Source organism: Nostoc sp. S13 (assembly GCF_029379315.1).
GTDB lineage: Bacteria > Cyanobacteriota > Cyanobacteriia > Cyanobacteriales > Nostocaceae > Nostoc.
This window is the reverse complement of the sequence record NZ_JAQYWQ010000058.1, coordinates 1-41,461: the sequence shown is the minus strand read 5'-3', so window position 1 is coordinate 41,461 and position 41,461 is coordinate 1. Positions and strand designations below refer to the sequence as shown.

The following is a 41,461-nucleotide window of genomic DNA, read 5'->3' as shown; positions in this document are numbered from 1 at the left end:
CCTTGTAGAGACGCGAAATTTCGCGTCTCTACATTCTTTTTCGGAGATGTCTAATACCATAGCCACTAATGGCGGCACTACTGCTAGCAGTTGCACTGATAGCAACCAGACTTTATCCCAAGCGGGAAATGATAGAGGTAGGGTCTAGGGCTTTGTGTGTTTCCACCCCCAGTTCACAACCACAATAAAAAGTGTGGCAATTAGGAAAAAGATGATATTTTCTAGGAAGAGATAGAGGTTGATATTTAAGGAAGTCATGAGGTTCTTATCAAGCTCTGATGTTTACGGCTTCAGTAAATAAATATACTTAGTCTTTACAATAAAACATCTACTAAGGAGCTAGGAAAAATATTTCAACTTTTGTTTGCTCTATTTTCTTGTATTAGATGAATAATCGATGGCACTAAAGAAATAACTATAATTAATCCAATAATCGGTAACAAATACTTATCTACTTGTTCAGGTGGCAGAGATTTTCCTAAGAAAAACCCTAACATGGTAATGCCGAATGTCCAAAGAAAGCCACCGATTAAGTTGTAAGACATAAATGTGCGATAATGCATCGCACCAATTCCAGCCACAATCGGCGCGAAAGTCCGTACAATCGGTAAAAACCGTGCTAGAACAATCGTTTTTTTACCATGCTGTTCATAAAAGTTTTGGGTTTTCACAAGATATTTTTTCTTAAACAACAATGAATCTTCCTTCTGAAATAGTCTTCTGCCAAATTTATGCCCAGTAAAATAACCAACATTGTCACCTAAGACTGCACAAATAAAAGCACCAAAAATCAGAACCCAAATGTTCAGTAAATTCTGAGATGCGACAAATCCAGCAGTGAACAATAAACTATCTCCAGGCAGAAAAAAACCAATTAACAAGCCAGATTCAGCAAAGACAATCGCCCATACCCCAAAGTAGCCGAGTGATTTAATCAGTTGTGGTAAATCCAGATGCATAGAATTTCTTATTTTTCAACAATAGATCCACAACATCTTAACGTTTAGCAATTTTCCTGAATAAAAAGTAATATTAAATTTACGTAAAGTTATTGTGTAATTTTGAAAAATGTTATGACAGATGGCAGATTTTGGGTTATGGGTGCAAGATGCGAAGATATTTGAAAGTACTAAGACTATTTTGGGGTGCTGCGATCGCAGCAGAGTTGGAGTATCGGATTAACTTTTTCATCGCTACCCTCAGCAGCTTGGGAAACCTTGTCGGTAGCCTCTTTGGCCTATTCTTATTTTACCGGACTGGCTACACTTTTAGTGGCTGGTCATGGGAAGCAGCTTTAGTAGTTTTAGGAATTTTTACCTTACTACAAGGATTTTCTGCTATTTTTCTGGCATCGAACTTGAATCGCATTGTCCGCCATGTACAGCAAGGCACTTTGGACTTTATATTATTAAAACCTATCCCCAGTCAGTTTTGGCTTTCCACCCATACTCTTTCACCTTGGGGAATGCCGGATCTAGTTTTTGGTAGTATTATTATTGGTTATGCAGGTAAACGCCTCGGTCTAGGGATAGACGACTATCTACTTAGTGTACTGCCGTTATTGTTCAGCTTGGTGATTTTGTACAGCCTGTGGTTTATGCTGGGAGCCACAACTATTTGGTTCGTCAAAATATACAACGTTACTGAAGTGTTGCGTGGTTTTTTGGAAGCTGGACGATATCCCATCGCCGCATATCCCACTGTTTACCGCTTTTTCTTTACCTTTGTGATGCCAGTAGCTTTTTTAACTACTATACCAGCCGAAGCGCTGTTAGGTCGGAGTGAAATTAGCTGGTTGATAGGTGCGGCAATATTAGCAGTAGTGCTGTTTTTCACTTCTACTTGGTTTTGGCGGTTTGCGTTGCGGTTTTATACTAGTGCTTCGAGTTAGAGAGATATGAAAAGTAATTAAATTAGTTTAGTTGGTTTTGGCGGTGGGTCACGAATCTGTATTGGTATAGCCTTTGCCAAAATGGAAATGAAGATTATTGCTGCTCATCTTCTACGTAGTTATGATTAGGAGATATAGTAATCCGCTTTGATTATTGAACTGACTTGCGTAGGCTGGGAGTAGGGAATAGGGAGTGGGGAGTAGGGAATAAACCTTTTCGATTAGTACTTAATTTGTTCAAAAATCAAATAGGAGTCCTATATAGAATTAATATTTGATTTCTGAAAAAGCTCCGTACAACTCGAAAAGCCTAATTCTTTATTCCCTATTCCCTACTCCCTACTCCCCACTCCCCGCCTACGTAGATAATTTCAAAAATCAAATACGATTCCGATATTACCCAATCAAAGTTTAGAAACAGTGTTAGTTCCCACTAATCGCCCTAAAGATGGGTTACGGGTTAGATTTTAGCCTCGGTGAAATATTTTATGGCATCTCAATTAGATATACATTTGCCTAATGGAATTTTACAACGCTTGCAAAATGTGAAAGATTTTGTGGGCGGAAGCGTTAACTCTCTAAGTAACTCAGCACAACAAGTTGGGGAATCTTTGAATACAACAACCGATAAAGCAATTGATACTGTTACGACAACCTTAGAACAAAGTTGGCAAACAGCAGAGCAATTTAAGAGTACTACATCGGGAGCAGTAAAAGGTGCGATCTCATCTTCTGTAAGTGATTGGCTGACACAACACCCGGTCTTTTTTAGGTTAGTTCAAATATTAGGTTGGGGAGCTAATCACCCAATTATTAGTGTAATAATTCTGCTGTTTGCACTTGCTCTACTTTGGAGCATCATCAAAGCAATTGTACGGTTAATTGAAACAGCTAGTTGGTCAATACTCCAAGTTCCGATAAAATTACTTCTGGCTTTGATTAAAGTTAGTTTTGTATCCTTAACTGAAGTTGGTAGTTTTACTATTCAACGAATGACAGCTAATAAAATAACTGATAATCTGCCTACTTTACTACCTGAAAATTTTCAACCAAATAAGCAACAACGATTAGCTGAAATTTCTAATCGTTTAGAAGCAATTCAAAAGGAACAAAATGAGCTTTTAGAAGAAGCAGCAGATTTGATTGCTACCGACACAATTGATATTGAAATATCAAAAACTAAACCGCTAAAAAGCGTTGAATCACACCTTGGCTGAGTTCTGCTGTAAAACTAGAGGCATTTTTATATACGATAATGAGTGCTGTAAATATATTAAGTTTTGTATAAATTGATGCTTTTGTAATTTTCCGTTTGATATTGTACTTTTGGTAGAAGAAAACTAGTATTCTCCAGCAGTAGTTGTTAGCTATCTTGCTGTCTTTTAGATTAGACCTAAACTGTTGAAAAGAGCGTGATTGCTACAGCTTACGGTTGAGTGTGCTTAATATACCATTTTTTAATAAGAGTGAAGTACAGCTTAACCTCACCCTGATAAAGCTGTGCTTTATCTCCCTCTCCGAACTTACGGAGAGGCGTTAGGGGTGAGGTTTTGATTTGATGTACTTGATGCACCTGGAAAACGCTATAAAAATTTTAGAAAACATCACAACATTATGATGAGCAAGAAAATGAAAACAAAAACTCAAAACTTTTGTAAACTCGTTTCAGTTTTTATAGGTATCTTTGCAGTTTCGCCAGCCTATGCAAGTAATTGGGTTCAATGTGGATATCTAAGCCAGATCGATGTAAACACTTGTCAGATTCTAAGCTTTCCAAGTACTAAGTACGAATATGCAATTGCTTATACCACAAACGAGCCATTACCCGTTCTCTGTAGTTTCTGGAATGTAGGAGCAAGGATCTATAACAAGCAACCGTATATAATTCTATCTGATGATCCACCGGCGGGCTTGACTTATGGAGGCTTTATTTTTTATAGAGGAACATATGCCTCTGATGATGGCACAGCCACATGCCCTTCTGGACAGTGGCGTCACAAATACTGGCGATTAACTCAGAACAATCAAATTCTAACGGATATCTACGGTGGTAGTGGTAACGGGTGCTTTGGTAACTTACCAGTGTACTGTCGCGCACGCAAAGAAGCATCCATCAATAACATTTTCAACTTTCAACAAAAGAGATTACCTCTGCTTGCTGACAGTAGTCAGCTAAAAAGTAATAGATAACGCCATGTGCGACTTACTCTCAAACCTAACTCCAATTACAAGGGTTGGTAGCAAAAATCAAAGCCTCTCGGACTGTGGAGGAAGAGGAATGGAAGACAGGTTCCAAGAATAAGTCACACATCGCGTTCATCAAAATTCTTAATCGTGGTAACTTGCTGGCACAAGCTATATTCGGGTGCAAGTTTGAGCTTCGGGCAATTTCTGATAAAACAGATGTTGTTCTGAATCTGCTGGGGCAAAATAGAAAACATGACGATTGAATCCAATTCCTCTAATCTACCAACCCCAGAACCTATCCCAGAAAATGATTTGCAGCCAGATGACTTTGACGGTGGTGCAACTGAGAAGAACCTCAGCTCAGAAGTACTAGCGACACAACAAGCCCTAGCAGCGATCGCATCTTTAAAATCTCCGCAATATACAACTGCTCTCAAACAAGCCCGTTCTGAGTCCAAGCAACCCACTACCAAGCAATTCACAGTTAAGCCGAGGGCATTGCTGATTACTCTAATCGCGATCGCTATCACTTTTATTGGAGTTATCCTCAATAACAGGATCATCGGCATTATTGGAACGCTGATGAGTTTGCTGTTATCCCTTGCAATACTGTTGCCTTGGTTGCAAGAAGTTTTAGACAAGTGGTTTTCACCCGAAGAACGCACCTTATTTGTTGCCTTTTTGGGACTACTAGTAGCCATCATCGGCTTGATCCGGTTCACAGGTGTAGGCGATCGCTTGCTTATTTGGGGACGCCAAATTAACTGGAACATTGCTGGAACCCTAGCAGACTGGTTTGGCGCTTTGGGGCAAATTTTCATCGCCGTCATCGCCGTTTACGTAGCATGGCGACAATATGTTATTTCCAAAGACTTGACAATTCAGCAAAACCTGCTAACAGTTCAGCAAAACATTATTACTCAGCAACAGACGATTGATTCCTATTTCCAAGGCGTTTCAGACTTAGTATTAGATGAAGAAGGATTATTAGAAGATTGGCCCCAAGAGAGAGCGATCGCTGAAGGACGCACTGCGGCAATTTTAAGTAGTGTCGATAGCAGTGGTAAAGCGAAAATTCTCCGCTTTCTCTCACGTTCCAAGTTGCTGTCACCCCTAAAACGCGATGGCCGATTAGGTCGAGCCATTCTTGATGGGAGTGGCGGTTATGCAGAAGACCGCCTAGAAGGTGTGCGCGTTATCGATTTAGGTGTAATGCTAGCGGGAGCAGACCTTTCCGGTACTGATTTGCGTTGGACTGATCTGAGCGAAGCTAATCTTGTCCGCGCTAATCTGGCCGGTTGTGATTTAGTAAAAGCTAATCTCTCCCGCACAATTTTATATAATGCTAATCTTAGCGGTGCTGACCTGAACGGGATTCGCTTATTCTACGGTACATTGGACAAAGCATCACCCCGCAGTCGCACTGAACCACCAGATTATGAAATCGGCGAACACACTGGCGCTGTGGTGGAAAATGCTGATTTCACCAATGTGCAACGGATGTCTGAGTCTGCACGTTGCTACTGTTGCACTTGGGGTGGCGAAAAAACTAGAGGTACTATTCCTGGTGGTTGTGAAGGTATTCCCAATAACTTGGGAAGATAGTTATAAGACTAGATAAAAATTAGTTAGCTGCATTAAAAATCTGCTGTGCAGTTAAATTTAACTGGGGAAAGGTAGGTGATGAAATCGCGGTGTTACCTTGAAACGCTGTCATTTGATATTCACCATCAACTAATTCGCATACAAAAATAGTGGGTTGTTTGGGATTGCCGATGAACTTTCTTGCACCCAATGCAGCATAATCAGCAATCCAATATTCGGGAATGCCCATTTCTTCTCTTCGAGACGCTACGCGAGCATAATCCCTAAGTTTATTGTAGTAATCATCTCGCCAGTTGGTTGAAACAACTTCGATGACTATTGGAACCGATGCTGCTTGGCTTACTGTTGACTGTTTTTGAAAAAGCGGTTCATTGTGGAGATTATCAAGATTTAGCAGCAACACATCAGGCGAATAAGCGGATTCGGCAGAAGGAGTTTTGACCAATGCAGTTTTGGGAATTCCGTAGGGTAAATTGAGACGATCGAACTCCACAGTTAATTTCCGCGACAAAAATGCAATAACTTTTTCATGTGTTCCGGTTGGAGGCGGCATTTCAATAATTACTCCTTTGTGCAACTCATAGCGTTTTCCATCGTTGGGATACCATTCGATAAATTCATTAAAGGTTAGTAATTTGGGCAACGCTTGAGTCATAATCTTACCTCCATATATGTTTTACTTTATCATGCAATAAATGTTGATTAGGATTACAAATATATTAAATGGCTTTATGTAAATTCTTGGGGGTTGCCTAAATTCAATCAATGACTGCCCGAATTCAATTAACGACTGTCCAAATTCAATCAACGACTGCCCGAATTAAATCAACGACTGCCCAAATTCAATCAACGACTGCCCGAATTAAATCAACAGCAGCTCGAATTCAATCAATGACTGCCCGAATTCAATATATAGCAATCCTAAATCATTGGTGAAAAGTTAGATCCCCGACTTCTTAAAGAAGTCGGGGATCTAGACACTGCGAATTTTCACAAATCAAATAGGATTGCTATAGGAACTTAGTACACGTCACCCTAAAAAAGGGTCGAAATTTAATTTTTTGTAGGTTGGGCTGAGGAACGAAACCCAACAAGCGCGGAAACGTTGGGTTTTGCTCCGCTTAACCCAACCTACAGTTAGTATTTCTAACGCTGCCTATAGAGACAGGGGACTTAAACCCCCAAAGTCCGTTAAACGATAATATCGCTTGCCACTAGTAGTGGTGATCCTTCAAGCTTAATCTCGAAATTAGCCGCTAGATTACTATCAGTGTTACCTTGGAGAATACCTCCAGAATAACGGATCTGACCTGCTGCGGTGAATGCGCGAGTTCCAATGTAAGTGAAAGCTTGGTCGCCTTTTTTGGTGGTGTTAGCGTCTATGTTAGATATATCGATTATGTCACCGGGTAAGTTACCGTTTCCAACAAAGTCTTTGATAATATCTCGTGACAAACCAGGTTGACTATCTAAAACTGAATAAAACACGAAAAGATCGTTGCCAGTACCCCCAATAAGGCTATCAGTGCCAACATCCCCAGTGAGTTTATCAGGGCCAGCACCCCCATCGAGAGTATCGTTACCACCAGAGCCATAGAGGATATCGTCACCATCCCCCCCACCCCCAACGAGGTAATCGTTACCACCAACGCCGCCAGATAAATCATCGCCTATGAGGATATCTTTGTTAACACCGCCAACGATGAAATCGTTGCCAGCACCCCCAAAGATATGATATTTAGTAGAAATATCTTGCCCACTGATAATGTCGTCACCGTCAAATCCGTTGATGGTAACTAGACTTATGTAACCATCGCCAGGATAGTGATTGTAGTCAATTAAAGTGTCAGGGCCATTCGTACCGTTAATAGTATAAAATGCCATTGATAAGTTTCTCTTTAACTTAGAGGGTAAAAAATTACCTCATCACTTCCCCATCATCAAAGGACGTTGCTAATTAAACCTATGAATTTGGTTTCCTCCAAAGGCGCAAAGAAAACAGTTTCAAACATGGAATTTCACACTTTCATTCAGCGACGCCGAGAAAATAAGATGGAGAAATAACGAGTGGGAAGAGATAACAGAACCACACCTGATTTGAACAGGTCTTTGCTATTAACTCTGAAGATTTAAGAAGCACTGAATTTATTGATGATGTTGACATCAAAAATAGTTCTAAAATTTAGTTTATATTGTTTTTGCGCTTTTCCAACATAAGCCCCACTAATGAATTATCCCTCATCTGTCACTCTCCGGGAGGGCGATCGCTAGAAGCCTTATGAAGCAATCAATACAAGCTATACTATTAGAAAAAATCGGTCTTGTATTTGTTATTAGAAAAGAATCGCGCGTAGGCGTAGCCCGTCGTAGACATCGCCTGCTATACAAAAGCTCTAGATTTCAGAAATGGCAAAATTTTTCGGATAGTGATAGATGAGGATTATTAAGCCGTTAACATACTTCTCCCCAGAAAGCGCCACATGTTCCCAAATTTCTAACTCTAGCGACCTGCGACAAATATCTATTCTGCGGTCAAATTCAGGTCTGGAAATGTTTGGGAGATGAGGCGTTCTGTTCCCCTAAACTGTTGTCCTTGATTTAGAAGTAAGAAGTCAATTCGTCCTTTGATGATAGTTTGTTTGTCTAATGTTTCAATCTCGATAGATTTCTCTAATTTGAGGTGAAAAGGAGGTAAATAAAACTTGCCAATGAATAGTAGTGGCGATAAAACAATCGTGTTAACTGTATTTTCTAATAAAGGCGGATAGTTTCGTAAATTGATGTAACCTGCCTTTATTTGATCCAATAGCTGCTTTTCTAAGCTTGTCAGTTCTAGTAGGCCATCTTGCCACTCTCAAAAGAATTCTTCCGAATCAACTAACTCTAATCCATAGAGTAATATTAGTTGCTCAAGTGTGACGTTTTCCGCAGCAAGAGTTTCAACCATAGGTTAATCAAGCAGCCCAGTAATTCTCGCCTTCAGGTAGGGTGAGGATTTCAACGCCATCTTCCGTTACAGCTAAGGTATGCTCACATTGAGCAGAAAGCTGGCGATCGCGCGTTACAGCAGTCCATTTATCACTGAGAACCTCAACTTCGTAAGTGCCTTCGTTAATCATTGGCTCAATGGTAAAAACCATCCCTGGTCTGAGGCGCTTGCCCTTACCGCGTGTGCCATAGTGGGGAACATCCGGCGCAGTGTGGAAAATGTTACTGATACCGTGTCCAACGAAATCTCGCACTACAGAAAAGCCTTGGGCTTCAGCATACTCTTGAATGGCTGCACCAATGTCGCCAATGCGTCCCCCAGGTTTAACTTCAGCAATACCCAGGCGTAAACACTCCTCTGTCACCTCTACCAGCTTTCTCGTTTTTGGGGAAGGAGTGCCGACAAAGAATGTCTTGGATGTATCGCCGTGATAACCTTCAACAATCGGCGTTACATCAATATTAATAATGTCACCTTCTTTGAGAATTTGCTTGGCATTGGGAATACCATGACAAATTACCTCATTTACACTAGTGCAAATCGACTTAGGATAACCCTTATAGCCAAGGGGTGCGCTTTTTGCTCCATGAGCTTGCGTCCAACGTTCGGCTTCATCATTGAGTTCGAGAGTGCTAACCCCTGGCTTGACAAACGGTTCCAGATGCTGAAGAAGTTTGGCTGCTAAACGCCCAGCTTGACGCATTTTTTCTAATTCTCGTTGGGATAAAATAACAATTAGTTCGGTTTTCATTAACTTTTATCTAAAGTATCTTTCATAAACATAGTTAACCCTGTGTGTGCAGCTGTTTGTGCAGCATCAGCAACCTTTAGGGTATATAAGCTCTCCTCTGGGGTAACGTACAAAGGAGTGCCATCAAAAAGATGGTCTAACACCATACTCGTGTCTTTGGCGAACAAACCCTGGCGAGGGCTAACCTCTATAGGTATTGTTTCCCCTGGCTGAATAAACAATCCTGTGTCGCCATCAAAAATTAAACCACCTTTTTCACCATGAACTTCAAACTTGCGTTCTGATTGCCAAATAGTTTCGCCTTTACCATAGACTACTTGGGCTAAAAGTCCACTTTTAAAGTACAGTTGACTAATGCAAAAACAGGTTTGGTAGTATTCTGGTTCTATTTCCCAATATCGCTGGTGACAGTTAACAGTCAATACTTTACCAAATAAATCTGTGAGACGATGTAGGCGAGACAGGGCACCAATTAAGGGAAAACCGAACATCTCGTGGTTATAAGTCCATTTGCGGGGTGCAGGATTCTGGGGATTGATGGTGCTGTAGCGAACATAAAACACTTGACCAACTTTGGCTAAGTTTTGCTTTAAGGCTTGATGTAAACCACCCAAAAGTTCTAGATGTTCAACGTGCAGAAGTTTTTGTTGTGTTTTGGCTAAGGCAATCAGTTCTTCAGCTTCGACTACATCCAACGCCAGGGGATACTCTACAATTACGTGTTTGCCGTTGGTAAGGGCTGCACGAGCGATCGCCCCATGATCTCGATTAATAGTGGAAATGACCACGAGGTCTATATCTTCACGCTCTATTAGCTCTTGCCAAGAACTCAACGCTTCAATCTGATACTCTTTGGCAAAGATTTCTGTTTTTTCTGGGGTATGACCAACAACTGCGACTAAATGCGATCGCTGATCATCGAGTAATGTCTTAGCCCGAAACTTTGCCGCATACCCAGTTCCTACCAAACCTACACGCACTCTTGCTTGTTCTAAAGCTGCTTCTGGATTATACATGATCCTCGCTAGTTCTGTTTTTGATCCTGCCAGTTTCCTAAAAGGCGCTAAATCACAAGCGTCTAACCCCGAAAAATCAGGTGATTATAAAAATCTCATCTAACAATTATCATAGCGATCGCGGAGCGTCTGGTAGAAAACAGCTCTGCTTTTTAAACGAACTTGAGGATCTCTTGGGCATAAGTCCGACAAAATATAGGTGGCATTAATCCTATTCATCTTTTTCATCCTTAAGATAGTTTTTTCTAATCACAGCCTCACTAGAGCCGGAAATAATATAAATAAAACTTATCAGGATTAAGTAACTAAATTTCATTACTAATCGGGTTCAATTTCCAGTTACATCGTTTAATTTTTCTCGTAGTATCAGAATTGAAGCAAATTTGAACCAGCGGCTAATCCCACAGAACAGCCGTTACCTTTGCCTTAAGATAACTTATACTGCCGTTTGCAAAAGAGAGGATTACTCAATGGCAAGTTTTAAAGTCACACTAATCAACGAGGCCGAAGGGCTGAACCAAACACTTGACGTTGATGACGATACCTATATTCTAGACGCTGCTGAAGAAGCTGGTCTTGACCTGCCTTACTCTTGCCGCGCTGGTGCTTGCTCGACCTGTGCAGGTAAACTCGTAAAGGGTACGGTTGATCAGGGTGATCAATCATTCTTAGATGACGATCAAATAGAAGCTGGATATGTACTGACCTGTGTCGCTTACCCAACCTCTGACGTCACAATCGAAACTCACAAAGAAGAAGAACTCTACTAAGAGTTGGGCATTTCAACAATAAACCTCTTGCAAGAGTTAATCATGTTGACAAAATAGAAGCAGGGCATTTGGGGTTAACAGCCTTATAATGTCGTGTGTACCTCTTAAAGCGACTTTGACAAAAAGCCTAATTTTCGTGTTGAGCAGGAACACAAAATTTACAGTGTTCCTGCTTGATTTTTTAAAGTTTAGTTTCTTTGCTGAGAATTTGAATCTGAGTACCAGGATAGTAGAATTGGAGAATTTTTGGACTTGACCAACCTAATTTAGCTAAATTTTGAGCACCAGTTTGACTCAAGCCGACTCCATGCCCTAATCCACCACCAATAAAAGCGTATCCCCACAGTTCGGCTTTGCCTTTGTTTAGGGGTTCTATGTAAAATAGCGTACTCTTAGGAGCAGCAAAGGCACTGCGAACTTCGTCTTTGTGGAGAACAAACGTGCTGTGATCAGTTTTAACCGCAAGTTCAAGGATGCGTCCACTCTGGCTTCGCTTCACTACTGACATAGCCTGAATTGTCTTAAATTTGGCATCAGGACTGTTTTTCACCTGCAAAAATTTCTGCAAGTCCTTGATAATATCCTTTAAAGGGGTTTCCTTGTGCCAACGAAACATATCCCACTTGCTTTCATTAAATCCTTGTTGGGTATTAATAAATTTTTGGAAGTTCTTTTCATCTGCTAAACTCTGCTTAGACAAGTTCCAAAAATTAGTCGCAGCATCCAGCACAGGGCGCAGATAGGGACGATCAGCGCCATTCCAGACATCGCTAAAGGAGGCTGTAACGCCACCAGTGGTGGAAGAATACAGTGCATCTACTAGTTCATTTTTATATGTTAGTACCTTACCCCTGGTTGAGGCGATGGCTCGATCTGTTTTGGCAGCCGCTCCATTCACGCCATAATAAACTTGGCAGTGAGTATCAGCACACAACTGATAGTTATCTGCGGCAAACCTGCGTAAATTTCTCAAAGCATAAGTCCGGGCGAGAATTGCTTGAGCTTCCAGCGCCGCTATTGGTGCATCCGTGCCTATTTCGTATGGCAAAACCCCACGCAAATAAGTTTCTAAAGTTACTTGGTTAACTAGAGTGTATGTGCCATATGCATTTGGCTGCAAATTCAGTCGCCCAGCATAAAGATGAGCATTTTCTGGCTTTTCGCTTTTATTCACCCGAATCAAATTTTTATCAGTGCTAATTTCTAAATCATTCGGGCTGTAGCGTTTACCATCCACCATCCAACTCACTCGCGGCACTTGTTTCAAAATTTTAGTATCAAGATATACTTTTTCTTTGGTAGAAGCTTGGATGTTGTGCAATAGCAAGCGTCGCAGTAAAAGAGTGCTGTAAACATCTCGTTTTGCCCAAACCTGCCAGCGTTCTGGCTGGGCTATTTCCACTTCTATTCCCTGAGAACGCCATTTATTAGCACTGTCTTCGGCAGTTTCAAAGGTGCGATATGTCCCTAAAACTACTACTTCTTCGACTGCTGACTGGGGTAAAGCTTGCATGAGAGTTTCTAGCTTTACACCGTTCTTGGTAAACAGGATTTGCTGCTTATTGCCCACTTGAAATTTTAGCTTTAAGCGATCGCCTTTTGTGGGTTCTAGTTGCAGCCTGGCTGTGGGTTTATCGCCAAATCGCTGCACAATCCCAATTTTCAGTTCTATATCCTGGATGTTGCTCTCAGGCCCTGATGCAGCAGTTAGTCCCAATAGACAAAATGTTGTCAACAGAGTGTGGGAAAAACGCCAAAACGAAAATTTCATGCCTACCTGATAGCGTAACCCTACTTTTAAGCAAGCTACGCCCAGCGTCTGGTAGAGAAGCGCGAAGGAGTCATCGAGCATCTTGTGCCCCTTAATGCGGCGTTGGAGCTGATTTTCCAATTCCTTTGTAGTGCGGTTTTTTTGTCGCATGAGTGCTCCAATGATACCATTACCAGTTTTGCTCAAACTACTTGCAAAACGAAGTCATAATGACTATGATTTATTTAGAGACAGAAAACAGAACTAGTTGGATAAATTCCTTATGGTTAGAGTCCAAGAAATTCCATTAAATCAGATAAAAAGGCCATTGCCGCGTACAAACGATCCAAATAAAGTGCAAGCCTTAATGGAATCGATTGCGGAGATTGGGCAGCAAGAACCGATTGATGTCCTAGAAGTAGATGGACAATATTATGGCTTTTCTGGTTGTCATCGGTATGAAGCTTGCCAACGTTTAGGCAAAGAAACCATTTTAGCCAGAGTCCGTAAAGCACCCCGCAGCGTTTTGAAGATGCACTTGGCATAGAGAGTGGGGAGTGGGGAGTGGGGGGATGAGGGGGATAAGCCATGCCCAAATGCCCAATGCCCAATGCCCAATGCCCAATGCCCAATGCCCAATCCCCAATGCCCAATTCCCAATCCCCAATGCCCAATGCCCAATTCCCAATCCCCAATTACATATAACCTAATTAGGAGAAAATTATGTCATCAAAAGTAACAGTCAAAAATGTAAATATCGGCATTGACGAGGCGAGTAGGGCTAAAATTGCTGAGGGTTTATCTCGCCTGTTGGCTGACACTTATACACTGTATCTGAAAACTCATAACTTCCATTGGAATGTCACCGGGCCGATGTTCCAAACGTTACATCTAATGTTTGAGACACAGTATACAGAATTAGCTTTAGCAGTTGATTTAATAGCCGAAAGAATCAGAGCGCTTGGCTATCCCGCACCCGGAACCTACAGCGAATATGCCAAAATAAGTTCGATTCCAGAAACTCCTGGAGTTCCGAAAGCTGTGGAGATGATCCGTTTACTAGTGGAAGGACAAGAAGCCGTAGTTAGAACTGCACGGTCTATTTTCCCCGTGGTAGAGGAAGTGAACGACGAACCTAGCGCCGATTTATTGACTCAGCGAATGCAAGTACACGAAAAGACAGCTTGGATGTTGAGAAGTTTAGTGGAAGAATAGGAAATAGGGAATAGGGCATAGGGGATAGAAAAAAACTTAATCGCCAATGCCCAATGCCCAATGCCCCATGCCCCATGCCCAATGCCCAATGCCCAATGCCCCATGCCCAATGCCCAATGCCCAAAAGTTGCGAGATTTAATGCAACAGGTGGGTATTTCTAGTTTTAAAGCGCTGAGTCGCGCTGCTGGTGTCTCAGCGCGTCAAATTTTGCGGTTACGCCAAGGAAAGCTAGAGCAGATGCGGGTAGATGTGCTGCTCAAGTTGTCGCCAGTGCTACAGATGACATTGAATGAATTAATCGCAACTTTTTCAACCGTAGAGTTGTTACAAGACAAAGCAGCGCCTACTCAGGAATTATTAGAAGAGATTGCAGATTTAAGAAAAGAGTACCAGCGATCGCAGCTGCAACTAGAACAACAGCGAGAGATATTACTACAAGAACTCCAGCAGTCGAGTTTGCAACTGCTGGAGTCTTTATTATTGCAATGGCCAACAGCAGCCCAGAAAGCGCAGGAAAATCCACAGCTAGCAGCAGTCAAAATAGTGCCGTTGGTGCAGAAACCCCTGGAAAAGCTTTTACAGGCGTGGGGAGTGAAAGCGATCGCACCCGTGGGAGCAGAATTACCTTATGATCCCCAGATGCACGAATTGATGGAGGGAACTTCACAACCTGGTGAAATAGTTAAGGTGCGCTACACTGGCTACCTTCAAGGTGAGAAGCTGCTTTATAGAGCGAAAGTGAGTCCTGTTTGAGGAGTTAGGACGCAAATTTTCGCCTTACTCTCAGCTATATTCCAAGGGTTGATGGTTTCATGCTGACTACTTCTGAAGAGAGTTTTTCCGTTAGGGCTGAAGGCGATCGTCAATGCTAAAAAACAATTTAGGCTCGTGCCTTTAGCTTTAAAAAATGAAGTCAAGAAAGCACTAGCAACAATAGCTATCTCACTAATTTCAATGGGTGGTGCAATTAGTGAGGAAAAATTGCCCATTTTATCTAAAAATTACACAAGTCCCACCAAGTTGAATTTGACCAATCAAATTCCTAAGACTAATTATTTAACTACAGGAAGTTTAGGAATTAATTTAATATTGGCGAAGGCTGAAGGAGAATTAGAATTGACAGATATGAAGTTTGCACTTTAGCAAAAATAAAATGTGGTTCTAGCGCTCCTTTGATCAAAATTCCTTACGTATATCTCTGCGTTCATGCCATCAAAATCAAGCGCAGAGGATCTAAATGCACATACCAAGGAAAAGGTTGGTCTTTCATAGTCGCCCATTTTTCTTTGAAGACTTCAGCTTGCAGATGGTAATCTTGAGAATTCTTGGCAGCTGAATGTAATTTGAGAAACAACGTCATTCGATGAGGCGTTTCACTTGTGCTTACTACCCAGCAGGGAAAGGTATTTTGCTGTGATGAGTCGTTGGTAAAAATGAACTGATGGGCACGAATGCCGACGTGGGATAATTCGCTCTTGATTGGTTCAATTACTTGAAGAGTACAACCCCAATCAGTTGCCTCCACCTGTTGCGATGACTGGAGAACAGCACGGGAGAAGTTTTTGCATCCCGTAAGTTGGGCAACACTCACAGTAGTAGGATGCTCGAAAATATCATGTTTGTTGCCATAATGAACGGCTCTACCATGCTCCAATACCAACAGATTCGGGCAAATCCGATAAGCTTCTTCCATATTATGGGTAACAAATAAAGTCACACCTTGGTAGATAGCAAGAGTTTCTGTCATTTGCTGCTCTAATTGACTACGCAGATGGGTATCGAGTGCTGAAAACGGCTCATCTAAAAGCAATGCTTCCGGTTGACTTGCCAATGCTCTTGCCAAGGCTACTCGTTGTTGTTGACCCCCAGAAAGTTGGTGCGGATAACGATCGCCTAATCCCTGCAACTGCATCGCTATTAGTTGCTCTTCTACCTGCACTCTAATACTGCCAGCAGATAGTTTTTTGGGCAAGCCAAAAGCGATATTTTGCGCCACACTCATGTGCGGAAATAGGGCGTAATTCTGCACTAAAAAACCGATGCGGCGATCGCGGCTGGGTAAATTAATTCCTTGTTCGGAGTCAAACAGTACTCTGCCATTTAAAACTATCCGCCCGCTTGTGGGCGTTTCTATCCCCGCAAGGCAGCGCAAAATCATGCTCTTACCTGCTCCAGAACCCCCTAACAATCCCAAAGGTTGCTTATCAGTAGTGAAAGCAACTTTTAAATGAAAGCTAGGAAGTATTTTTTCAATATTGACTAACAATCCACCAGATTCACAGCTAGAGTGCGGAGTATAAAGAATTTCTCCCCCCGCTCCCTGCTCCCTGCTCCCTGCTCCCCCTCCTCCCCTCTTCTTTTCCCGCAATTCTTGCCAGAAGTTGACTGCAATAATTCCAGATAGAGAAATCACCATAATTGCGATCGCCCAAAACCACGCCTCGTTCATTGCTCCCCCTTCCACAGCAAAATAAATCGCCATTGGGATTGTCTGCGTTTGTCCGGGAATGTTACCAGCCAGCATCAACGTCGCGCCGAATTCTCCCAAAGCACGGGCAAAAGCGAGCATTGTGGCGGCGACAATACCAGGTACTGCTAGAGGCAAACTGATGCGCCAAAAGATTGTAGATTCGGTTGCGCCAAGGGTTCTAGCTACTCGCAGCAGATTACCATCTATTTGTTCAAAGGCTCCCAATGCAGTTTTATACATCAATGGGAAAGAAACTACGGTAGCTGCGATCGCAGCACCATACCAAGTAAAGACGATGCTGAAGTCAAAAGACTGCATGAGTTTCCCTACAGGGCCATTTTTCCCAAAAAATAGCAGCAACAAGAAGCCGACAACCGTGGGTGGTAAAATCAGTGGCGCAATAAAGATACCCTCAATCAGCGATTTACCTTTGCCACCATATCCCAACATCCAGTAGGCAGCAGCAATACCCAAGAAGAAGGTGATAAATGTCGCAAGTAATGAAGTTTTGAGTGATATCCAAAGAGGCGATAAATCCAATGGCATAGTTGCGTAGGGAAGAATAACTGAACTAATCCCTAATTTACCAACTTTAATCTATATATGTTGGTAAAAGTTGGTAAATTACATAACAAAGTGTAAAAAATTACTTTAAAATTTCAAATGAATATATTTATACAACGCATACAACAGGGTATTTTGACAATTCCATCTCCTAAAGCTTGGCTATACTCGGCAATATTATTGTTATTATTTGCAGTAATTTCATTACCTATAGGCTTCTATTTCAAATTTTTAAAGCTTGAATTGTTTCACAAATCATTATTTGCAGCGTCTAAAGTTATTATGTTTTCTATTTTTACCCCTGCAATAACAGAGGAATTATTTTTTCGTGTTTTACTACTTCCTCATTTGACAGAAAAGGCTTCAATCAGTGACCAGTGGTTGTGGGGATGCTTCAGTTTAGTAATTTTTATTATTTATCATCCTATTGAAGGCATTACAGTATTTCCAGCAGGGTTTTCTACATTCATTAATCCAGTTTTTCTGTTTTTAGCAGCACTCTTAGGAAGTTTATGCACAATTATATATTTTCAAACAGGTTCTTTCTGGACATCAGTGATTTTTCATTGGATAGTTGTAATAGTTTGGTTACTTTTATTGGGGGGATATAGAAAACTAAATATTCAATAAATATATGGAAAATTTATAGTGATAATCAACCTATTTAGGAGAGTGTTGATTAATTGTATGAATAGCTTTTGTAAAGCCATCAAAATGTTTAACGATAAAAGGAATAATTAAAACAAAATTGTTAATAGCAAATAATTTTCCGGTTTTCAGAGCTATTGGCCAAGTAGGCATCTTCTCATATGCCTGATACCTTTCGTTTAAATCAGATATTTTAGATTTTATTAAATTATATTCTTGCTCGTTCTTTGTATTTAAAAGCTGCTCTTTCATAATTAGAATATCTTTGCTTATTACGTCTATATTTTTTAATAACTCAGTTTTGAATTCACCCATAGCTGTATTAAAACTTCGCATCGGTAAAATGAAAACAAGAATTTCAAAGATGATCGCTAATATTAAAAGTAATATTGCTTTTTATTTCCACACTAAAGCACTTTGAGGTATATAACCATTCTTTGACCATAAAGTTAATAATAGTGACCAAGTACCTATAAAAAAAGCAGGGACTGATGCTATGATAGCTTGAAAAAAATAAAAATCACCTATCGGTTTTAGTCCAGCAGCACCATCAATATGATCTGGCTTTAAACTAAGAAGAATATTTTCCTTTTTAAGAAGATATCCTAAAGTACCATAGGCTACCATAATACCAAAAGTACGACCTGCTAAATATGCGAGAAAAGTTTCAAAAATAATTAAAAATATGTTCCAAGCTTTCAGTTCTAATCCTACCATCCAGCCTAAAAATACTCCAATCCCTAGTAAAATTCCCCAGAATCTAGCAAAATTACTTGCTTTTTTTTCTAATTGGATTTTTAGATGTTCCTCAGAATTAATAATTCCTCTATAGAAAAGTCTTTTAATAGTAATATCCATTTTCTTGGGAATATCTAATGATAACTTAAATGTAATTCCAAATACTACTACAGCCGTGAAAAACAAGAAATCCCATTGCTTGTAATCTTTAGGGTATTTATACAAATTAAATAAAAAATAAAATATACATATAGTCATTAGTAAAAAGTCTAAATATATATGATTATTTAAAAAAAACTTTAATCGATTACTTATGAAAATTTTCATTATAATAAATTTCCTTTGTTGTGCTTTACCTCGTAAAGAACATAAAACCTGAGCGGCATTAACTCTAGCTTGAGAATCTACTGATTCAAAGTTGTCGAGACTTTAGATTTAAAGTGCTTGGTTCAATCGTTGTAGACGAGTAGGTTTTAGTTGACTTGGAACAAACGATAAATTTTAAATGCCTGATTAATCAACCAAAAGCTTCGCCATTGCGGAGTTGTTTAAACCAGGAACTTTAACTAACTTGAAAAAGTTCTGTAGTAGAGGCACAGGCTTGCTGTGCCCGTACCCCGCGAGTCTATTTACCTGAAAATAGCTATAATTATTCCAGTTGACTGCTGTAGGCACTAAAACCATAAGCCAAAGTTTCTTTTAAACTACCTGATGGCTTGAGGCTTCTGTTAATAGCATTAGCAAAAGGTACTGGAATTCCTTTAATAGTTTCCGGCAAAATTGCATATTCTTGCGTTGGTTCGACAATGTATTCTGGACACTTTGTTTTCATCCCAGCAGCCGCTAACATTTCATCTATTTCAGCAGAAGAATATTGCTTGAGATAAACTGGATTTCTGACAAATGGGTTCAGCTTTCTGACAAAATTATGGATAATATGAGAAGGACAAGACTTGTTGTGAAAAGAATGATTAAAAACGAAAATACCACCAGGTTTTAGTAGGCGAACTATGTCAGCTAACAAATTTCTTAATTGGGCATCTGGGATATGCATAAACACGCAGTTAGAAATGACCAAATCTATAGAATTATCTTCTAAAGGCAATATTTCCGCAGAATTGCAAATCAAGTTAAATTCAGCTTCAGGGAAAAAATTATATTCTTGTTTAACCTTGATTAATCGCCGCAATAAAGGTTCAGAAATATCAATACCATAATATTTTTCACATTTCAGATTTTTAGCTTTAGAGAGATGTAAAGGTGCACGACCATAACCAGAACCAATTTCTAAAATAGAACCAACAGATTTATTCAACGGAAATTTATTCCAAGTACCTCCAGGCGTACCAGTTAGCAGAGTGTAATCTTGTTTCATCGGCGACGTATCTGCAACTTTTTCAATTATTTGGGAACCATAATATGTTTTCCCAATTGCGTCCCACTTTTTTTTATGTTGAGTATTATTCAACTGTTCATAGTCGCTAGGAAAATAAATGCCATCTCGTAATTCAAAGTCATTTAGACCGAATTTTGCATTTGCTAATTGATTCATTATGATTATTCCTCATGAATAGTTAAGTCTGTTTTCTGTTATACTCTTAACTCAGCATTAACCGCAAGTGATATTTACTGAACTCTTTCACTTAATCTTTCGTCAGAGCTAGGGGAATTCCATTAGCCCTTTTAATGTTAAGTTAACACGCATGACAGCTGTGCTACCAAAGCGCCTATTGCATCCAAAGTAAAACCGCTATAATAACAACCCGTCGCCTGATCAGAACACAAGTTCGTATACATTAGTTGATGGACTGCAACAATTGGAGGCTGTGATGATAGAAGGGTTACAACAAAAACGGGTGGTAGTTGTAGGTGCTGGTTGGGCTGGTTTAGGAGCAACCTACCATTTGGCAAAACAAGGCTATGATGTGACACTTCTAGAAGCAGGCCCCTATCCTGGTGGATTGGTGGCAGGTTGGCAAACAGCCGCCGGAAAATCTGTTGAAGCTGGTATTCATGGCTTCTGGTATCCTTACAAAAATATTTTTTCCCTAATCAATGAATTAGAAATTAATCCTTTTACTACTTGGACTCGTTCTTGGCAATATTCGCCAGCAGGTTTGGAAGTTGAATCACCGATTTTTCAAGAATTACCGCGACTCCCCTCTCCACTAGGAACTTTTCTCTATACTCAGTTTAAACGACTGCCACTAATTGACCGCCTCAGCGCCCTGCCTTTACTTTATGCTGTTGTTGATTTTGACAATTCTGATGCAGCTTGGCGGCGTTATGACTTTGTAACTGCTCGTCAATTGTTCAAAGACTTTAACGTTTCTGCACGGCTTTACCGCGAGGCTTTTGAACCAATGTTATTAGTGGGCTTGTTTGCCCCTGGGGAACAATGTTCAGCCGCAGCAACTTTAGGAATGCTTTACTTTTTTATTCTGGCTCATCAACCAGATTTTGATGTAGTTTGGTGTCGGGGAACTGTTGGAGAAAAGATATTTCGTCCTTGGGTGGAACGGATCGAAAAAGCTGGTGTGCGAGTGTTGCCCAAACGACGGGTTACAGACTTAATTGTTGATAGTGATCATCGAGCCAAGGGTGTAGTTTGCGGTGAAGAAGTATTTGATGCAGATGCCGTGATTTTTGCGGTTGGGATCACGGGGATGAAAAAAATTGTCTCAACTAGCCCTAGTTTACAAAGTCGTGAAGAATTCCGTAATTTGAGCAATTTAGGAGCAATTGATGTTTTAGCAACACGACTATGGTTTGACCGCAAAATTGATATTCCTCGTCCTTCCAATGCTTGTTTTGGATTCGACGCAACTACAGGTTGGACATTTTTTGATTTGAATGCTCTACATGATGAATATCAAAATGAGCCGGGAACGGTAATTGAAGCCGATTTTTATCACGCGAATCAGTTTCTCAGTTTAAGTGATCAGGAGATTTTACCAATAGTCCAGGGTTATTTAGCAACTTGTGTGCCAGCGTTTCGAGAGGCAAAGGTAATTGATAGCAGTGTAATTCGGCTACATCAGGCGGTGACTCATTTTGCACCTGGTAGCTATCGTTATATGTTGCCCGCTAAGACAAGTTTTGAGAATGTGTTTATGAGTGGGGATTGGATTGTGAACCGTCATGGTTCCTGGTCACAGGAAAAGGCTTATGTTACCGGTTTGGAGGCGGCGAATTTGGTGGTGTGTTATTTGGGATCAGGTCAGCCATCTGAGATTTTAGCTGTAGAAGAAGATGAAGTGCATATACAAGTGGCGCGATCGCTCAACCAAACCTGGCGCGACTTGGGCAAATCTATCCTCCCTGACTTTTGGTTGCCGTAATCTATAGGGTACCAGAGCTGTCATCCCAACTGTATGTATAGTTCTCCCAAATCTAGTTAGTCATTAATTGTAATCTAAATTCGGTAAGCTAAAGAAAGCTATTGCTATACCATCCTTAATAACGTAAATCAAATTACATAAGCTTATGGAGCCAGACTCTTTACAAACCGAGGTGATTTTGACGCATCCGCGTGAGTCTCTCGGTAGAGTGCAACTTGATTGGACACCCCAACCCGGAAACTATCTCGATTTTCAAGGTAAAACCTATGCGGTTTTAGAGCGCCGCCACAGATACCAACTTAAAGCAGGACATTACCGTTTGCATAATATTGCTATTTACGTGCAGTCTGCAAAACGACCATCTGAGAAAAGTTTGGTAGCAGGACGTTGGGTAATCGGTGATGCCACCTGCTGCTACAATGCTCATTCAGAAATTATTCGCTGTGCAGTCAACCCAGATGGCCCTTGCAAATCTTGCCGCTTTTATGAAAAGTTAGAAGCCGTTTAATTTTGGATTTTAGATTTTAGATTTTAGATTTTTCCTTCAATCCAAAATCGGCAGTAATTTAATTTTGAATTTTTCCTTTAATCCAAAATCCAAAATCCAAAATCCAAAATTGACAACCCCTCAACTCCCCGCACCAAAAACTTCTCCCACAGTTAAGCGGGTACCATTAACAAAATCCCATCCCGACTGGGGACGTTTACCAGCTAGCTGAACCTCTCGCAACAGCAAAAAACCTTCCCCAGTTTGGACGATCGCCCCAATTCCTTTGGCAATGCTCACTACAACTCCCGGTCTGTTTGATATATTTGACAAATCAGGCCATTTATGTACTAATTCTTGTAATTCTGGTGGTAGATCGCGATCGCCTACAGAACCAAGGGGAGCAGAAGTGGTGATTTTCAGCAGGTTGTTACGAAAGGTAGCCGTGCAGTTAGGGTAAAAGCCTCTAATTTGATTGTGTAATTGGATAGCACTTTTTGACCAATCCAAAGCATAATCTTGTTTTTGAATCAGAGGTGCATAAGTAGCTGCTAAATTATCTTGGGGAATTGGTTGAATTTCTTTACGTTCCAACTTCAATAGAGTTTCTACCAATAAATCCCCACCGATCGCAGCTAGTCTGTCGGCTAAATCTTGGGCATTATCCAGTAATCCAATCGGTGTAGTGGCTATTTGTAGCATTGCCCCAGTATCCATCCCCACATCCATTAACATGGTCGTGATCCCCGTTTCCTTCTCACCGTTATATAAACACCACTGAATCGGCGCTGCACCCCGATATTTGGGTAAAATCGAGCCATGCACATTAATGCAGGCCAACTTTGGCATATTTAGAATTTTTGACGATAAAATCTGTCCATAAGCAACAACAACAAACACGTCTGCGTTTGATTGTTTGAGTTCGGTTAAAGTTTTAGTGTCTTTTTTCACCCGTTCGGGTTGCCATACTGGTAAGTTGTGAGCAGTAGCGATCGCTTTTACAGGTGAGGGCGTAAGTTTATTTCCGCGTTCCCGGCGTTTATCTGGTTGGGTGACAACTGCTAACACCTCAAATTCTGAATGATTCAATAACTTTTCCAACGTGGGCACAGCAAACTGTGGTGTACCAAAGAATACAATTTTCATTAATAAATCGTTGTTAGTCGTTAGTCATTAATTAATAGTAAGTGCGCCCCTGATAACTGACAACATCTAAGTTGCATATTGAAATAGAATTCACCAAGCCAGGATTTAGGAGACTACTATATTCTGGACGGCAATTGCAAAGCAAAGTTTTTTGTAAATAATATCGGCTATTTGGTGGTATAATCATTTCGTATTGGTGAAACCAAAGGCTGCTTGATTAACTTAATAGTTAAGTTCACAAGTGTAATAGGTAGTATTAACTGCATTTGCCTTTAGTGATCCTAATCGTTTAGTGGTGTCTCGTTACGAGCCGCTAGAGCATCTACCGAGTAAATTTTGTTGTGTTCCTGTTGATTTTGCCCAAATTGGCGTTAAATGCAGTCGGGTTTCTAAAAAACTATTGCGTCTTTTAGCTATTTTTTGTAGTTTAGATCGCAATTTCTAAATTGGAGTTGCTGACAGCAGTATTTTCTGAGTATGATGTATTATGCGTCGGCTTTTAGAGCTTATTCACATAACGCCTCACGTTTACCATTATTAGGGTTTAGGCTGTTATATCTAGTGTGTAATCTGACTTGTTTGCTGCGTACTAGCGATCGTTAGTACGCTCCCCAATAACTGAGTCATTTCACTCTTGGTTGCCAGCTTTATTAGCCCAAGCTATACCTTGAATATTGCTCGACTAATACCTGTTTTTGGTGTAGTTCGGTATAGCAACAGCAACATTATATATCGTGTAGTAATTACTGAGTGATCAGCATATCTACTATACTCACATATTTTGGCAAAAAAATATTCAGTACCTGAGTAATAAAAGGTGTAGACGATGATACTTAATTTTTGTAACTGTCTGCAAACTTTGAAGAAAATATTTCGTCAAAGTTTTTAGTTTCTTGTTATACATATAACTACTGGCTGCCCCATTGCTGCATAGGTATTGCTTCAGACATAGCAACCGCCCCTTCTAGAGAGTCTACAAATGCTTAAACCCTTTTTGCTGTCAGGATGGTTCCGCACGCAACCATTTTTCAATTACGTTGTCGCTGTGATACTTATCGCACCCTTGTTAGGAGCATCGGGTCACTCAATCCCAGTCAGATCCAAAGTAGCTAAAGTAACTTCTATAACTGGAGAGTCTGACTCTGTATCAAAGGAAATAGCTGTAGTTAGGGAACCTGAGATACCTAAAATATTAAAAACAGATCAAATCAACTCGTTAACAGAAGAATTTGACTCTGTGCCAACACAAAGTGCTGCTGTCCAGGAACCGCAAGTATTACCAACGGATAAAATTGAGTCTTTGGCTGAAACAGATAGTTCTGTGTCAGACAGCAATTTAACTGTTCCTGATCCTTTGGCAGCAGTTGAACTCGCACCATTAACAGATGTTCCTGTTAGTCAACTTAATTTAATCCGAAAACTTAAAGCTGCTAATGTCAAGTCTTTGAAAGGACAAGAAAACTCTGTTTCGAGAGAAAAGTCTTTTACTGAATCATTGACAGCAACTCAAAGAGAATCACAACCAACCACAACGACGGAAATACCTGTTGCTGAACCACGTAATGAACCCCAAGCAGAACAAATAGATCCCATAGGCAGTCCTCATCCTATTCCTTGGAAATGGATCACAGCGACTCAAGAAGCTATTAGTTCCAAGGGTGGTTCGGGAGTGCGTCACTACCGCAGCATACCCGTGGTTTCTCCAGATGGTAAATATGCTGTTTATAGCCGGGTGCAACTAGAAGTAAAACCCCAAATGTACAACAGCCGTGTCACCAGCGTTATGTTTGTCCAAGATATGCAAACCAAAAAGTTGTGGGTGATGGCTTCGACTACTGCTGTTAGCGATCCTTTATTAAAGGTAAAGGCTGTAAAGGAGATGTCGTCACAAGAAACTGATACCAACGGTCAAATTGGGGTACTAGTTCCAGTTAGCTGGTCGCAAAAAGGCGATCGCTTCTTAGCACGCAAGTTTCAAGGTATATTTAACACAGGTGATTCCACAGATAGTGCAGTGATTTGGGATCGGCAAAAAAATCATACCAACACAGTTGCTCCTACTCATGAGGAAGAACATGAAAAAATTGCCGTATTGTTAGGTTGGAGTAAAAGCCAACCGGATCATGTGCTATTTCGTGCGGGTGAATTGGGCGAAGAAAACTGGCCACTAATACAAGTTGCTAATGATGGCAAGACTGTTACTACAACAAATAATGATCAGCCGATTACCTTTGGTAAAAAGATTACAGAAATTTGGGCAGGCCCACAAGTAGCCTACCGATAGTTTATTAAAAATCTTACATTCTCCCGTTGTTGTCACTGGCAACAACGGGATTTTTTTTTGTCTTGCATAAAATAGGAATGATTCTTGTGGGGTGGGTATCTTGCCATCTAAAAAGTAAAACTACCGTCCCACAAAGGTTTCAACGTCAGGTTAAGCGTTGCCAAAAAATGGAGAAAGTCTAGCTTAGACTGTAGACGCTGTAATCCATAGCCTACAATACTTTTGACCCTAATTAGTCAGAATTGCTTGACCAGGTTTTTTGAAAATTTTACTTTATCAATTTCTGTTATGTTACGATAAAAGCATCAACCTGTACAGACTTGATGTACAGGTTAAGCGAGAATGTACTTAATTCAATTTACAAGTAAAAACGGAACTTTTGATACTTATGGTTTTGGCTAGCTATACTTACACACAAGCACGAGAAAAGCTGGCTGAACTGTGCCAGAAAGTTACTTCAGAACGCGATTTTGTAATCATTACACGTCGTAATGGTGAAAATGTAGCTTTAATACCTCTTGATGAACTTTCTAGTATCCTAGAAACTGCTCATCTTTTACGTTCTCCCCGTAACGCTGAACGTTTGCTAACAGCTTTAAATCGAGCTAAATCAGGAGTTGTGAAATCTCAAAGCTTGGATGAGCTTAGTAAGGAATTAGGATTTGACCAAAAAGAAGAACCTCAAAAACCAATCAAAAGAAGAAATTCCAGCAACTCCAAAGCAAAGAAAAACAGTATTTCAACCTGAATTTTTAGAAGACTTAAAATTTTGGGTGGAAAATGATCAACGAGTTACCCTTAAAGTTTTGGATCTTGTCAAAGAGACTTGCCGAGATCCTTTTGAGGGGAAAGGTAAGCCCGAACCTTTAAAATATTTAGATCCTAATACTTGGTCTCGCCGTTTAACACAAGAACATAGAATTGTATATCTTGTAAAAGATGATGAAATAAATTTTTTACAAGCTCGTTATCATTATTAACTATTAATTATCCCAAAATATTAAGTAGCATTATTTAGTTTTGCGTAGCTTGCCGCCGTAGGCATCGCCTAACACTTCCAACACTCTAAAAAGATCTACCTGCTGACAAGCTCCTCTCAAAATCCTAGCGACTGAGTTATAAGTAAGTATACAAAAATATTCATGTCATTGCCAAGAAAACTAAGTAATCTCAAACCCTTGTGATTACTTGGTTTCGGTACACTCACAATGTATATTTAATTTTGCATAAATACTCAGCTAATTAGAAGAGTGATAATGACTTGCGGAAACTGCTAGAAAATAAACACTTATTTATCACCCCTTTCCCACTCAGGTATGACACCTTTCACCCGGCGGATGGGCAAATTAGCAATTAAAGCTGTGGTTCGTTGGTTGCTTTCTAAGGAGAACTCCAAGCCCTCTGTCTCAATTTCGACATAGCGACAGACTACATCTAAGATTTCTTGCCGCATTTTTTCCAACGTTTGAGGATCTAAGTCAGCGCGATCGTGAGCAATCACCAATTGCAGGCGACGTTTCACTTGAGTTCGACTGCTATCAGGACCGCGAGAAAAAAGTCGTTCTAGAAGTTCAATCATTAGGAATAGGTCTGGGGCGGAGACTGGAAAATAAGTTAAACAATCTTTGTCCACAACAACCTTCGTAGACGGGCGAAGATGCTGTCTTGGGACGAGTCGATCTCCATAAATTCGACACTTTCCCCTTCTAATCTACGAGCAATGTTTTCAAAGGCTATGGCTGCTAAAGAGGGATTTTCCGCTAACACTAAGGGTTCGCCGCGATTGGTAGATACAATAACACGCTCGTCGTCAGGGATTACCCCGATTAGGGGAATGGCGAGAAGTTCCTGAACATCTTGCACTGACATCATATCATTTGCTTTCACCATTGCGGGTCTAATGCGGTTAATTATTAAATGAACACGCTTGATACCTTGTGCTTCTAGTAACCCCACTACCCGGTCAGCATCACGAACTGACGAAATTTCTGGCGTGCTGACAATTAGCGCTTCTTTTGCCGGGCCGATCGCATTTTTAAACCCATTTTCAATCCCGGCGGGGCTATCGATGATTACGTACTGATACTTTTGCGCTAGTGCATTCACCAATAGCTTCATCTGTTCAGGTGTGACTGCATCTTTGGAGCGATTTTGGGCTGCCGGCAGGAGTACGAGATTGGGTTGGCGCTTATCTTTCACCAAGGCTTGTTCTAAGCGGCACTCTCTGGCCAAGACTTCCACCGCAGTATAGACGATACGGTTTTCTAGCCCTAGCAGCAAATCCAAATTTCTCAGACCAAAATCCGCATCAACCAAGGCAACTTGACGCCCAATTTTGGCTAAAGCCATGCCCAGATTTGCTGAAACTGTGGTTTTACCCACTCCTCCTTTGCCGGAGGTAATCACAATAATGCGAGTCATGATAGAAATGCGGTCAATGAGGGTTCAGGAAATATAAAACAGTAAATTGCAGTATAAAGTATCAAGTATCGGATCAAGTATGAAGAAATATCTGATCTCCCTGGTTCGGGCGAGGTATGAATATTTTTTGATCGCGATGTCTGACGACAAGCCGAAGAAGCGTCTACGCTCGGTTGTGTGCAATACACTTCGCTAGGGGAAAGAGGTTAGGGATTAGAGTAGTGTATTGCATCCAAGTGAAAACTGCTATATTTCATCCTTTGTATCCTTGATGTTTTAAGTCAATATTCAGGGCTACTGATTGATCTTAGTAAATTGGTTTCTGGAAAAATCACTAGCCCTAGCGATGCGAATCCCTTGGGGCGTAATATGTGCCACTTCTGGAGAAAATTGCATCGGTAACTTTTCTGGTGCCCTAGCTACAGCATCTGCGATCCGCAATTGGGTTGGTTCCATTTGTAAGGCCATAATCAGACACTCACTATTGCCTCCAGCCCCAGCATGAGCAATTCCACGTAGACGGCCCCAGATGATAATATCTCCATCTGCAATTACAATACCACCTGGATTTAAATCTCCCAAGAGAATTACTGTCCCAGGATGACGAATTTCTACTCCAGAACGGACTGTCATTTCCAGATAGAGGGCATCTGCCTGGGGTATGGCTGTAGCTGTTGGCTCTGAAATAAGAGAACTTACGGGCTGGAGTTGTTCTACAGAATACCCGGATGTGACGGCTGCGATCGCAGTTTGACGACGACTTGTCGAGACAGATATTAGCCGGAGTTCGACTTCACTCAAAGCTTCCCCAAGTTCTTGCAGTTGTCTGGCATCTACTAAGCGGTCTTGTGCCATCAAATGCACAGGTGTATTAGATATACGGAAGCGCTCGCCTGCATTCAGACGCTGTTTTATTTGTTGCCAAATATCCGACCAACTGAGTTCTGAGGCAGATACTTGAGATTCTGGAGGCAAAATTAATAACAGTCGCCCTTCCTTACTTTTTAACTGGACTTGAGTATTCTCATTTACGCGATGCCCTGGTAATGCTGACTGATCGGGATTTAAATCAGTAAGGATAAAATCTGATGCCGCATCAGTATTTGACTCTACATCTGGGTCAGTAGGATTTGACTCTACAGGAGCAAGAACAGTATTTGATTTTAAATAAAGCAGGACAGAATTTAACTCCGCATCCGGGGGGATAGAATCTGACTCTACATCAGAAACCGTAGAATTTACCTCTAGCTCAGAAAGGATAGAGTTTGGGTCTGCATTAGGAAGTGCAGAATTTGACTTTAGATTGGGAATCGCAGAATCAGAAGTCATGCAGTACTAGCGAAAGGACAAGGGACACACCGAATAATTACTAATATTAGATCAGTTGCAAAATGCAACAACATCCTTATACCATTTTGGATTGTGAAATAGTAGAGACGTTGTGCCTAGCTTGCTTGCCCAAAGGGATACATTAACGCATCTCTCACAATCTTTGTTCAAATTGGTATTTACACAAGTAAAGTACTAAGTAATTCAAAATTATTAACATTTTTACTCAAAACTCAAGACTCGTTACTTAGGATTGTTTTAGTCAACCTCTGATAAATGATCCCCAAGGCATCAGCTTCCCCGACATTACCTGGAAACAGCACCACAGGCAAATTAGGAAACTGGGGATGATCGGATGGCGTTAATACCATTGAACAACCAGCTAAAATTTGACCGAGTAAGCGGGCTGAAGTTAAAGCGAGTCCAGTACTTAAAACATCATTAGAGGTAATACCACCCTTGCTGATTAAGAATCCGATATCAGATGGTAAACTCCGCACAATATCCATCAATAAACCTGAAACTATTGTCCCAAACTCCAATCGTGTCTTGACATCTTTAAAACTCAGTTCCTGACGGCTAGTATAAACCACTGGTGTTTTACCAGCCTCGTGTACCGCTCGTGTACTTTCTTTGATTTCATTTAGCAGTGCCGCAGATTGATTTGCCTGATCTTCAAGTAACCGCGCTACATTCACTTCGATTCCCACAGTTCCTTCTACTTGCAACAGCGCCTCTAATTGCTCAGTAGTCTTTTTCACATGGGAACCAACAATCACCGCACCTGGTTTACCTTGCCGCACGTACTGCGCCATGTTTTCGGCGGCAATGGGTTGGGGTGGTAAAGCGGCTAAAGCGGTTAAAATACTTGCTGCACTGCGAAACAGAAAGCGTTTCCCTTGACTTGCTGCTGCTAATATGTCTACTGCAAAGCGGTTGAGATCAGATTGAGTTTCACCATCTACAACAGCGCACTTATTACCATTAAGTTGTAACAAGCGTGACAAACTACCAGCCCGAATATCGGCCAGGAGAAACCTTTCTACAGCATCGGCACTAATTCGTCCTTGAGTCTTTTCTTCGACATACTTGGGTAAGTAACTGTGATGGTAGCTGAAGACTGAATCACGGGCAAATTCAGTTTCATGGACTGGGGTGGGTACACCGCCAATAATTAAATAATGCACACTGTCGCGAGTGATGCGTCCGCCCTCAAAAAATGCTGGTACGAGAAAATGAGCATCAAAGGGGCCAAGTTCTTGAGCGATCGCATCAGTTTCAATGGGATAATGTCCCCGCAAGGTAGAATCAGAACGGCTGACAATCAGAAAATCGTCAATCCCTTCAGCATCCAAGGCGATTTTCAGGTTTTGGCAAACTTCTGTGGTGACAGATGCAGCTGACTCTGGTGTTAAGGATCTAGTGTTAGTCAGGACAAAGAAAATCGGCGAATCATCCTGCAACCCGATGCGTAAAGTGTCCACATCCCAGTGCATTAGCAGCAAGCAGCTATGGACTGTTTGAGAACCTGTAGGATCATCATCCAGGACAATTATTTTCGGTTTGTTGCTCATTTAAGTCAACGGGGCGATCGTTTTTTGGAAAGTATTAGGCGACTAGAAGTCGCTACTACACAAGCAAAGTCCACCTGCGTGGACTAATACAAAATCAAGGGTTTTCTAACCTGCGGAGGCAGGTTTTGTCTGTGTAGCCAAGCCAGTGCGATCTTGGGGGTTTCCCCCATGAGCACCTGGCGTGCGACTTCTAGTCGCCCAAGCTTGACAAACATCCACTCAGCCTTTGTGTAATTTTCGGATTTCTGCTTGCACATCGATCGCAATTTGCAATGATTGATTTAGCAGTTGAGCATATTCGCCTGCTTGACTACTAAGTTGTAAAGCTTGCAGACTGGCTAAATTATTCACAAATAACTCTTGGTTATTAGCAAGCAATTTTTTATTATCTCGCAAAATTCGTTCCGTTTTCAGAGCGCGGACTAAATCTTCTCGAATCAGTTGCAGGGCGGCGGTGACTTGATCTCGGTCATGGATACTGCTTTCTACGTTTCCTGATGCTGCTAATTGATCATTAATATCTATGGCATGGATCAGGTCATGATATTTATCAACTTCGTCTAAAAGTATTGTCAGTCCTTCGGGACAGGTTAATTGTCGCCAGAGCGCTCGCCCCACTAATATCGGGATTGGCACTAAAATTAGTAAAAGAATTCCGAATTTAATTGAAGAACCAATTGTCGGCAAAATAATAAACGCGTAGATAAAGCCAACAATTATCGGGGTTAGTGCCAGCATAACCAACATTTCATTGATCAAAAACCCTAATCGCTTTTTGCTATCTCGCAGAACAGAAGGTCTAAAAACGTCTTCTGGATCGAACCCAGTTAAACGTCTCAGTTCCCCCTTGCTAATTTCCAAGCCTATTAAATCCGGCTGCACGGCTGGATAACTCCTATGGAAGCCCAAGTTAAGTATCTATTTTAATCGGCTTTACCTTAATGATTGTGGTTATATTCAGGAAACCAGTTTTCATCTAAAATTTGTTCTAAAGAACCAATGGGTATAGAGGGGAATATGTCAATGTAAAGTTGAGAGCGTAGTTTACCGCCGTAGGCATCGCTTACTTCTGTCCTTGCATCTTGATAACATTCATCAAATATTTCTAAAATGTAAGGTTTTAAGCTAGGACTATCTTTCAGAGCTTTTTTAATGTCTCTGCGAAAAGTCCTGATTTCTCCTTTCCAATGTCCTTGATTACGTTCTCGTTCTTTCTCCCAACACTTGAGTTTTAGTAGATGTTCAAGAAGCTTAATTTATAAACTTTCAATTGTTCGCTTCTCCCTTTTACCTATAGTTTCTAATTCTTCTAACAAATTATCTAAATCAACAATAGAAAACTGTCCAGTGCGAAGTTGGTTTATAGTTGTCCTCAGCCACAGGTAATAATCTTGGTCGTATAAGGTTTGAGTTGCAGATTGGATTATTGGTTTCACCATATACTAGCCAAACTCCTAAAATGATGCAGAAGGAAAAATTAACAGTCCGCATTATTACAAGCGAGCCGGTGAACACTGTGCTTATATTCTTCGCGAACGGAAGCGTCCTGATGATTGGCATTTAATTGAGAAATCTGCAAGATTAGATGCGTTTAATCAGTAACACTATGATTTTGGGCGATTGCACTTTCCACTACACGTCATTCAGATCCCCGACTTCTTCAAGAAGTCGGGGATCTAGGTGAAGCGATCGCACTCTTAATTACACGATGATTTTGGGTGAGCGCATAGCTTACTGTTAGACATTGCATTTTGTTAATTGGGTGCGATCACATAGCTTGAGAGAGCATTCATCCACGTTCTAATAATTGCTCAACTAGTGCGATCGCACTCTCGATAACCCGATTATTTTAGGCGATCGCAATGATTTCGAGTTGAAGTGAAATACGTGAGAGCGATCGCTACATGACTCATAGTCATGGGAATCGTGGGTAATGCTTCATCGTTAGAAAAGGATTATGATTCTTTCTTTGGTCAGCACAAGTTAAGTGTCTATTCTAATTGACTTTACGGTGATGATTGTGGTTATATTCAGGAAACCAGTTTTCATCTAAAATTTGTTCTAAAGAGCCAAGAAGTGCAACAGAAAATATATTAATGGGAAGTTTTGAGCGATCGCTCCTTGAGTAATTCTTGAATAGCTTCCCATTGTCCAGGGCGAAAGTCTGCTGTGGAGTTATCAAGCGCTTGACGCAGAAGCAATAATCCCTGTTCGTGGAGGTCGATTGCCATATATACTAAGTATCTGTTTAGCATTTTTGTTGTAATATCAAATACAAGCAAAACTTAGTTGTGTTCAGGACTTATACCACTAAAAGTTTCATAAAGTGAAACGATATAAGGTGTAAGAGCAATTTAGTACTGTACTGCGTGAGGATCTTCAACTGGCGTTTAAGGTTTTGGTCGTAACTTTGGGCCGCTAATGCTACATACTAAGCATCCCTCATGCTGGGGTTATGAATTTTATTTAAGATGCAATACCAGAAATATTCCTTAAGTCTAAATTAAAGCTTACTCAAAGAATGAGGTTTTCATTTCCCAAATCCTAGAGAATAGTTGAGAAGCTTTTAGCAGAAACATAACTTGCACGTAATTAGTGCATGAAAATTACCAAACTATTCTTTGATTAGAGAGTATAAAAATGACTGCTACAAATGATCAGCGCAAAATTCGTTACGCTGTTGTTGGTTTAGGTTGGTTTGCCCAAGAAGCTGCCTTACCTTCTTTTGCTAACGCCGAAAACTCGGAATTAGTCGCACTGGTTTCAGATGATCCCACTAAAAGCGAAGAACTGAGCAAAAAGTATGGCATTAAACATACTTACTCCTACGATGAGTATGAGGACTGTCTAACAAGCGGCGAGGTTGATGCAGTTTATATTGCGCTGCCCAATCACTTGCATTGCGACTATAGTGTACGGGCTGCTAATCAGGCAATTCATGTGTTATGTGAGAAGCCAATGGCAACAACTGAACAAGAGTGTGAGGCAATGATTAAAGCTGCCAATGACAACAATGTGAAGCTGATGATTGCCTACCGCTTACATTTAGAAGAAGCTAATTTACAAGCAGTGGAAATTGTCAGATCAAAGCAAATTGGTGAACCTCGAATTTTCAACTCGGTTTTTACTCAGCAAGTAGAAGAAGGCAATATTCGTTTACGAGATGTCACAGGTGGTGGTACGCTCTATGATACTGGCATCTATTGCATTAATGCTGCGCGTTATCTATTGCAAGATGAACCAATTCAAGTATTTGCTGTAGCTGCCAATAAGGGAGAAGAACGCTTCAGTGAAGTGGAAGAAATGACTAGCGTCATCTTGCGTTTCCCTAATGAGCAATTGGCAACATTTACCTGTAGCTTTGGAGGGGCAAATGTTTCGACCTATCAGATTGTAGGTACTCAAGGTGATTTACGAGTAGAATCTGCCTATGCTTGGCAGGGAGAACTAAAGCATTACCTGACAATTAATGGTGAAACCCAAGAGCGTACTTTTGAAGATCATGATCAACTAGCGGCTGAATTTATCTACTTTTCTGATTGTATTCTGCAAGATAAAAACCCAGAGCCATCTGGAACGGAAGGGTTGATTGATGTTAGTATCATTCAAGCGCTTTACCAGTCAATTGAGACGGGTCAACCTGTGCAATTACAAACTCGCGATGCCTGCGGCGGTAAACTACGCCATCAACGTCCCACATCGGCTCAAACTATTGAGCGTCCTCCTGCTAAGGATGAGCCAGACCTGATTCATGCTGCTGCACCTTCTAATGAATCGTAAGGTACGTTTAAGTATCTTTGACAATAATATCAGCTTGATCAGACAAGGGGTTTAAGCCCCTTGTTCTATGCGACCTAACAGGTAAGTTCAATATACTATTTTTTTGATTAACTTATTGTTTGGAAATCCCTGAGAGACTTCCCTTTCACTTCAAAGAAAGCCAAGCGAGTATTGATGCCACCAATATCTCCAGCAAGAATCATGGGTTAATTCTCTGCCACTGCCGACCATCGCGCACCAACAAATCATCTGCTGCCAATGGTCCCCATGAGCCTGCTGCGTAGTTGGGAAAGTTTTCAGGTAACGTGGTTGCCCAAGCCTCTAGAATCGGGCTGACGACGCTCCAGCCCAGTTCTACGTTGTCTGCTCGTTGAAACAAAGTTGCATCACCGATCATGCAGTCGTACAGCAAAGTTTCATAGCCGGTACTTGGGATCGTGCCAAAGTGGTCAGTATAGCAAAACTCCATTTCCACTGCATCCATTTTCATGGCAGGACCAGGCACTTTTGCACCAAATTGGAGGTGAATTCCTTCGTCTGGTTGAATGCGGATGGTTAAGAAATTAGGTGTGAGGCGCTCAATCGATGTTTGGCGAAACAATAGTGAGGGTACTTGCTTAAACTGAATTGCAATTTCAGTCACGCGTTTAGCCAAACGCTTGCCGGTTCTGAGATAAAATGGCACCCCTGCCCAGCGCCAGTTGTCGATGTTCAGCTTTAAGGCTGCATAAGTTTCAGTGGTAGAGTCTGATGCAACTCGTGGCTCTGATCGATAAGCAGGCACTTGCGTATCCTTGATCGTTCCCGCATCATACTGTCCTCGTACAGTATGAGTTTGCACAGCTTCAGCAGTAAGTGGAACGATGGACTTCAATAGTTTTGATTTTTCATCACGCACCTCATCGGCTGAAAACGAGATCGGCGGTTCCATCGCCGTCATTGCCAACAGTTGAAACAGATGGTTTTGCAGCATGTCCCGCACTGCGCCTGTACCTTCATAGAAGTTGCCTCTGCCTTCGACTCCAACCGTTTCGGCTACCGTAATCTGTACGTGATCAATATGTTCACGATTCCAAATTGGTTCAAACAAGCCATTACCAAACCGAAATACCAGAATGTTTTGTACAGTCTCTTTGCCCAAGTAGTGATCAATGCGGTAAATCTGTTTTTCCTCAAGGACAGCACCAATGGATTTATTCAGGGTACGAGCCGAGTCCAAGTCGTGCCCAAACGGTTTCTCAATGATGACTCGGCGCCAGTGATCGTTGTCTTCACGCACTAATCCTGCCGCGCCAAGCTGCGTAATGATGTCGCAAAATAAGTTAGAGGCAGTTGCCAGGTAAAACAAATAGTTTCCCTGAGTGCCACAGTCTTGATCGACTTGAGTGAGTAAGTCCTGCAACTGATGGTAAGTGTCATCTGACTGAAACTCACCGGCAAGATAGTACAGTCGCTGCTCAAGCGGTTGCCAGAGCTGCTCGTCTACGGGAACCGTTGCGAACTCATGAATGTCTTGGGCAAGTTTACTGCGAAAATCGTCCTGGCTCATTGGACTGTGTGCAACTCCAACGATCGCAAATTCCTGCGGCAGCAAATTGCTTTGTTTGAGATTGTAGAGAGCGGGAAGTAGCAGACGCTTGGTTAAATCTCCCGCAGCTCCAAAGATAATGATCACGCAAGGTTCTGCCGGACGGATTGAGGCTTCAACAGGAACCTGGGGCGTGGTGGCAACCGTCATGATAAAATCTCCGCATGTTCTTCAAGATGTCCACCAAACTATAGCGCATTGCAGACAGCAGTTTGTCTACAAACTTACCTTCACCTCTAGAGCTAAATCGCTGGTATAGTGCAGCACTCAATACTAAATAGGCGTACCCTGATTGAGGGCGGCAGTAATCGTTATAGAGGGTGAACCCTATAGACCATGTGGGAGTTACTAGTCATGTTGTTGCGATCGCCCAACAAAAAAAGCTAGGGCGGATCAAGTAAAATTACTGCCGACAATAATCTATTCTGCCGCCTAAACAACTAAGTATAAAAATTTAAGGATAAAGACCTCTGTCAGTCAGCGCCTGAGCTACTCTACCCACCCCCAGTGTATAAGCTGCTAACCTTAAAGAAATTTGCCGTACTTTTGATTGGTGAATCACCCGATGGTAGGCATGTACCATCAAATGTTCCATTTCTCTGTTAACGCGCTCCTCATCCCAAAATACGTAAGAAAGACCTTGCACCCACTCCAAATAACTCACCACTACACCGCCAGCATTAGCCAAAATGTCTGGTAGCACTGTCACACCCCGCGCCTCTAACGCCAAGTTAGCTTCAAGAGTAACGGGCCCGTTAGCTGCTTCTGCGACAACTTGCGCCTGCACCTGATTCACATTTTCTTCAGTGATCTGGTTTTCTAAAGCTGCTGGTATTAAGACATCGCAGGGTAAAGTTAATAAATCTGCATTGCTAATTGGTACAGATTCCGGGAAACCCGTAATACTCTTGCGATTTTCAACAGCGTAGACTTTCAACTTAGGAATATCAAGACCAACTTCGGAAAATATTCCCCCCGCACCCGTTGAAACAGCGATGATTTTCGCGCCTGCTTGATATAGTAATTCTGCTGCGGCACTGCCAACGTTACCGAAACCCTGAATCGCTACTCGCACTCCCGCCAAGGATTTACCTTGATCTGCCAGCGCCTCACGCACAATAATCATCACACCACGTCCGGTTGCCATTTCTCGTCCCAGTGAACCACCAATAGAAAGCGGTTTCCCAGTTACAACCCCTGGCACAGCATGACCGACATTTACAGAGTAAGTGTCCATCATCCAAGCCATCTCACGGGCAGAAGTACCCATATCGGGTGCAGGAATATCTACGGCAGGCCCAATATCTTTAATCAACTCGCTGATATAACGGCGGCTGATTCGCTCTAATTCGCCAACACTGTAGCGTTTTGGATCTATGGGAATGCCACCTTTTGCACCACCGTAAGGAATACCTAACAAGGCACATTTCCAAGTCATCAGCATTGCTAGAGCGGATACTTCCCGTAATGTTACAGCCGGATGGTAACGAATTCCGCCTTTGTAGGGGCCTAAAACATCAGAGTGCTGCACGCGATGTCCAGCGAGAACTTGTATTTCCCCATCATCTAGTTTCACGGGAATGGAAACCGTAACAACTTTACGCGGGTGGCTGAGAATTTCCAGCAAACCCTGATTTAAATTTAATTCTTTAGCTGCCGCTTCTAAGTAGCTACATGCTTGATCAAATGGGCATATGTGCCCTGGAGAAGCTGGTTCTGGCAGCAACAGGGATTTTGAAATCATAAAATTTTCTCCTAATCACGGTATTTTTACGAACCGGATATCATCTGTACTTAGCTTATCTTTTTTTTTTGAAAAAAGAAGAATATTGTAGTTTTTGTTACAGTTTTTTATTTAATATTCTGCAATTCCTGCAAAGCAGTATACGGACTAATGGATTAATAAGTTCTAGATAGCCTGCTTTGTCAGGGAATTCCAAAAAATAAATTATCTTACGGGGAGTGGTTCTCTAGCGATACGTGTCAACTTAACGTGAAAGTTAGTCTAGAAGCAGCTTTTAAAGATTATCTCGAAAAGAAGTCTCTGACTCTTAATGCATTCCGAGAGGGCTGCCGCCTCAAGACTTGCGGCAGAGCCGCGATGAGGTGCATTTCCAGCCACAGCCTGGAAACGAGGTTTGATCTACCTAGAGAGACTATCGAAAACTGCCTTAATAGCTTTGGAGCAAGCAGTCAACGGTGGTAATCGTATTTATTTTTACATTGCTTAACATAATTTGATTTATTCTTGCCCACTTGCTTATCAGCATTTACCGTGTTTGCTAAAATTTAGTCTTGCCTTTTTAGAGTTGTTATAGTAAAAAATCAACCAAAGCTCAGATCAAATTTTGCCAGAACTAGCCAAAATCAATGATGGTATGAACCAAGAGCCATGTCTATGATGGTCACTGACTTGTACTAAGCGCAGTCCTTGGCGCAGCCTCTGGCAGAGAAGTAGCTTTGTCAAAGTGCGGGCTACGCCTACTCCAAATGTTGAATAAGTGTGAATACTTGATGAAAATACAGCCGAGCTAATATCTTATCCAGCAAATTACTGTAAGTATAGACATAGGTAATTTCAAATCATCTATACAGTTACTTACCCTCTCGAATCGGAACAATTTCTGAACTCAGACAATCTTAGAAATGGTGATCACCAGTAAGTCCCCTCAGGTAAAAATCACTATTTGGGCTGAATCAAAGGTTTGCTGCGATTAAACCCTAGTTGCAAGCTCAGACAACTTGCTACTTAATAATGTTTAATTTTCCCGAATTACTTTTGATCCCCATTTCGATAGAATGACTAGGCAGAACCCTAAAACTCAAAACCGCTTTTGACTGCGACGCCCATGAATCAATTGAACAATGGTTTTACGCTATTTTTAAGTCTGCTAGTCGAGGCGATGCCTTTTTTGCTTCTTGGGGTTTTATTCTCCAGTTTGCTGCTGTTTTTTGTTGATGAGCGCAAATTAGTAGAAAAAATGCCCAAAAATCCACTGCTGGGTGCTTTAGTTGGCAGTATGATCGGCTTTTTATTTCCGGTGTGTGAGTGCGGGAATATACCAGTAGCGCGGCGGTTCCTAATTCAGGGAGTACCCACACCAGTCGCAATTGGTTTTTTGCTAGCAGCACCAACAATTAACCCAATTGTAATTTGGTCAACTTGGACAGCATTTCGAGATCAGCCAGAAATAGTCGTCTTACGAGTCGTATTTTCCCTAGTAATTGCCACAATTATCGGGTATGTTTTCAGTTTTCAAAAGGACTTAAATCCCATAGTCCAACCTGCGATCGCTCGTTATATGAAGTTTAATCCACCCGCGCAGCCTGAAACCAAACGCCGTGGTAAACGTTACGAAGTACAACAGGAGGCAACAGTACCGAATATCTTGCAATCTGGGACTTATATCTTAGGAGGAAAAGCTGGTATACCTCTGCGAATAGATGCTAGTTTTGTACCGCCTACCTCAAACTCTACTTCCAATAAACCGCTTGGAGATAAACTGCGCCTAGTTGTGGATAATAGCATCCAAGAATTCCGAGAACTGGGCGGAATCATGGTTTTAGGGAGTGCGATCGCTGCTGCTATTCAAGTGCTAGCTCCCCGTGAATTAATTCTCAGTTTGGGTGCTGGGCCCATTACCTCAATTGTGGTCATGCTGATATTAGCAGTAGTGGTGTCAATTTGTTCTACAGTCGATTCTTTCTTTGCCCTATCTTTTGCCTCAACCTTTAGCAGTGGTTCATTGTTGGCATTTCTAGTGTTTGGGCCCATGATTGACATCAAAGGTATTGGTTTACTGTTATCCATTTTTAAACCCAAAACCGTTTTTTACTTATTTGCTTTAGCAGCACAATTGACATTTGTATTCACTCTTTTCCTTAACTTGCATGTCCTTTAAAAAATTATTTGTCATTTGTCATTTATCCTTTGTCCTTTGTTAACGACTAATGACCAATACTTCTCTACGAGAGGCTACGCCAACGACAAGGCTCAGTACAAGTGACCAATGACTAATGATTAATGACTAATGACCAATGACTAATAAAAATCCCAAATCTAAAATCCCAAATCTGTTACTCCCTTGGCTGGATGCTATAGCAATTACAGCTTGGGGCATTTTAATGTTGAGATATTGGCTAACTAACAAGCTGAACCTGTTGATTCACCCAAATTACATTTGGTTTGTGGTCGTGACTGGTATCAGCTTGATCATTATTGGTTTCTTAAAGATGCAGGAACTTTGGCAACGGCGTCGCCGTGATGTTATACCAAGCTCTCAGCATATTAGTTTATTTCCCCCTGGTTGGGGTAGTGCTTTGTTGTTGACTACAGCGATTCTAGGTTTTATCATTACACCGCAAGTTTTTGCTAGTGACAAAGCACTCCAAAGAGGTGTGACGGCTGATTTATTGGGAAGCACACGCGTCAAACCCCAAGCCTTTCGGGCTACTGTTCGTCCAGAAGAGCGATCGCTTGTAGACTGGGTGCGTACTGTGAATGTCTATCCAGAACCAGATACATATACAGGTCAAAAAGTTAAGGTGCAGGGATTTGTCATCCACCCCCCGGATATAGGAAAAGAATATTTGTTCTTAGCACGATTTGTCTTAACTTGCTGTGCAGCAGATGCTTACCCTGTGGGATTGCCCGTCAAACTACAAGATAATCAAGAGCCTTACTCTCCTGATACGTGGCTGGAAGTCGAAGGACAAATGGTGACAGAAAATTTGGCAGGTAAACGCCAACTTACCATTGCCGCTACATCTCTCAAAAAGATTCCTCAACCGCAGAATCCTTATAGTTATTAGTTATTTGTTATTTGTCATTTGTCCTTTGTCATTTGTTGATGACTAACGACCAATGCCCAATGCCCAATGCCCAATGCCCAATGCCCAATGCCCAATGCCCAATG

At 41.4% G+C, this 41,461-nt stretch carries 40 protein-coding genes and 2 pseudogenes; 21 read left to right on the top strand and 21 right to left on the bottom strand.

Annotated elements, in window-relative coordinates; genetic code table 11:
- Nucleotides 1–353: 353 nt before the first annotated feature.
- Nucleotides 354–959, bottom strand: coding sequence for a VTT domain-containing protein (locus PUQ00_RS18415; protein ID WP_300419227.1), 606 nt, complete (start codon nt 957–959; stop codon nt 354–356).
- Between the two features lie 149 nt (nt 960–1,108).
- Between PUQ00_RS18415 and PUQ00_RS18410 the strand changes: the two genes are divergently transcribed.
- From PUQ00_RS18410 to PUQ00_RS18385, 6 genes and pseudogenes are all read left to right on the top strand, one after another.
- Nucleotides 1,109–1,891 (top strand): ABC transporter permease, encoded by a 783-nt coding sequence (locus PUQ00_RS18410; RefSeq protein ID WP_300419225.1) that lies wholly within the window; start codon nt 1,109–1,111, stop codon nt 1,889–1,891.
- 24 nt (nt 1,892–1,915) lie between these two features.
- Nucleotides 1,916–2,017 (top strand): annotated as a pseudogene (locus tag PUQ00_RS18405) (cytochrome P450); the annotation flags it as partial.
- 362 nt (nt 2,018–2,379) lie between these two features.
- Complete coding sequence (locus PUQ00_RS18400; protein ID WP_300419224.1) at nt 2,380–3,108, top strand: hypothetical protein; 729 nt, start codon at nt 2,380–2,382, stop codon at nt 3,106–3,108.
- Nucleotides 3,109–3,520: 412 nt separating this feature from the next.
- Nucleotides 3,521–4,081: a hypothetical protein gene (locus PUQ00_RS18395; protein WP_300419222.1), complete on the top strand. Its 561-nt coding sequence runs from the start codon at nt 3,521–3,523 to the stop codon at nt 4,079–4,081.
- Between the two features lie 44 nt (nt 4,082–4,125).
- Nucleotides 4,126–4,341, top strand: coding sequence for a hypothetical protein (locus PUQ00_RS18390; protein WP_300419220.1), 216 nt, complete (start codon nt 4,126–4,128; stop codon nt 4,339–4,341).
- The gene (locus tag PUQ00_RS18385) at nt 4,331–5,683 is read left to right on the top strand and encodes a pentapeptide repeat-containing protein (RefSeq protein ID WP_300419218.1); all 1,353 of its coding nucleotides are present in this window, start codon (nt 4,331–4,333) and stop codon (nt 5,681–5,683) included. The genes PUQ00_RS18390 and PUQ00_RS18385 overlap by 11 nt, the downstream gene beginning before the upstream one ends.
- Nucleotides 5,684–5,702: 19 nt before the next feature.
- Here PUQ00_RS18385 and PUQ00_RS18380 read toward each other — a convergent pair whose 3' ends face one another.
- The 5 genes from PUQ00_RS18380 to PUQ00_RS18360 form a co-directional block, all read right to left on the bottom strand.
- Nucleotides 5,703–6,338, bottom strand: a complete 636-nt coding sequence (locus PUQ00_RS18380) for a Uma2 family endonuclease (protein ID WP_300419216.1) — start codon at nt 6,336–6,338, stop codon at nt 5,703–5,705.
- A 536-nt stretch (nt 6,339–6,874) separates the two neighbouring features.
- Entirely contained in the window at nt 6,875–7,567 is a 693-nt protein-coding gene (locus PUQ00_RS18375; RefSeq protein WP_300419214.1) for a hypothetical protein, read from the bottom strand.
- Between the two features lie 637 nt (nt 7,568–8,204).
- Nucleotides 8,205–8,489 carry a hypothetical protein gene (locus PUQ00_RS18370; protein WP_300419213.1) on the bottom strand — a complete coding sequence of 95 codons (285 nt, stop codon included), beginning with the start codon at nt 8,487–8,489 and terminating at the stop codon, nt 8,205–8,207.
- 148 nt (nt 8,490–8,637) lie between these two features.
- Entirely contained in the window at nt 8,638–9,423 is a 786-nt protein-coding gene (gene map, locus PUQ00_RS18365; RefSeq protein ID WP_300419212.1) for a type I methionyl aminopeptidase, read from the bottom strand.
- Nucleotides 9,423–10,439 carry a Gfo/Idh/MocA family oxidoreductase gene (locus PUQ00_RS18360; protein ID WP_300419211.1) on the bottom strand — a complete coding sequence of 339 codons (1,017 nt, stop codon included), beginning with the start codon at nt 10,437–10,439 and terminating at the stop codon, nt 9,423–9,425. The genes map and PUQ00_RS18360 overlap by 1 nt, the downstream gene beginning before the upstream one ends.
- Before the next feature lie 470 nt (nt 10,440–10,909).
- On the opposite strand from PUQ00_RS18360, the gene PUQ00_RS18355 reads away from it, so the two are divergent.
- Complete coding sequence (locus tag PUQ00_RS18355; protein ID WP_300419210.1) at nt 10,910–11,209, top strand: ferredoxin; 300 nt, start codon at nt 10,910–10,912, stop codon at nt 11,207–11,209.
- A gap of 181 nt (nt 11,210–11,390) precedes the next feature.
- On the opposite strand, the gene PUQ00_RS18350 is transcribed toward PUQ00_RS18355, so the two are convergent.
- A complete protein-coding gene (locus PUQ00_RS18350; protein ID WP_300419233.1) occupies nt 11,391–12,980 on the bottom strand; it encodes a SpoIID/LytB domain-containing protein in 1,590 nt (529 codons plus the stop codon).
- 262 nt (nt 12,981–13,242) lie between these two features.
- Here PUQ00_RS18350 and PUQ00_RS18345 point away from each other — a divergent pair, with 262 nt between their 5' ends.
- From PUQ00_RS18345 to PUQ00_RS18325, 5 genes are all read left to right on the top strand, one after another.
- A complete protein-coding gene (locus PUQ00_RS18345) occupies nt 13,243–13,506 on the top strand; it encodes a sulfiredoxin (RefSeq protein ID WP_300419208.1) in 264 nt (87 codons plus the stop codon).
- A 3-nt stretch (nt 13,507–13,509) separates the two neighbouring features.
- Entirely contained in the window at nt 13,510–13,698 is a 189-nt protein-coding gene (locus PUQ00_RS18340; RefSeq protein ID WP_300419206.1) for a hypothetical protein, read from the top strand.
- Complete coding sequence (locus PUQ00_RS18335; protein WP_300419203.1) at nt 13,683–14,174, top strand: Dps family protein; 492 nt, start codon at nt 13,683–13,685, stop codon at nt 14,172–14,174. Before PUQ00_RS18340 ends, PUQ00_RS18335 begins: the two co-directional genes overlap by 16 nt.
- A 109-nt stretch (nt 14,175–14,283) precedes the next feature.
- Complete coding sequence (grpE, locus tag PUQ00_RS18330) at nt 14,284–14,928, top strand: nucleotide exchange factor GrpE (protein WP_300419231.1); 645 nt, start codon at nt 14,284–14,286, stop codon at nt 14,926–14,928.
- Nucleotides 14,929–15,063: 135 nt separating this feature from the next.
- Nucleotides 15,064–15,318 (top strand): hypothetical protein, encoded by a 255-nt coding sequence (locus tag PUQ00_RS18325; protein WP_300419202.1) that lies wholly within the window; start codon nt 15,064–15,066, stop codon nt 15,316–15,318.
- Nucleotides 15,319–15,379: 61 nt separating this feature from the next.
- Here the strand turns inward: PUQ00_RS18325 and modB are convergent, their stop codons facing one another.
- On the bottom strand, nt 15,380–17,191 hold the full coding sequence (gene modB / locus PUQ00_RS18320) for a molybdate ABC transporter permease subunit (RefSeq protein ID WP_300419200.1): 1,812 nt from the start codon (nt 17,189–17,191) through the stop codon (nt 15,380–15,382).
- Between the two features lie 153 nt (nt 17,192–17,344).
- Here modB and PUQ00_RS18315 point away from each other — a divergent pair, with 153 nt between their 5' ends.
- Nucleotides 17,345–17,839: a CPBP family glutamic-type intramembrane protease gene (locus PUQ00_RS18315; RefSeq protein ID WP_300419198.1), complete on the top strand. Its 495-nt coding sequence runs from the start codon at nt 17,345–17,347 to the stop codon at nt 17,837–17,839.
- Nucleotides 17,840–17,869: 30 nt separating this feature from the next.
- Here PUQ00_RS18315 and PUQ00_RS18310 read toward each other — a convergent pair whose 3' ends face one another.
- The 3 genes from PUQ00_RS18310 to PUQ00_RS18300 all read right to left on the bottom strand — a co-directional run bounded on the left by PUQ00_RS18310 (nt 17,870) and on the right by PUQ00_RS18300 (nt 20,147).
- Entirely contained in the window at nt 17,870–18,172 is a 303-nt protein-coding gene (locus tag PUQ00_RS18310; RefSeq protein ID WP_300419197.1) for a hypothetical protein, read from the bottom strand.
- An 81-nt stretch (nt 18,173–18,253) separates the two neighbouring features.
- Nucleotides 18,254–18,922, bottom strand: a complete 669-nt coding sequence (locus tag PUQ00_RS18305; RefSeq protein ID WP_300419195.1) for a hypothetical protein — start codon at nt 18,920–18,922, stop codon at nt 18,254–18,256.
- A 322-nt stretch (nt 18,923–19,244) separates the two neighbouring features.
- Complete coding sequence (locus PUQ00_RS18300; RefSeq protein ID WP_300419193.1) at nt 19,245–20,147, bottom strand: class I SAM-dependent methyltransferase; 903 nt, start codon at nt 20,145–20,147, stop codon at nt 19,245–19,247.
- 277 nt (nt 20,148–20,424) lie between these two features.
- Here PUQ00_RS18300 and PUQ00_RS18295 point away from each other — a divergent pair, with 277 nt between their 5' ends.
- Together PUQ00_RS18295 and PUQ00_RS18290 are read left to right on the top strand one after the other, a co-directional pair.
- Nucleotides 20,425–21,936, top strand: a complete 1,512-nt coding sequence (locus tag PUQ00_RS18295) for an FAD-dependent oxidoreductase (RefSeq protein WP_334739896.1) — start codon at nt 20,425–20,427, stop codon at nt 21,934–21,936.
- Nucleotides 21,937–22,081: 145 nt separating this feature from the next.
- A complete protein-coding gene (locus PUQ00_RS18290; protein ID WP_300419192.1) occupies nt 22,082–22,444 on the top strand; it encodes a DUF6464 family protein in 363 nt (120 codons plus the stop codon).
- A 120-nt stretch (nt 22,445–22,564) separates the two neighbouring features.
- Here the strand turns inward: PUQ00_RS18290 and fmt are convergent, their stop codons facing one another.
- Nucleotides 22,565–23,569 carry a methionyl-tRNA formyltransferase gene (gene fmt, locus PUQ00_RS18285; RefSeq protein ID WP_300419190.1) on the bottom strand — a complete coding sequence of 335 codons (1,005 nt, stop codon included), beginning with the start codon at nt 23,567–23,569 and terminating at the stop codon, nt 22,565–22,567.
- A gap of 979 nt (nt 23,570–24,548) precedes the next feature.
- Here fmt and PUQ00_RS18280 point away from each other — a divergent pair.
- The 3 genes from PUQ00_RS18280 to PUQ00_RS18270 all read left to right on the top strand — a co-directional run bounded on the left by PUQ00_RS18280 (nt 24,549) and on the right by PUQ00_RS18270 (nt 26,833).
- Nucleotides 24,549–25,853 carry a hypothetical protein gene (locus PUQ00_RS18280; protein WP_300419188.1) on the top strand — a complete coding sequence of 435 codons (1,305 nt, stop codon included), beginning with the start codon at nt 24,549–24,551 and terminating at the stop codon, nt 25,851–25,853.
- A 388-nt stretch (nt 25,854–26,241) separates the two neighbouring features.
- A complete protein-coding gene (locus PUQ00_RS18275) occupies nt 26,242–26,601 on the top strand; it encodes a type II toxin-antitoxin system Phd/YefM family antitoxin (RefSeq protein ID WP_300419186.1) in 360 nt (119 codons plus the stop codon).
- Nucleotides 26,602–26,626: 25 nt separating this feature from the next.
- Entirely contained in the window at nt 26,627–26,833 is a 207-nt protein-coding gene (locus tag PUQ00_RS18270) for a Txe/YoeB family addiction module toxin (protein ID WP_334739900.1), read from the top strand.
- A gap of 308 nt (nt 26,834–27,141) precedes the next feature.
- Here PUQ00_RS18270 and minE read toward each other — a convergent pair whose 3' ends face one another.
- From minE to PUQ00_RS18235, 7 genes and pseudogenes are all read right to left on the bottom strand, one after another.
- A complete protein-coding gene (gene minE / locus PUQ00_RS18265) occupies nt 27,142–27,432 on the bottom strand; it encodes a cell division topological specificity factor MinE (protein ID WP_292771853.1) in 291 nt (96 codons plus the stop codon).
- A gap of 35 nt (nt 27,433–27,467) precedes the next feature.
- Nucleotides 27,468–28,274, bottom strand: a complete 807-nt coding sequence (gene minD / locus PUQ00_RS18260; protein ID WP_300419182.1) for a septum site-determining protein MinD — start codon at nt 28,272–28,274, stop codon at nt 27,468–27,470.
- 294 nt (nt 28,275–28,568) lie between these two features.
- On the bottom strand, nt 28,569–29,603 hold the full coding sequence (minC, locus tag PUQ00_RS18255) for a septum site-determining protein MinC (RefSeq protein ID WP_300419180.1): 1,035 nt from the start codon (nt 29,601–29,603) through the stop codon (nt 28,569–28,571).
- 233 nt (nt 29,604–29,836) lie between these two features.
- A complete protein-coding gene (locus PUQ00_RS18250) occupies nt 29,837–31,177 on the bottom strand; it encodes a four-carbon acid sugar kinase family protein (RefSeq protein ID WP_300419178.1) in 1,341 nt (446 codons plus the stop codon).
- 219 nt (nt 31,178–31,396) lie between these two features.
- The gene (locus PUQ00_RS18245) at nt 31,397–32,059 is read right to left on the bottom strand and encodes a hypothetical protein (protein ID WP_300419176.1); all 663 of its coding nucleotides are present in this window, start codon (nt 32,057–32,059) and stop codon (nt 31,397–31,399) included.
- A gap of 56 nt (nt 32,060–32,115) precedes the next feature.
- A pseudogene (locus PUQ00_RS18240) lies at nt 32,116–32,616 on the bottom strand (DUF29 domain-containing protein).
- 654 nt (nt 32,617–33,270) lie between these two features.
- On the bottom strand, nt 33,271–33,408 hold the full coding sequence (locus tag PUQ00_RS18235) for a hypothetical protein (RefSeq protein ID WP_300419174.1): 138 nt from the start codon (nt 33,406–33,408) through the stop codon (nt 33,271–33,273).
- Nucleotides 33,409–33,817: 409 nt separating this feature from the next.
- On the opposite strand from PUQ00_RS18235, the gene PUQ00_RS18230 reads away from it, so the two are divergent.
- The gene (locus PUQ00_RS18230; protein WP_300419173.1) at nt 33,818–34,957 is read left to right on the top strand and encodes a Gfo/Idh/MocA family oxidoreductase; all 1,140 of its coding nucleotides are present in this window, start codon (nt 33,818–33,820) and stop codon (nt 34,955–34,957) included.
- A 199-nt stretch (nt 34,958–35,156) separates the two neighbouring features.
- On the opposite strand, the gene zwf is transcribed toward PUQ00_RS18230, so the two are convergent.
- Nucleotides 35,157–36,695: a glucose-6-phosphate dehydrogenase gene (gene zwf, locus PUQ00_RS18225; RefSeq protein ID WP_300419171.1), complete on the bottom strand. Its 1,539-nt coding sequence runs from the start codon at nt 36,693–36,695 to the stop codon at nt 35,157–35,159.
- A gap of 304 nt (nt 36,696–36,999) precedes the next feature.
- Nucleotides 37,000–38,289 (bottom strand): Glu/Leu/Phe/Val dehydrogenase, encoded by a 1,290-nt coding sequence (locus PUQ00_RS18220; protein ID WP_300419169.1) that lies wholly within the window; start codon nt 38,287–38,289, stop codon nt 37,000–37,002.
- 1,105 nt (nt 38,290–39,394) lie between these two features.
- Here PUQ00_RS18220 and PUQ00_RS18215 point away from each other — a divergent pair.
- Both PUQ00_RS18215 and PUQ00_RS18210 read left to right on the top strand, forming a co-directional pair.
- Nucleotides 39,395–40,447 (top strand): permease, encoded by a 1,053-nt coding sequence (locus PUQ00_RS18215; RefSeq protein WP_300419167.1) that lies wholly within the window; start codon nt 39,395–39,397, stop codon nt 40,445–40,447.
- A gap of 136 nt (nt 40,448–40,583) precedes the next feature.
- Nucleotides 40,584–41,357: a TIGR03943 family protein gene (locus PUQ00_RS18210; protein WP_300419165.1), complete on the top strand. Its 774-nt coding sequence runs from the start codon at nt 40,584–40,586 to the stop codon at nt 41,355–41,357.
- The last annotated feature ends 104 nt before the right edge of the window (nt 41,358–41,461 follow it).

What these genes read in the sequence shown, in the direction of transcription:
- PUQ00_RS18415 (WP_300419227.1), bottom strand. Translation starts at nt 959, where the DNA reads ATGCATCTGGATTTACCACAACTGATTAAATCACTCGGCTACTTTGGG.
- PUQ00_RS18410 (WP_300419225.1), top strand. Translation starts at nt 1,109, where the DNA reads ATGCGAAGATATTTGAAAGTACTAAGACTATTTTGGGGTGCTGCGATC.
- PUQ00_RS18400 (WP_300419224.1), top strand. Translation starts at nt 2,380, where the DNA reads ATGGCATCTCAATTAGATATACATTTGCCTAATGGAATTTTACAACGC.
- PUQ00_RS18395 (WP_300419222.1), top strand. Translation starts at nt 3,521, where the DNA reads ATGAAAACAAAAACTCAAAACTTTTGTAAACTCGTTTCAGTTTTTATA.
- PUQ00_RS18385 (WP_300419218.1), top strand. Translation starts at nt 4,331, where the DNA reads ATGACGATTGAATCCAATTCCTCTAATCTACCAACCCCAGAACCTATC.
- PUQ00_RS18380 (WP_300419216.1), bottom strand. Translation starts at nt 6,338, where the DNA reads ATGACTCAAGCGTTGCCCAAATTACTAACCTTTAATGAATTTATCGAA.
- PUQ00_RS18375 (WP_300419214.1), bottom strand. Translation starts at nt 7,567, where the DNA reads ATGGCATTTTATACTATTAACGGTACGAATGGCCCTGACACTTTAATT.
- map (WP_300419212.1), bottom strand. Translation starts at nt 9,423, where the DNA reads ATGAAAACCGAACTAATTGTTATTTTATCCCAACGAGAATTAGAAAAA.
- PUQ00_RS18360 (WP_300419211.1), bottom strand. Translation starts at nt 10,439, where the DNA reads ATGTATAATCCAGAAGCAGCTTTAGAACAAGCAAGAGTGCGTGTAGGT.
- PUQ00_RS18355 (WP_300419210.1), top strand. Translation starts at nt 10,910, where the DNA reads ATGGCAAGTTTTAAAGTCACACTAATCAACGAGGCCGAAGGGCTGAAC.
- PUQ00_RS18350 (WP_300419233.1), bottom strand. Translation starts at nt 12,980, where the DNA reads ATGAAATTTTCGTTTTGGCGTTTTTCCCACACTCTGTTGACAACATTT.
- PUQ00_RS18345 (WP_300419208.1), top strand. Translation starts at nt 13,243, where the DNA reads ATGGTTAGAGTCCAAGAAATTCCATTAAATCAGATAAAAAGGCCATTG.
- PUQ00_RS18335 (WP_300419203.1), top strand. Translation starts at nt 13,683, where the DNA reads ATGTCATCAAAAGTAACAGTCAAAAATGTAAATATCGGCATTGACGAG.
- grpE (WP_300419231.1), top strand. Translation starts at nt 14,284, where the DNA reads ATGCCCAATGCCCAAAAGTTGCGAGATTTAATGCAACAGGTGGGTATT.
- modB (WP_300419200.1), bottom strand. Translation starts at nt 17,191, where the DNA reads ATGCCATTGGATTTATCGCCTCTTTGGATATCACTCAAAACTTCATTA.
- PUQ00_RS18310 (WP_300419197.1), bottom strand. Translation starts at nt 18,172, where the DNA reads ATGGGTGAATTCAAAACTGAGTTATTAAAAAATATAGACGTAATAAGC.
- PUQ00_RS18305 (WP_300419195.1), bottom strand. Translation starts at nt 18,922, where the DNA reads ATGAAAATTTTCATAAGTAATCGATTAAAGTTTTTTTTAAATAATCAT.
- PUQ00_RS18300 (WP_300419193.1), bottom strand. Translation starts at nt 20,147, where the DNA reads ATGAATCAATTAGCAAATGCAAAATTCGGTCTAAATGACTTTGAATTA.
- PUQ00_RS18295 (WP_334739896.1), top strand. Translation starts at nt 20,425, where the DNA reads ATGATAGAAGGGTTACAACAAAAACGGGTGGTAGTTGTAGGTGCTGGT.
- PUQ00_RS18290 (WP_300419192.1), top strand. Translation starts at nt 22,082, where the DNA reads ATGGAGCCAGACTCTTTACAAACCGAGGTGATTTTGACGCATCCGCGT.
- fmt (WP_300419190.1), bottom strand. Translation starts at nt 23,569, where the DNA reads ATGAAAATTGTATTCTTTGGTACACCACAGTTTGCTGTGCCCACGTTG.
- PUQ00_RS18280 (WP_300419188.1), top strand. Translation starts at nt 24,549, where the DNA reads ATGCTTAAACCCTTTTTGCTGTCAGGATGGTTCCGCACGCAACCATTT.
- PUQ00_RS18275 (WP_300419186.1), top strand. Translation starts at nt 26,242, where the DNA reads ATGGTTTTGGCTAGCTATACTTACACACAAGCACGAGAAAAGCTGGCT.
- minE (WP_292771853.1), bottom strand. Translation starts at nt 27,432, where the DNA reads ATGATTGAACTTCTAGAACGACTTTTTTCTCGCGGTCCTGATAGCAGT.
- minD (WP_300419182.1), bottom strand. Translation starts at nt 28,274, where the DNA reads ATGACTCGCATTATTGTGATTACCTCCGGCAAAGGAGGAGTGGGTAAA.
- minC (WP_300419180.1), bottom strand. Translation starts at nt 29,603, where the DNA reads ATGACTTCTGATTCTGCGATTCCCAATCTAAAGTCAAATTCTGCACTT.
- PUQ00_RS18250 (WP_300419178.1), bottom strand. Translation starts at nt 31,177, where the DNA reads ATGAGCAACAAACCGAAAATAATTGTCCTGGATGATGATCCTACAGGT.
- PUQ00_RS18235 (WP_300419174.1), bottom strand. Translation starts at nt 33,408, where the DNA reads ATGGCAATCGACCTCCACGAACAGGGATTATTGCTTCTGCGTCAAGCG.
- PUQ00_RS18230 (WP_300419173.1), top strand. Translation starts at nt 33,818, where the DNA reads ATGACTGCTACAAATGATCAGCGCAAAATTCGTTACGCTGTTGTTGGT.
- zwf (WP_300419171.1), bottom strand. Translation starts at nt 36,695, where the DNA reads ATGACGGTTGCCACCACGCCCCAGGTTCCTGTTGAAGCCTCAATCCGT.
- PUQ00_RS18220 (WP_300419169.1), bottom strand. Translation starts at nt 38,289, where the DNA reads ATGATTTCAAAATCCCTGTTGCTGCCAGAACCAGCTTCTCCAGGGCAC.
- PUQ00_RS18215 (WP_300419167.1), top strand. Translation starts at nt 39,395, where the DNA reads ATGAATCAATTGAACAATGGTTTTACGCTATTTTTAAGTCTGCTAGTC.
- PUQ00_RS18210 (WP_300419165.1), top strand. Translation starts at nt 40,584, where the DNA reads ATGACTAATAAAAATCCCAAATCTAAAATCCCAAATCTGTTACTCCCT.